Here is a 57,671-nt window from a genome sequence, read left to right as displayed (position 1 = left end):
GCGCTGCGCGACCTGACCGTCGGGGAGGAAACGGTAGCGGTATTCGTACAGGATGCGGGTCCGGCCGGCCGGGTTGGTGTTGGTGAACAGGCAGCGCACGGGCAGGTTCACGCTTTTGCGGCCCAGGTGGGGCGTCAGGTCCGGGAGGTTGGGTCGGCTCAGGTCGTATTCAAATTCGTTGAGGGCGGTATAGGGTCCCGTCTCCGGGTGAACGCCCTGCGACTCCACCCGGACGGCATTGCCGTTGGCGTAGGTGTATCTCAGCAGTGCCCCGGTTTCATTTTTTTCTTCCAGGATAAAGCCTTTCGCGTCGTATTTGCGCTCGGGGGCGGTCCAGAGACCCTGCGCATTGAGGGTGTAGGACTGCGCGGGCGTATCCGGGTTGGCGGCAGTGAATACCTGTAACTTCCCGTCGGCGTATTCATAGCGGGTTTCCTGGGGGGGCAGAGGACGGCCTTTGGGAAAACTGGCGAACCGGTGCCGGACGATCCGACCTTCCTCGTCGTATTCATACCGGTCGAAACCGGCCATTCCCGCGTCGGTCGTGTCCCCCTCCTGTTCGATCACCTGCCGGTCGAGGGTAATCTCGGCAATGCGGCAAGGCTGGTCGGGGGCTTCGAGGCCACGCTTATCGGGGGAACAGGAAACCGATAAAAGGAGAATGATTGCGTAGTTGAGAATACGGTGGGATGTGCCTTTCATTGGGAACTGCTACAGACTATACCAATAACGGTTTGCAGCAAATGCCATTCCACAACGCCCTCCGTCCGATAACTTTAATGTCCGATTATTGCCGGTTGGCCCGAACATGGCAAGCCAAAGCCCGGTCGTCGGACGCTGATTACGACTGCCGATCAGGACCGGCAACCCGGTCCTGATCGGCTTCGCTGTCTCCCGAACTCTTTAGCTCCCCAACTCTCAATATCCCGCGTTCTGCTTCAGGTAGCCGGGCAGGTTGGAGGCCCCGTCGATGGCCGTCTGCGGAATCGGGAAAAGGCGCTTCTGGCGGTCGGCGTTGGTTTTTTCGGTCCATTTGTCCTCGTACTTGCCGAAGCGGATCATGTCCGACCGGCGCAGCATTTCCCAGTAGAACTCGAAGCCCCGTTCGCGGAACAGGAGGTCGAGGTTCATGGTGGTCAGGGCCGGGGGGGCGAAGGAGGCCGTCCGTGACGCCCGCACCGTGTTGACGTCGGCCAGGGCGCCGGCCGCATCGTTGCTCTTGCGCAGTTTGGCTTCGGCCCGCATCAGATAGACGTCGGCCAGGCGGATGATGACGATGTCGGCTTCCCCGAAGTTTCGGCCGCTGACCGACTTCTTGCTGAACTCATACTTCTCGACCCGGTAACCGGTGTTGTAGTTGCTGCCGGCCACCGTGAAGTCGATCTGTTCGGTGAAGTCCACCGCCAGCGTCGGCTTGTTGCGGGTGTCGTGGTAGAGCTTGGCGACCTTGAACTTGCCGTCGGGGCATTTCAGGAACACGCCGTTCCGGCGGATGAGGCCGTATTGCTGACCACGCAGAATCCCCCGGTTGATGTTGAAATCAGCCTCGGCCACGCAGGAGTCGGCCGGGTTGGAGTAGACCGACAGGTTCTGTTTGTAGAAACGCGGGTCGGCCTGGGCCGGGTCTTTGGGCGCGTAGGCGTTTACCCAGGTCCGGTAGTAGTCGGGCGTGATGGCGGGGCCGTCGGTGCCGTTGGCGTTCGGGTAGGCCGGGATCGGGAACTGGTCACCCGAAAGCGAAAAGTAAGCCATCCGGTTATGCCCGTTCAGCTCGGCCCGCTGGTCGACCGCAAACACCAGTTCCTTGTTGTCGTGGTTGTTCGAGTTGAAGATCGAGAAATAATCCCGCGACAGCTGGTACTGGCCCGAGTTGATGATCTTGTCGGAATATTCGACGACCTTGTCCATGTCTTCCGGCTTGAAGGTGAACTGGGCCGCGTAGGGGTCGCGGTAGACGGCCGCGTTCAGGTGCAGCCGCGCCAGCAGCCCCCAGACCGCCCCTTTGGAAAGCCGCCCCGGGCCGACGTTTGCTTCCAGCACCGGCTCGACGGCCAGAAACTCGTTCTTGAGGTATTCGACGGCCTGCTCGCCCCGCAGGATGGTGGAAGTGGCCGTGGCGTCCTCCTTCACGAACACCAGCCCGAAGAGGTCGAGCGTCAGCAGGCCGTAGTAGGCCTTCATGCCCCGCGCTTCGGCCAGGTAGACGCGCGTCACCGGATCGTTGAGGTTCGGCAGCGTGTTGATGGCCGTGATGGCCCGCGATACGCCCTGAAGGATCAGGTTCCAGGTGTTGCGCAGGTTGGGGTCGGTGCTGGTGTAGGTGTGCTGGTGCATCGCCAGGTAGATCCCGTTGTCGCCCCAGTCCGTGCCGCCCCGGTAGGGCAGAATGGCCTCGTCGGTGGAGATTTCCTGAAGGGCGAAGTAGTTGGTATGCAGGAAGATGTCCGGCAGACGCGCGTAGACCGGGGCCAGAATGCCGTCGGCGGCTTCCTTATCCGACAGCCCCGACACCGAGGCTTCGTCGAGCACTTTTTCGTTCAGGTTCGTGCAACCGTTTATGAAGGTCATGCCGGCGAGAACCAGCAGGGAGAGAAATTTCTTGTTCATGAGTTCGGCGGTTAAAAAGTAAGGTTCAGGCCAAAGACGAAGGTGCGGGCTTTCGGATAGCTGAGGTAGTCGATGCCGTACGATGAAATGCCGTTGATCGTGCGGTCGGTGTTCACCTCCGGGTCATAGCCGTCGTATTTCGTGATGACGAACAGGTTCTGGCCCGTGGCCGAAATCCGGATGCCGCTGACCCAGCGGTTCAGGCCGATCAGTTTGGGGCTGAGGTTGTAGCCCAGCGAGAGGTTGTTCAGCCGGAAGAAGGCGCCGTTTTTCAGGTAGCGCGTCGAGACCGGCGCCGAGTTGTTGATCGACTCGTTGGCAAACTGCACGGCCTCCGGGGTGGTGTTCAGCCCTTTCGACAGCCGCAGCTTGTAGAAGTTGGCGTTGGCGGTATTGTCGTACAGCTTGTTGCCCGATACGCCGTTGAAGTTGACGGCCAGGTCGAAGCCCTTGTAGGCCAGGTTGCCGTTGATGTTGTACTGCTTCGTCGGCAGGGCGCTCCCGGCGGCCACGCGATCCTTGTCGGTGATGATGCCGTCGCCGTCGGCATCGCGGAAGGTGCTGATGCCCTTGTCGTCGAGGCCCGTAAACTCTTTCAGGAAGAATGTTCCGATGGGCTGGCCGTTGATGTAGCCGTTGATCGTGGCCGAGGTCAGGCCGGAGCCGGAGGCCGAACCGGACGGAATCACCGAATAGGGCGAGTTGGTGACCTCGTTGTCGATGAAGGTCACGTTTCCGCCGAGGTCGAAGCGCAGGCCGCTCAGGCCGGTGTAGCGGTAGTTCAGGTCGATTTCGACGCCCTGGTTGGTGATGGTCATGTCGGGCACGTTCGTCCAGGTGGTTCCGGCGGGCTGGACGGGATCGGCCGGGATCACCTCCAGCAGAATGTTGTTGGACACCTTCCGGAAGTAGTCGACGGAGCCGGAGAGGGCGCCCTTGAACAGCCCGAAATCCAGCCCGATGTCGGTCTGGGTCGATACTTCCCACTGGATATCCGGGTTCGCCAGCCGGGCGTAGGACGTGCCGGCCGGGAACGGCCCGGAAGCCGCCAGCGGGTAGCTCGTCGCGGCCGACACCTGCGAGGTGAACAGCGCCTGGGTGATCTTCGACGGGATTTCCTGGTTCCCGGTCTGACCCCAGCCCGCCCGCAGCTTCAGGTCGGAGAACGGCCCCGACTTCAGGAATTCCTCCTCCGAAAGCCGCCAGCCGACCGAAACCGACGGGAAGATCCCGTATTTGTTGTTGGCCCCGAACTTCGAGGAGCCGTCGGCCCGGACGGTGGCCGTCGCCAGATACCGGTCCTTATACTGGTAGTTCACCCGCGAAAAGAACGATTGCAGTTCATTTTCGACGGCGAAGCCCCCGGGTTTATTGTTTGCCAGCGTCAGGTCCTGACCCAGGCCGGGGTTATAAATCGGCTCGATGGGCGAGATCGGGAACTTGTTGATGCTGGAGTTGCGGCCCTGCACGAAAATTTTCTGGTAGGAGTGGCCCAGCAATGCGGTCAGGTTATGATCCTGACGGGCCAGCGTATAGGTGAAGTAGTTTTCGATCAGGGTATTCCGATTGAAGGTATAGATGGTTTCCAGCCGTCCGTCCTGCTGCGGCACCGCACTGGGCAGCGATTGCAGGTCGCGGACGGAGTTGGAATTATCGACTCCCAGGTTCAGCTTGTAGACGAGGGCTTCCGTGATTTTGAACGAGGGCGAGATGTTGCCCACCACCCGGTTGGTCGTGGTGACGTCCTTCTCCAGCGCCAGCGTGATGAGCGGGTTGGTGCCGCTCTGGTATTTGAACGGCTGGCCTTTGTCGTCGTAGGCCGGCATGGTCGGGTTGGCCGAGATGGCGCCCCCGATCATGGCCTGCATGGGCGGCCGGTTGTTCACCGTCGAGGAGGCCGTCAGGTTGACGTCGATATTGAGACGGTCTTCCAGAAACTTCTGGGAGAGGTTGATGCGGCCCGTATAGCGGTCGAGGCCGCTGCCTTTCAGGATGCCTTCCTGATTCTGCACACCGAAGGAGCCGTAGTAGGTGAGCTTGTCGGTGCCGCCCCCGAACGAGAGGTTGTGGTTCCAGGTCATGGCCGTGCGGGTGATCTCCTTTTGCCAGTCGGTATTGCCCTTGAAGTCTTCCAGCACACCCCCGACGGCCGGCACCTGACGCCGGTATTCGTCGGCCGAAAAGACCTCGAGCGGACGGGCCAGGTTCGAGATGCCGAGGCTCGACGAGACGTTGATGGTTCCGGCGCCGGACCGGCCTTTTTTGGTCGTGATCAGCACGACGCCGTTGGCCCCGCGCGAGCCGTAGATGGCGGTGGCCGAAGCATCTTTCAGGACGTCGATGCTTTCGATGTCCTGCGGGTTCAGGAAGTTGAGCGGGTTGGTGGCCCCGCCGGTGCTGGAGTTGTCGAGGGCGATGCCGTCGAGAACGAAGAGGGGGGTGCTGCCCGTCCGGACCCCACCGGGCCCGCGGATGGTAATGTTCTGCACACCGCCCGGCTCCCCGCTGGCGGAGGTCACGTTGACGCCGGCCACCTTGCCCTGGAGCAGCTGCTCGGGGGAGTTGATGATCCCGCGGTTGAATTCCGTGCTTTTGATGGACTTCACGGCCCCGGTCATGTCCTTTTTGGTGGCGCTGCCGTAGCCGATCACCACCACCTGCGACAGTTCGTTGGCCGTGGCCTTCAGAGAGATGTTAATGGTGCTGCGGTTGTTGACCGGAACTTCCTGGGAAACAAAGCCGATGAAGCCGAACACCAGTACCGCGTTGCCGTCCGGGACCACGATTTTGTAGTCGCCGTTGGCGTCGGTGGTGGTGCCGCGCTGGGTGCCTTTCAGCACGACGGTGCAGCCCGCGAGGGCCTCGTTGGTGCCGGCGTCGGTGACCCGCCCGCTGACGGTCATTTCAACCGCGGCTTTGGCGGAAGAAGGGGCCGTCCGGGCCGGACTCTCAGCGACGGAGAGGAAGGGAAGGGTCAACAGGAGGCAGAGAAAAACGCCCCAGAGCCTGCCGAATGGAGGTAGTGAGTAGAATAGGGTCATACGAATAGTTGGTTGGTAAGAGGTGGTAAAGGTCGGACAAACAGTAAAATCCTGAATTAGTCGGGGAATATTTTAAAAATAAATTAATATATGCAAACGAGGGGAAAACAAGCCTGGATGTTGCATCGGGTTCGGGGTAAAAAGGGGCGTCGAGCGTAGAGTATCACCCATCCGGCTATCTTTATGATTCTGGCCGGGGGTGGTCCGGGCCGGAAATAGGTGGTCGTTTTGTCGGGATGCTTCAGCGCCGGGTGGGATCATAGAGCCGCTCATCGATCATGAACCGCTCGATACTGACGACTTTGCAGTTTGAGAACTGGGGGTGGCGCGGGTTGATAAGGTAGTTTGCCATGAGCGGTAGAACCGCACTCGGTATTTTTACGGTCAGGCAATTGGGCGTTCTGAGCCAATCGAGCAGAAAAGTCTGGGAAGGGGTTGGCTGGACAGTTCCGGTATTTTGCCAGCCGGAAGGCAATTCATCAATGCCATAGGTGCGGACGGAATCCGGAATCTCGATCGTTGCCAGATCGTATTCCGGAATATGTTTGGGATTCAGGTGAACCAGGACCTCAAGCAGGCTCAATGCAGGTGATTCCGTCGTATAAAGCAGTGATATTCCTTTCGGATTCCAGCGACCGCCATAGAGGGCAGCTCCTTTTCCAGACAACGGCTCATGGCGATACGCAGCCTGAAGTAACCGGTAAACAAGCATGGGGTGTGGCAGGTAAGCGGTACTGATCAGAAGAAAATGCCGTGTTCAATTCGGCCTAAAATATCATCGACCTGCGTGAAACCGGCAATCGTTGCGAGGCAGTCAAGGGGCGTTCTCCCATCCAGTTCCCCCAGAGGGTACCTTAGCCAGTCCTGAAAGGCCTGTTCATTTCCTGAGTAAACCCGTAACCCATGATGAATGATTCCTTGTAATAATTCCACCCGTTCCAGAGTGGGGCCGCCGATGGTTGTCTGCCGTCGGAACCGATGCAGGGTACTTTCAGAAATTTGAAGCAAAGGAGCAAGCTCCTTCAGAGTAATGCCTAATTGCCGGGACAGTTGGTCCAGGGCGATGTTGCTCCCTTCCGGGTTTTGCTTCACCGGTCGTTTTGAGCCGGAGGCAGCGCTGGAGGCCGGTTGACGCATGGATTTAATCAATTTGCAGTTATCAGTTGACAATGATACAACTGTCAACTGATAACTGCAAATCTTTAAGGGTTGTTCCCTTGGTTAATCCTCCAGCCCCTTCAGCAGACACCAAAGCCGCCGGATGTCGCGGGCGAGCCGGTCGTGCAGGTGACGAAGCAGCACGGGGTCGTCGGTAAGAGCGCCGTTTGGCGGCTCGGGCGAAGTATGGCTGTAATTGATTTGTTGTAAAAGCAAGCGACGGGGTGCGCTGGAGGGCAAGTCATTCGCCAGGGGCCGGATTTTCCGGGATTTTGGAGCTTTTTTCGGGCTTCGCATGTCCGTAAAAAAGGGAATAAGTGAAAAAATAGGCCGGTCACTGCGAAGCCCGATCACTGTTACAAGACAATGAAGACGCTAAGGACTCTCACCCTTTGCCGGCCAGGCCTGGGTTTAAGCGCCTTCGATAAGAAGGATTACTCTTGTAACAGATCAATTTTGACTTCGCGGTTCAAAGGTAGGAGCAGACGGCCTTCCATGCAAGAAAGATTGCCAAAGGGCAACCTGGTGGCTATTTCAAACCGGTCGTGTTGCGGCCGGCCACCCCCGGCCGGAGCGCCGGTCCGACCCCTCCTAAAACAGGAGGGGGAGTGCGCTGCCATTTTTAATGCCCTGCGAAGCCACCCCCTCCTTGGTAAGGAGGGGGCTGGGGGGTGGTCGGCATGGTCAGTCTCAGCGATGCTTGCAGATTCGGATTTTTGAGGTTTTATTTAAGAACGGCAACCCTGCCGCCCACCTCATCCTTAATCGCTGCTTTTAGAATGGAGTCCAAACCGTGGGTCCGCTTCGAGTCGACCGTCGATCGTTTTCCGTACAAGGGCGGGGTCCATTTTCTGGATGTGCCCGACCCGGTCGCCCGGCGGTTTACCGGGAAAGGCCCGGCCCGCGTCGTCTGCCGGATCAACGGAACCGTCGAGTTTTCGTGCGCCCTGATGCCCAAAGGCGCGGGGCAGTACTTCATTCACCTCGGCAAAAAGCTCCGCGACAAAGCCGGGCTGACCTACGGCGGGTCGCTGACGGCGGAGATCCGGACCGACGACAGCCCCTACGGCATGCCCATGCCTGAAGAACTTCAGGAACTGCTGGCCATCGACGAGGAGGGAAACCGGCGCTTCCACGAGCTGACCCCGGGCCGCCGACGCAGCATCATGTACTGGATCGCTTCGGCCGGTAACGTCCAGACTCGCGTCGACCGGGCCATCGAGCAGATCGACAAGCTCAAGCGGGCAAAGTCTTCGTCGTAACCCGGCTGACTAACCCCTGCAGCGACCACCCGAACGTCAGTCGACGAAGCGGTTCGGGTGCAGGCAGTTGGACCAGTAGCTGACGATGGCCCGCAACTGGGCGCGGATTTCGTCGATGGTCTGTTTCTTTTCGAAAAAGCCCTGGATGGTCAGTTCATAGGCTTTTTCCACCAGGTCGCGGTGAACCGGGTGGGTGAAGAAGATAAACGGGATGGCCCGCATCCTCAGGCTCGGGTCCTCCTCGATCTGCCGACGCAGTTCCAGGCCGCTCATCGTATGCAGACTTATCTCCGAAAAGATGATGAACGGGCGTTGCTGACTCGTTCGAAGGTACTCGATGGCCTGCTGACCGTTGTCGAAAAACAAAACCGGTAGGTGCGGAGCAATTTCCTTCAGAATGGGCGTAAGCATAAGTTTATCGTCTTCATCGTCGTCGATGAAGATAATAGGCGTATTTTCTTCCATTTATTCAGTGATCCTATAGATGCCGAATGCGATGTATGAGGATAACTATAAAATGTTCATAAGGGTTAGCATTTGGTCTCGTGTCGCCCGGCGGTGGGTCTCCGGTCAGGGCCGTTGCATCGCTTTTCGGTTCCGGAATCATTCATTTCGGAACAGATGATTAATTTGGTTATTCTTTCGCAAACCGATGGAAATCTCCTACATCGACAAAAAAGCCTTGCGGCCGGCGCCATTTTACGTCCTGCTCCTTGTTCAGCTCACGCTGGCCGTAGGCGGGATTCAGGGGGGCTGGCGGCTAATCAGCGACCCGACCGGTCGTTCGCTGGGCATTCCGTCGGAGATTCTCACCAGCCTGCCGCTCACCAGCTTCGAGATGCCGGGCACGTTTATTCTGGTGATGTTCGGGTTGGTGCCGCTTTTTCTGGGCATCGCGTTGTGGGTCCGGCTGCCGTGGCCGCTCGCCGAACGTACCCTCGAAGGCTGCCCGTACCACTGGGCCTGGGCGGCTTCCGTCGGCCTCTGCACCCTGCTTCTGTTCTGGACCGGCATTCTGTTCTGTCTGCTGGGCTACCGCATCTACTACCAGTTGATCGACGGGCTGATGGCACTCGTCCTGCTGAACCTGCTGCTGCTCCCCTCCGTCCGCCAGGCCGTCCCGCATTCCTGAGGAATTCCGAGGCACCCCCCGGCCCCCTATAGGAGGTGAGGCTCCGCCGGATCAGCTCCCCCTTTAGGGGTTGTTTGGGGAAGCGTTTTTGCCTTTAGGTCAACTTATCATACCGAGTTACCAGGGGGCCGACCACCCCCCGGCCCCCTCCTTGGCAAGGAGGGGGAGAGTGCGCTGCCCTTTTTCAGTCCTGCAGAGCCACCCCCTCCTTAGCAAGGAGGGGGCCGGGGGGGGCCGGGAAATGAAAAAAGGTACCCGGAAACCAGGTACCTTTTTGTATGGCTATTAGGTGTTTTTCTGACGGTGAAACCACATTTGATCCGGACCGCCTGAAATCTTGACCGGAAGGTAAGTGTTCGCCAAATGCTTTAATTACTCTTTCTATCCAGTAGGATTGTAAACTTATTGGGCGGTTCGCTGAGGGTTACAAAGCCGCTCCCGGCCGGTCGGTTTTGTCCAGTAAAATTTCATATGTCTGTCGGGCAATGTCCAGTTCTTCATTGGTCGGAATCACCAGCACCCGGACCGGCGACTCCGCCCGGCCGATGTCCCGGACCTCGCCCGACGGCGTCTCGTTTCTTTCCGCATCGACCGACACACCGAGGAAGTCCAGTCCCCGGCAGATGCGCGCCCGCATGGCCGCGTCGTTTTCGCCGACCCCCGCCGTAAAGATCAGGGCGTCGACCCCGTTCAGCACGGCCGCATAGGCTCCGACGTATTTACGAACCCGGTAGGCGTAGATTTCACTGGCCAGCTCGGCCGCCCGGTCACCGGCTTCCCGGGCTTTCCCGACGTCGCGCATGTCGCTGAACCCCGACAGCCCCTTCATACCCGACTGCTTGTTGAGCAGATGGCCGACCTCCTCCGGGCTGTAGCCGTGGGCCATCAGGTGAAACAGCACCGAGGGGTCGATGTCGCCGGAGCGCGTGCCCATCACCAGCCCGCTCAGCGGCCCGAAGCCCATGCTCGTATCGACCGAGCGGCCGGCCCGCACCGCCGTGATGCTGCACCCGTTGCCGAGGTGAATGCTGATCAGCCGGGCGTCGGGGTTGCCGAGCCGTTCCATCGCCTTCCGGCTGACATACTGGTGGCTGGTGCCGTGAAACCCATAGGCCCGGATGCCCTCCTCGCGGTACAGAGCCTCGGGCAGCGCATACCGGAAGGCGTATTCAGGCATGGTCTGGTGAAACGCCGTATCGAAAACCGCAATCTGCCGGGCGTTCGGGAAGGTGGTTTCGGCCAGCTCCAGACATTCGTAGTTGATGGGGTTGTGCAGCGGGGCCAGTGCGAACAGCGAGCGGATGGTTTCCTTCACGGCCGGCGTCACTGGGGTGGCGCGGTTGAACTGCTCCCCGCCGTGGACGACGCGGTGGCCGATGGCCGCGATGTCGTCCGGGCTGCCGATGACGCCCGCTTCCGGGTCCGACAGCAGGGCCAGCATCCGTTCCATCGCGGCTGAATGGTTGGGGATGGCCTCCTGCCGCTCGATCACCCGGGCGGGGCCGGTCGTCGGAACCTTATGCCGGACGAAGGCGTCGGCCATGCCGATGCGCTCGATCAGGCCCGTGCAGAGCGGCTGGTCGGAGGGCATGTCGAACAGCTGGTATTTCAGCGAACTGCTGCCCGAATTGATGACGAGAATAAGCATGCGGGATGAAGTAAACGTTACGGTTGGGTAGGTTGAGTATCCTGACACTGAATGGCCGTAATGACGACCGTGTTGAACACGTCGTCGACCGTGCAGCCCCGGCTCAGGTCGTTGATCGGTTTGTTGAGGCCCTGCAGCATGGGGCCGATGGCCAGAGCCCCGGTTTCCCGCTGCACGGCCTTATAGGTGTTGTTACCGGTATTCAGGTCCGGGAAGATCAGCACGCTGGCCCGGCCGGCGACATCCGAGTCGGGGAGCTTCTGGCTGCCGACCAGCGGGTCCACGGCCGCGTCGTACTGAATTGGGCCTTCGATTTTCAGGTCGGGGCGCTTCTGCCGGACCAGGACCGTCGCCTGCCGGACCTTCTCCACGTCTTCGCCCTCACCCGAGGTGCCCGACGAGTAGGAGAGCATCGCGATGCGGGGTTCGATGCCGAAGCGGGCGCTGCTCTCGGCCGAGGAAATGGCGATCTCGGCCAGCTGTTCGGCGGTCGGGTTGGGGTTGACGGCGCAGTCGCCGAAGACCGACACCCGGTCGGGCAGGCACATGAAGAAGACCGACGACACCAGCGAGACGCCCGGCCGGGTCTTGATGAACTGGAGCGCCGGCCGGATGGTGTGCTGGGTCGTATGCACCGCCCCCGACACCATCCCGTCGGCATGGCCCTTGTAGACCATCATGGTGCCGAAATACGACACGTCGAGCATCAGGTCCCGCGCCGTTTCGGGCGTCACGTTCTTGTTCTTCCGCAGTTCGTACAGCGTTTCGGCGTAGGCGTCGTACTGCTCCGACCGGGCCGGGTCGATGATCCGGACGGCGCTGACGGCCGCGTCCAGCCCCAGACGCCGGAAGGAGGCCGTCACCTCCTGCGGATCGCCCAGGATGGTCAGGTCCACGACGTTCTGGCTGATGAGCCGGGCGGCCGCCTTCAGGATGCGGTCGTCGTTGCCCTCGGGCAGCACGATGTGTTTCTTATGGCTTTTGGCGGCTTTGACCAGCTGGTACTGGAACATATGCGGGGTAATGCTCTCCGACTGGAACGTAACGATCTTCTCGTCCAGTGCCTTCGTGTCGACGTGCTTCTCGAAGACGTTGAGGGCCAGCTCGATCTTCTGCCGGTTATCGGCCGTGATGCGGGAGTGGATGGCCCCGATGGCGGTGGTGGTGCGGAAGGTGCCGTGCGGCACCGACAGGATCGGGATCACCGTCTGCAAACCCGCGATCAGGCGCATGATGGGCTCGTCGGGTTCGGTGCCGGCCGTCAGCACGATGCCGGCCACCTTCGGGTAGTTGGCCGACAGGTTGGCCTGAATGGCCCCGATGATGATGTCGCCCCGGTCGCCGGGCGTCACGATCAGCACGTTGTCCTTGATGTAGTTCAGGAAGTTGGGCAGCATCATGGCCCCCGTCACGAAGTTGTCGACCTGGTTGCTCAGCAGCGGCTCGCCGATGAGCACTTTGGCGCTCAGCGCTTCGCAGATTTCCTTCATGGTCGGGCTTTGGAGGCCCTTTTCCCACGGGATGACCGTCAGCAGCAGATCGGCGGGCAGCTGCATCCGGAGCAGCTCGCGGACGTCGTCGACCTGTTCGGCCCTCACCCGGTTCACCACGATGCCCAGCACCTGCACCTCCCGGCTTTCGAAGCCCTGAAGAGCGTTCAGGGCCGCGCTGACGATCTGGGCCGTGGTTTTGCCCTCACCCGTTACGACCACCAGCACCGGCGCGCCCAGGTTCCGGGCAATCACGACGTTCGACTCGAACTCGAACGCGACGCCCTCGCCCAGAAAATCGCTGCCCTCGATGACCGTGAAGTCGCAGCTTTCCTCCAGCTTCTTGTATTTGCTGATGACCGTATTGAGCAGATCGCCCCGGCTTTCGATGGACTCCATGTGGTTGAGGGCCTCCTGGCGGCCGAACGCGAAGGTGTCCTCGTAGGGAATCGGCAGGGCGAAATAATCCAGAATGGCCTCGATATGAATCTCTTTGCGGCCGGGTACCTGCTCGGAAATGATGGGTTTGAAATACCCGACGTTTCTGGTTTTACCCAGGAGCCAGTTCACCAGGCCCAGCGCGACCAGCGACTTGCCGGTGTAGGGCTCCATCGAAGCAATAAATAAGGCTTTTGTCATGAATAGCGAATGCGTTTCTGCGCTACCGGGAGAGCGGTATACGGTCTGTAGGAAATCGAACCCGCTATTTTAACGCTTTTCTGCTTTCGGGGGTTTATAAAAAAGCCGTGAACCCGGGTTCACGGCTTTTTTACGGTAAACCATACCCGTTGTAATTAAAATTTCATCTCGGGATACGCGGCCGGTTCGAGTACTTCGGGCACGTCGGTCGGTTCACCCCGGGCGGTGATGCGCTTCGTGATCGTGTAGCTTTCCAGTTCGCGGTCGGGGTACGGGTCGGCGCAGATCGCCAGTGTCTCCTTCTCGCTGAGGTCGTTGCGCAGCCAGGCTTTTTCGGCTTCGGTCGTCAGCAGCACCGGCATACGCCGTTTGGTGTTGTGGATCTTTGCCAGCAGGGGGTTGGCTTCGGTCGTCAGCAGGGTGTAGGTCTGGAGCACCTCACCGGTGTCGCGGTCGGTCCACTCGTCCCATAGCCCGGCGATCGACACGATCTTCTGCGAGCGGGGATGGATATAAAACGGGTATTTCTTACTCTTCTGCGTAAACCACTCGAAAAAGCCGGTAACCGGAATCAGGCAGCGTTTGCCGCCCTGGGCCGCCCCGCGGAACGACGGTTTTTCGAAGATGGTCTCCGACTGGGCGTTCAGCGTGCGGGCTTTCAGTTCCTCGGCCTGGTCGCGGCCCCGGACCCAGTGCGGAATCAGGCCCCACTGGAGCATGCGGAACTGGCCCGGCTGCTGGTGGGTCAGAATGGGCCAGTGCGGGAAGGCGAAGGCGCTGGCGTGAAAGATCGGACCGAAGTCGGCGCCCGGGGGAAGGTCCGCGTCGTAGCGTTCCTGGAGTTCCTGCGGGCTTACGTTGAGATTTTTGTGGTAACACATGCTATTGAGCCTGTTGTAAGAGTTTTTCCTGACCGGCATTCAGCTTGCGTAATTCATCCAGAATGGTGCTCAGCGTCGGTTCCGAATCCGGAAAGTCCGCCGACATGTACAGGACATACCGCCAGAGTTCCTGCAACTGCTCGGCCGGCAGCGCGTAGGGCTGGTAGGCCGGGTTGAGGGAGTGCAGCATCAGCCGCCGGTGGGTCGCCAGTTCGTTGTAGACCTTCTTGACGACGATGCCCTCGTGGCTCACCACCACGCAGCCCGTACCGTCTTTGACGCCGTACCAGTCCTGCACGTATTCGCCCAGCACGTAGGCGTTGGCCGGGATGGGCAGCATCGACTCCCCGCCCGCCGGAAACAGCCGGTATTTGCGGTTTTGGGAGATAAACGGCAGCGGCAGCCGGAAGCTGGGCAGTTCGGCGATGAAACCGGCGTCTTCGAAACCGCCCTGGCAGTAGCCCATGGCGGCCTTCACCGGCACCAGTTCGATGTTCTCCTCATTGTCCGGCCCGACGCTGCTGACCAGCTCGCGTACCCGGAACGACTGCCCCCGGAACAGCGGGTCGGGCGAGGCCAGCATCTGCTGCAGCTGCTTGCGGCTCAGTTTGCCCAGGGGCTGGAAAAACAGGATGTCCAGCGAGATTTTGTAGAGCGTCACCAGTTTGGCCGCCACATCCATCGGCGGAACCGTTTCCCCCTTCTCGTATTTCGACAGCGTCGGGTGCGTCACCCCGATCACCCCGCCCACCTCGACGAGGGACAGACCGTAATACGAACGTAAAAGACTCAGATTCTCAGCTATATACATGGCAGTCGCTTCCTTGATCAAAGATACGGATTCCGGTTTACAAAAGGAAGTCTCTCTGTAAGAAAGTTTACAATTGTAAATCGGTTTTTACCTGTAAAAGCGGCTTTCCGGCTCCTGAAAAACTATCTATCGTAAAATCAGTTACATCATTATGTAATAATAATTACAATCTGTTTGTAACTATTATTACAAATTGGTTATTTAGCCCCCAGATCAACGCGGTAAGCCCATGACTGATGCCGACCGGCATATCCTTCATCTCGATCTCGACGCCTTCTTTCCGACGGTGGAGGTGCTGCGCAACCCCGAACTCCGGGGGCGGCCCCTGCTCATCGGCGGCACCGGCGATCGGGGCGTGGTGGCCGGATGCAGCTACGAAACCCGGCGGTATGGCGTCCGGTCGGCCATGCCCATGCGGCTGGCCCGCCGGCTCTGCCCGGAAGCCATGGTCATCAAGGGCGACTACCAGGCCTACACGCAGTACTCGAAGGCCGTGACCGAAATTATCACCGAAGCCGCCCCGGTGGCCGAAAAAGCCAGCATCGACGAGTTTTACGTCGACATGACGGGGATGGAGAAGTTCGTCGGCTGCGAAAAATGGTCGCGGGAGCTGAAGCAGAGGATCGTGCGCGAAACCGGCCTGTCGGTGTCGTGGGGGCTGTCGGTCAACAAAACCGTGTCGAAGGTGGCCGCCAACGAGCGCAAGCCCGACGGCGCCCTGCACGTGCTACCCGCCGAGGTGCAGCCGTTCCTCTGGAAGCTCGACGTGGGCAAGCTGCCCGGTATCGGCGAGAAGATGGCCCACACGCTGCGCTGCATGGGCGTCACGAAGCTCGGCACGCTGGCGCAGATTCCGCGCCGGCTCATGGAACGCACCTTCGGCAAAACCGGCCTCCTGCTCTGGGACCGCGCCAACGGCATCGACCCGACGCCCGTCGTGCCGCTGCACCGGCAGAAGTCGATGTCGAAGGAGATGACTTTCCAGACCGACACGACCGACGTGACCCTGCTCCGTCTGACGCTGGAGCGGATGGTGGAGGGGCTGGCCTACGACCTGCGGCAGGGCGGCTGGTGTGCCGGGAAGGTGACGGTCAAGATCCGGTATTCCGACTTTCAGACCTACACGCGCCAGATCACGCTGCCGGCCACGGCCTCCGATCACCTGCTGCTGGCGGCCACCCGGAAAGCCTTCGACCGGCTCTACGACCGCCGGCTGCTCATCCGGCTGGTGGGCGTCAGCTTCGGCCGGCTGGTGCGGGGGGCCGAGCAGCTGAGCCTGTTCGACGCGCTGGGGCAGCCGATGCAGAAACCGCTGCCGGAGCTGTACCGCCAGATGGACCAGGTCCGCAGCCGGTTCGGGGAAGATCGCCTGATCCGGGCCAGTCATCATCAACGAGGATTCTGATTTTCAAACATATGCACGACTTCTTACGACTCTGGGACGGTATTCAAATGCATTATCTGTCGCAGCCCTGGCATGGGCAGCAGCACGTCGGCGTCTGGATGGAAGACGCCCTGGTGCTGGTCAACCTGGCCAATCCCGCCGAACGGCGCGTCTACGAACCCACCTCGCCCTGGCACCTCATGCTGCCCGTCGGCACCCACGACCGGACCGGCACCATCCTCTACGAATGCGACTGGGTGGAGTGGACGGGCCGGATGTGGGAAATCAGCTACTCGCCCCAGCGCTGCGGCTTCGTGCTGGCGACGGTGGGCGCCCTGCGGCCGATGACCATCCCGCTCAACTTCTCGATCTCGCGGAAGCTGCTGCACCTCGGCAACCGCTTCGAACACCCGCACCTGCTGGGCAACACCGACTACCGACAGGCCGCCTGACACGCTTATGTATCTGAACGCCCACAGCTATTTCAGCCTCCGCTACGGCACGCTTCCGCCTGAGAAGCTGGTGGAAGCGGCTGCGGCTCTGGGCATCCGGACGCTGGCCCTGACCGACATCAACACGGTTTCGGGCGTTTTCGAGTTTGTGAAGGAGTGCGCGAAGGCCGGCATCCGGCCGGTGGTGGGGGTGGAGTTCCGCAACCACCAGGAGCCGGCCTACGTCTGCCTGGCCCGCAACCCGGAGGGCTTCGCCGAGATCAACCGGCACCTGTCGCAATACCTGCTGGCAGGAAAGGACTTTCCGCTCCGGGCACCCCGGTTTCAATATGCCTGGGTAATCTACCCGCTGGCCCGGCTGGATCAGTTCAGCGACCTGGCCGACCACGAACTGGCGGGGGTGCGGCCCTCCGAGATTACGCAGCTCTGGCGGTATCGCGCCCGGCTGAAACCGCATCAGGTGGTGATTCTGCAACCTGTCACCTACCTCGACCGCCGGGGCTTCAGCCTGCACCGGCTGCTGCGCTGCATCGCCCATAACTGCCTGCTTTCCAAGTTGGTTGAGCACGAAACCGTCCGCGAGGACGAGTTCCTGATCCCGCCCGACCAGCTGGCCCATGCCTTCCGCGACTGGCAGCCGGTGGTTCGGAACACGCAGCGGCTGCTGGAAAGCTGCTCCTTCGATTTCGACTTCGCTTCGTCCAAAAACCGGAAGCTCTACACGCCCAGCCGCGAGGACGACATGGCCCTGCTCCGCAAGCTGACGGCCGACGGCCTCCGCGACCGCTACGGTGAACACCACCGCGAAGCGCAGCAGCGGGTCGAGCGCGAACTGCGGGTCATCGAGGAACTGGATTTCACGGCCTACTTCCTGATTACCTGGAACATCATCACCTACGCCCACTCGCGCGGCTACCACCACGTGGGCCGGGGGTCGGGGGCCAACAGCATCGTGGCCTACTGCATGGGCATCACCGACGTCGATCCCATCGAACTGGACCTCTATTTCGAGCGCTTCATCAACCCGAACCGCACCTCCCCGCCCGATTTCGACATCGACTTCAGCTGGGACGAGCGCGATGAGATCACCGACTACATCTTCAAGACCTGGGGGCGGCACCACGTCTGCCTGATGGCGACCTACGTGACCTTCCGCGACCGGGCGGCCTACCGCGAGCTGGGCAAGGTGTTCGGGCTGCCCAAGTTCGAGATCGACGCCCTCGTGGCCGATCCGGCCGGCACGCACCGGGGGGAGTATACCCGCTATATTCTGAATTTTGCACCCAAACTTGAAGACTTTCCCAACTACCTTTCGATCCACGCGGGCGGGGTGCTGATCTCTGAAAAACCGCTCTATCACTACACGGGCCTGCAACCGATGCCCAAGGGATTCCCGATCTGCCAGTGGGACATGTACGCGGCCGAAGAGATCGGTTTCGCCAAGTGGGACATTCTCAGCCAGCGCGGGCTGGGGCACATTAAAGAGGCCGTGGACCGGGTGCGCGAAAACCGGCAGATCGACATCGACATCCACCGCATCCAGGATTTCAAGCGCGACGAGAACATCCGCCGGCAGTTGCAGGCCCACGAGACGATGGGCTGCTTCTACATCGAGTCGCCCGCCATGCGCCAGCTGATCTGGAAGCTCCAGTGCGCCGACTACCTGACGCTCGTGGCGGCCTCGTCGATCATCCGGCCGGGCGTCGCCAGCAGCGGCATGATGGCCGAATACATCCGGCGCCACCACAACCCGGCCGACTACACGCCGGTTCACCCGAAGATGCAGGAACTGATGGCCGACACCTACGGGGTGATGATCTACCAGGAGGACGTCATCAAGGTGGCACACCACTTCGCCGGCCTGACGCTGGCCGAAGCCGACATCCTGCGCCGGGCCATGTCGGGCAAATACCGGGGGCAGGAGGAGTTTGCCCGCATCGAGGCCAAATTCTTCGCCAACTGCCGGGAAAAGGGCTACCAGGACGAGGTGGCCGCCGAGGTCTGGCGCCAGATCCGGAGCTTTTCGGGTTACAGCTTCAGCAAGGCGCACTCGGCCTCCTTCGCCGTCGAAAGTTACCAGAGCCTGTTTCTGAAGACGTATTTTCCGCTGGAATTCATGACGGCCGTCATCAACAACTTCGGCGGTTTCTACAAAACCGAGTTTTACATCCACGAAGCCCGGCGCTGGGGGGCCGTCGTCGAGGCTCCCGACATCAACCGCAGCGAGATTCCGACCACCATCGAGGGTCATACGCTCTGGCTGGGGTGGTCGCTGGTGAAGAGCCTGGAGGACCGCACGGTGCAGGCGCTGCTGCAACAGCGGCAGGCCGGGCCGTTCACGAGCCTGGAGGACTTCACGCGCCGGGTGGGGGCGGGGCTGGAGCAGCTGATCGTGCTGATCCGGGTGGGGGCGTTCCGCTGTTTCGGGCAGACCAAGAAGGAACTGCTGTGGCTGGCCCACGCGCTGGCCAACAATACCGCCGGGCAGGTCGCCACGGGCGATCTGTTCGAGCTGGGCGAGATGGAATACCGCCTGCCGCCCCTCTGGCAGGACGAGTGGGAAGACGCCTACGACGAGATGGAACTGCTGGGCTTCATGCTGCGCTCGCCCTTCGACTGGCTGGCCGTCGAAACGGAAGGCATCGTCGCGCGCCAGATGCCGGGCTGTGAGGGGCGGGAGGTGGTCATCGACGGCTACCTGATCACCTATAAGAGCATCCGGACCAAAACCGGCAAGCCCATGCAGTTCGGGTATTTCGTGGACCGCGAGGGGCAGTATTTCGACACCACCCATTTCCCGCAGGTGATGGTGACGCACCCGCTCCGGGGCATGGGCCTCTACCGGCTGCACGGCAAAGTGGTGGTCGAGTTCGGCTTCCCGAGCGTCGAAATCCGCGAACTGCACAAACTGCCCGTCAAACCCGACCCCCGCGGCATCGGCACCCTGCTGCGCATCGGCAACTGAAAAGGACCACCCCCCGGCCCCCTCCTTAGCAAGGAGGGGAGGGCTCCGCCTGTTCCTAATTATTGCGAAGCTACCCTCTCCTTAGCAAGGAGGGGGTCGGACCGGCGCTCCGGCTGGGGGTGGTCACCCCGGTTTTCGGAGCAGGCGCTGTTCGAGGGCGTCGCGGTAGCTGCCGGCCAGCGGGATCGTGACGTTCCCAACCGTCAGCTGGTGGCGCTCGATCCGGCGGATGGCCTTCAGGGCGACGATGTACGACTTGTGGACCCGGATGAACTGGTCGGGCGGGAGCGTAGCCAGCATATCGGCGATGGTCATGCGGGTGCAGACCTGCCGGTTCGGTTCGTGAATGAACAGCAGGTTCGTGTCCGACTGAATGTAGAGCACGTCGTCCAGATTCACCCGAATCCAGTCGTAGCCGTCCTTGACGAAAATGCCGGCCGGGCCGTCGCGCTGCGGCATCAGTTGGGCATAGGCCCGGTTGCAGGCCTGCAGAAACCGCCCGAACTCGATGGGTTTCAGCAGGTAGTCGAGCGCCTGGAGCGTGAAGCCCTCCACGGCGTAGTCGGCCCAGGCGGTCGTGAAAATAACCGGTTTCTGCAGCGGGGCGATCAGCCGGGCGAAGTCCGTACCCAGGAGGTCGGGCATCTGAATATCCAGGAAAAGAAGATCGACGCGCCGGGCGTGCAGATGGGCCAGCGCGTCGGTGGTGCTGACGAACGTATGGGTCAGATTCAGAAAAGGCACCTTGTCCGCATAGCGCCGGAGCACCTCCAGGGCCGCGGGTTCGTCGTCGATGGCGATGGCGTCGAGCATGGTTCTTACAGGTCGAGAGTCAAATCAACGGTAAAGGTATCGGACGTCCGGTCGATGCGCAGCTCATGGCGTGCCGGATACATCAGGGCCAGCCGCTGCCGGGCATTGGTGATGCCGGTGCCGCTGCCGCTGCGCGACGCGGGCTGAGCCGGCAGGCTGTTGGTGAGCCGCATCCGCAGCCGGCGATCCGCAACGCTCAGGTCCAGATCGATGAAGGACGGCTGCGCCAGACTGATGCCGTACTGAAAGGCGTTTTCGACGAACGGAATCAGCAGCAGGGGAGCGATCCGGGCCGGCTGCCCGTCCCAGTCGAGCCGGGTCGAGAGCCGCAGCCGGTCGCTCTGCGGCAGCCGCGCCCGCTGGAGGGCCAGGTATTTCTCCAGAAACGCCAGCTCCCGGTCGATGGGCGTCAGCGGCTGTTTCGACTCCTGCAGCGTGAACCGCATGATGCCCGAAAGCTGCTGGATCAGGTCCGCGACGGTTTCGTTGTCGGCCCGCTGGGCCTCGTTGTAGATCGTGTTCAGGGCGTTGAACAGAAAGTGCGGGTTGATCTGGGCCTTCAGCGCCGTCAGTTCGGCTTCCGTTTTCTGCTGAACCAGGTGCAGCTGCTCCCGGCGGGCCCGGAACGAGTCGGCCACGTAGCCGTAGGCGATGATAAAACCGATCAGCACGCCCGTCACCAGCATATTCTCGTCGGCAAAGGCGGGTTCGCGGCCGGTGCGGAGTTGCAGCAGTTCGAAGAGCAGCAAGGCCAGCCCGCAGAGCCAGGTCCAGTAGTAGGGCCGGGTTTCCCGCCGGAGGTGCCACCGCAGGAACGTCAGCCGGTAACTGGCGAAGGCCAGCGCCCAGAGGGCCGTCAGCAGGACGATGATGCCCAGCAGGTAGCGGGCCAGCCCCCCGATGTCGGGCAGGGCCTCGTCGACCTGTTGCCAGACGCCCTCGTACAGCAGCCGGCCCCAGTAGATCAGCAGACCCGCCAGCGCCGTGATCAGAACGGCGACGGCGTAGAGTTTCGGAGGAGGGGTCACGGTCGGTGCGGTATCGGTTCAGAGACGGTTAGTGGGACGACGGCCGGGCCGGTTTGAGCCGGTTCAGTTCGCGCTGGGCCTGCTCTTCCGCGATGGGGGCCATCAGCAGCGAGCGGCTCAGGAAATCGACTTCCTCGACGGCCTTGACGTAATAGGTGTGGCCGGCCTGGACGGAAAGCCACAGCGTCCGGTTTTCCGAGAAATAATCCTTCACCGATTCCAGCTTGACCCGCCCGGGCGGCACTTCGATCTCAAGATAACGATTGGTCGGCAGGCTGCCCAGTTTTTTGTCGTTGATCTTCAGGTCGTAGCTGTTTCCGCCGAATTCCCGCTGCCGGTAGATGACGACCCGGCCCTGCCCGTTGCGGGGTTGCTCGTCCCCGGTGACCGCTCCCAGCCACCAGAGACCCATGAACAGCAGCAGTTTCATCGGTTCGCCCCCTTGATGTAATTGCTGGAAAAGTAATAGGTCCCCTGGATATAAAACTGGCTGATGCGGTCGGTCGGTGCTCCGGTCAGGCGGAAGGCGTCGGACTTCCAGGTGCCGGGCTGCAGGCCGCGCCGGTAGCCGATCCGCAGCACGCTCTCCACGCTCCGCTTGCGTTTTTCCCGCTGGGAATACTCGATATTGACGTCCCAGAAATGATTGTAGAGAATCAGCGAAGGAATGTGGCCGCCCGGGCGGTATTGTGGCAGGTCGGAGAAAGCGACGGCTTCGTCGCTCTGGCGGTAGACGCTGTATTCATAGCCGATGGTGCCGAGGCCGGCATTGAGATAGACCCGCCGGTTTCGGGTGTTGGCCAGATCGAAACCAATCTGGCCCCCGCCGTAGTTGGCCCGCACCTGCCGGGCGACGGGGCGGCTTCCGGCATCGTCGTCGCGGAGCGGAGGCAGGTCGATGAAACTGAAGGAGCGGCCGGCCAGCAGCATCACCTTGAAGCGTCCGTAACGCCCGCCGAAACCGAAATGCAGAAACGGGTCGATGTGGGAGTCGGGCCGGATGCCGTTGCTGCGGAAGTACGACCGAATGGCCGGGATGCGGGTCGAAGCGACGGAGACGCCGATCTCGGCCATCATCCCGGATTTGAAATCGCTTTTCGGAGGAATGGATACCTGCGCCGTCGAGTCGGCGGTCTGGGCCGGGGCAGTGTGTGAGCCGATAAGCAAGAGCAACAGAAATCGTTTCATAAAAGAGTCGGTTAGGTTGGATGACACCGTAAAACAAACCTCGCCCCGCCGATCCGCCAAAGACGTGTGACCAACGAAGCGAGGTTTGTGGGGAAACCCCCGGATTTTGTGATGTCCGCCGACCGGCCCTTACTGCCAGCCGCCCCCGAGCGCCCGGTACAGCTCGACCGACGCAGCCAGCCGCTGCTGCCGGATCTGGGCCAGGGCCAGTTCGGCCTGCAGGACGTTGCTCTGGGCGGTAATGACTTCCAGATAGTTCGCCAGCCCGCTGGTGAACAGCAGCCGGGCGTCGGCGATGGCCCGCTTCAGCGTGACGACGCGCACGGCCGCCACCTGCTCCTGCTCCTTCAGCTTTTCGGCCTGCGCCAGCGCGTCGGAAACCTCCCGCACGCCGTTGGTCAGCACCTGCCGGAACCGGATCAGGGCCTCCTCGCGCTGAATCCGGGCCACTTCGAGCTGGGTTTTGAGCTGACCCCGCTGGAAGATCGGCTGCGACAGGCCGCCGGCCACGCTGTAGAACAGCGAAGCGGGCAGCATGAACCAGTTGGCGGCCTGAAAGGCATTGATTCCGCCCCCCACCGTGATCAGCAGCGAGGGATACAGACTGGCCTGCGCCACCCCGACCCGGGCGTTGGCCGCCACCAGCGCCAGCTCACCGGCCCGCACGTCCGGGCGGTTGGCGAGTAGCTGCACCGGTACGCCCGCCGGCAGCGAATCGGAAACCGGCACGGCATCCAGCCGCACCGTCCGGGCGACGCTGCCCGGCATTTCGCCCATCAGCTGACGCAGACCGTTTTCGCCGATCAGGATGGCCTGTTCCAGCTGCGAGCGGAGCAGGGCGGCCGTCTGCCGCTGGGCCTGCGCCTGTTCGACGGCCAGTTCCGTTACCTCACCGCCGTCTTTCTGCAGACGGATCACCTGCACGATGGAGTCGCTCAGGGCCAGATTGCGCCGGGCGATGTCGAGCTGGGCATCGAGCAGCAGCAGGTTGAAATAGCCGTGGGCGACGTGGGCGACCAGATTCGTGCGCACCGCCCGGGCGCCTTCTTCGGTCTGGAGGTAGTTGGCCCGCGTCACTTCGTTCTGCCGCCGGATTTTTCCCCAGATGTCGAGTTCCCAGGAGACGCCGGCACTGACCGAGAAGTCTTCGAGGTGCCGCTGGCCGATGAAGTTTTCCAGGCTCACTCCGTTGAGGCTGTTGCGCGAGGGCGTGATGGTCGAGGCCGCCACCTGACCGCTGACCGACGGCAGCAGCGCATACCGGGTCTGGCGAAGGTAGGCCTGGCTTTCCTCGATGCGTTTGATGGCCGCCTGGAGGTCGAAGTTGCCCGTCAGGGCCGTGCCGATGAGCTGTTGAAGCTCGGGATTCGGGAAGACCTCCCGCCAGGGCAGCCGTGCCGCCGTGCCTGTGCCGGGGGTGGGAGCGGACCGGAACTGTTCGGGAACCGGCAGTTCGGGACGCTGGTAATTCTGCCCGACCTTGCAGGCGGAAACCAGGAACAGAAGAAGGGCGGGGACCACCAGGCGGCCCCCGGTAAAGAGTGATCGTACCATTAGGGATGATTCAGTGAGTCGGTGGCAAGTAATTCTTCTTCAGCGGTTTCGGTCCGGTGGAAGGCCAAACGGCCGCTGATCTTCTCCTGAAGCCGCTGAAAGACGACATACAGGACCGGGACGATGAGAATGCCGAGTACCACGCCCGTGAGCATGCCCCCGGCCGTGCCGATGCTGATGGAGTGGTTGCCCTTCGCCGACGATCCCGTCGCGAACATCAGCGGGATCAGCCCCACGATGAAGGCGAAGGACGTCATCAGGATCGGGCGGAGCCGCAGCTGGGCGGCTTCCAGCGCCGAGGCCATCAGGGGCATCCCGCCCCGCCGTCGCTGCACGGCGTATTCGACGATCAGGATGGCGTTCTTGGCGAGCAGCCCGATGAGCATGATCAGACCGACCTGTACGTAGATGTTGTTGTCGATGTCGGCCAGGTCGATGGCCCAGAATACGCCCAGCACCCCGGTCGGCACCGACAGGATGACGGCCAGCGGCAGCAGGTAGCTTTCATACTGGGCCGCCAGCAGGAAGTAGATGAACACCAGGCTGAGCAGGAAGATCAGACCCGACTGGTTGCCGGCCGAAATTTCCTCCCGCGTCATGCCGGTCCATTCGTACGAAAAGCCGTTGGGCAGGTGCTTCTTCGCCACTTCCTCCACCGCCCGGATGGCGTCGCCGGTGCTGTAGCCCGGTTTCGGTATCCCGTTGATGACCACCGCATTAAACAGGTTGTTGCGCGTCACGACCTCCGGTCCGAACACCCGCTTCAGCGAGGCCACCGTCGTGACCGGCACCATCTCGCCGGCCGTATTCTTCACGTAGATGCCGTTCAGCGACGACGGATCGGCGCGGTAGGGCTGGTCGGCCTGGGCGATGACCCGGTAGAACTTCCCGAACCGGTTGAAGTCGGAAGCAAAAGTGCTGCCGTAATACATCTGCATGGTTTGCAGGATGTTGCCGGTCGAGATGCCGAGCTGGCTGGCTTTTTTGGCGTCGATATCGAGCAGGAACTGGGGCGTGCCGGTATCGAAGGTGGTGAAGGCGGCCGCAATCTCCGGCCGTTTGCTCAGTTCGCCGATGAACCGGGTGGAGGTGGTGCCGAGCTTGTCGAGCGGGCCGCCCGTCCGGTCCTGAAGTACCAGCTCGAAGCCGTCGACGCTCCCGAAACCGGGCACTGTCGGGAAGGTGAACACGTCGACGTGTCCCTCGCTGACCTTGCCCAGTTCGGTATTGATCTGGCCCATGATCGCGTCCAGCGACTGCACCGACCCCCGCTCGGCATACGGTTTCAGGTTGATGAACCCGACGGCATACGAGGGGCTGATCGAGTTGGAAAGGATGTTGAAGCCGCTGATGCCGTAGTGGCTGTGGACGGCCGGCATCCGTTTGACGATCTGTTCCATCTGCTGCGACACTTTCTGCGTCCGCTGCAGCGAGGCCCCGGCGGGCAGTTTCAGCGAATAGACGACGAAGCCCTGGTCTTCGGACGGGATGAAGCCGGTCGGCGTCGTGCGCACCATCCAGACCGTCAGCCCGGCCACGAGGGCCAGCGCACTCAGGCTCACGCCCTTATGCCGGATCAGCAGCCGGGTGAAGCCCACGTAGCGCCGGGTGGTGGCCGTAAAGCCCGCATTGAACGCATGGAAGAAGCGGCCCGCGAACCCCCTGCGGCCCGAACCGGCGTGATCCGTGTGCCGGTTGGTCAGCAGCAGGGCACAGAGTGCCGGGCTGAGCGTCAGGGCGTTGACGGCCGAAATAGCGATGGCGATGGCGAGCGTAAACGCAAACTGCTGGTAGAACACCCCGGCCGGCCCCTGCATGAAGCCCACCGGCACGAACACGGCCGCCATGACCAGCGTGACCGACACGATGGCGCCCGAAATCTCCTGCATCGAGCGCAGCGTGGCCGCCCGCGCCGACTGTCTGCCCTGCTCCATCCGCGTATGGACGGCCTCCACCACCAGGATGGCGTCGTCCACGACGATCCCGATCGCCAGCACCAGCGCGAACAGCGTCAGCAGGTTGATCGTGAAGCCGAACAGCTGCATGAAGAAGAACGTCCCGACGATGGCGACCGGCACGGCAATGGCCGGAATCAGCGTCGAACGGAAGTCCTGAAGGAAGAGGAACACCACCAGGAAGACCAGCAGAAACGCTTCGATCAGCGTGTGCGACACCTGCTCGATGGACTCGTCGAGGAATTTCTTGGTGCTGTATTCGATGGCGTAATGGATACCGTCCGGAAACTCCCGGGTGGCCTTGTTCAGGATGTCGAGGATCTCCACCTGGATGTCGTTGGCGTTGGAGCCGGCCGTCTGGAAAATGGCGATGCCCGTCGCCGACTTGCCGTCGACGCGCGTATTGCCGCTGTAGGTGAACGAGCCGAACTCCAGCCGGGCCACGTCCCTGAGCAGGATGGTCGAGCCGTCGGGGTTGGCTTTCAGCACGATCTGATCGAACTCTTCGGGCCGGTTGAACTTCCCTTTGTGCTTGATGACGTACTCGAACGCTTCGGCGCTGTTTTCGCCGATCCGGCCGGGGGCGGCTTCGAGGTTCTGGTCGCGGATGGCGGCCAGCACCTCCTGGGGCGACAGCCCGTAGGCCGTCAGCCGGTCCGGCTTCAGCCAGACCCGCATGGCGTAGTCCTTCACGCCGAATACCAGCGCCTGCCCGACGCCGTTGACCCGCTGCAGTTCGGGGATAATGTTAATCTTGGCGTAGTTCTGCAGAAACGTTTCATCGTAGACGTCCTTCGTGCTGATCAGGTCCAGGAACATGATCATGCTGTTCTGCTGCTTCTGGGTCGCGATACCGGCCTGCACCACCTCGGTGGGCAGCAGGCTGGTGGCCTTGGCGACGCGGTTCTGCACGTTCACGGCCGCCAGGTCGGGGTTGGTGCCCAGCTTGAAGTAGACGTTGATCGCCACGGCCCCGTCGTTGCTCGACGAGGACGTCATGTAGGTCATGTTCTCGACCCCGTTGATGGCTTCTTCGAGCGGGGTGGCGACGGAGCGGGCCACCACCTCGGCGTTGGCGCCGGGATACAGGGCGGTGACCTGCACGCTCGGCGGGGCAATGTCCGGGAACTGGGTAACCGGCATGGTAAGCAGGGAGATCACTCCCAGGATCACCAGAAGAATGGAGATGACCGTTGCCAGAACCGGTCGTTCGATAAATACCTTGAGCATGGCTATAAGAGAGCCTGTACGGGCCGCGAAAGCAACCCGCCAGGCGGTTGGTTGGGAGGATGGTTTACAGGGAAGTGGTCAGCGAACCGGCGTTTCCGCCGGCCGGCACCGGTTTCGGAGCGATGACGTCGCCATCGTGGAGCCGGTCCAGTCCGTCGCGCACGATCCGCTCGCCGGCCCGCAGCCCGTCGGCGACGAGGTAGTAGTTACCGCTCTTGCCCAGGATGCGCAGCGGGCGGCTTTCCACCTTGTTGCTGTCGGCCAGCGCGAAGACGAAGATGCGGTCCTGCCGCTCGAAGGTCGCTTCCTGCGGGACGACCACCATCGCGTCGTGGTGGGTCGGAATCCGGATGCGGCCGGTGATGCCCGAGCGCAGGAGCCGCTGTCCGTTCGGGAAGACCGCCCGGAAGCTGATGGCCCCCATCGTTTTGTCGAACTGACCCGAAACGATCTCGATGCGGCCTTTCTGTGCGTACGGCTGGTTGTCGGCCAGCAGCAGCTCGACCGGCGGGGCCTTCCGGATCTTGTCGGCCAGGTCGCGGCCCGGCGACTGACGGGTGAACGCCAGGAAGTCGACCTCACTCATCGAAAAGTAGGCGTAGAGTTCGCCCACGTCCGAGAGGGTGGTCAGCGGCTGGGGCTCGGCGCGGCCCACGAGGCTGCCGGGTTTGTAGGGCAGCCGGCCGATATAGCCGCTCACGGGTGCCGTGATCAGCGTCCGGCTCAGGTTGGTCTGCGCCGTTTCCACGCCGGCCTCCGCCTGCCCGACGCCCGCCCGGGCGGCTTCCCAGGCCGAGCGGGCCGCCTTCAGCTGGACCTCCGACACCACCCGGTTCTGCACCAGGGGCGTCAGGCGATCCACTTCCAGGGCGGCTTTGTCCAGATTGGCCCGGGCCATCATCAGGTTGGCTTTCGCATTGCTGAGCTGCTCCTGATAGCTGCGGGGATCGATCCGGAACAGGGGCTGGCCCTTGCGGACGGCGGCTCCTTCGTCGACGAAGATTCTTTCCAGATACCCTTCCACCTGGGGCCGGATGTCGATGTTGACTTTGCCTTCCAGCGTGGCCGGAAACTCCTGCCAGGTGGTCATGCCGGAAGTGCCGACCTGAACGACGGGCAGCGCCGGAACTTCAGCGGTCGTGGCGGTCTGTTCGGCGGCCGTGCCGCAGCCGTAGAGGCCGAGAAGGACGAGCGCGAACAGGACCTGTTGAAAAAAGAAGGAATGGTGCGGATGGTAGCCGGACGGTTTCATGTTACGTTGTTTACCTGTGCAAAAATAGGTTAAATACCCGATGAACAAGCTGATTCTGACCAAATCGGCGGCTTTGACGCTCAACTCGGCGGTTTTAACGTTCAACGGCTCTGCAAAGGAGACAGGATCGGGCGCGGAGAACAAGTATAGATGACGTATGCCGGGAAATTCGGGACGAATGCAATTGGTCATTTTAATTTGTCCGTCCCGATTCGCCCTTGTTACTTTGTTTCGTCTTCGGTGCCAAATCAGTCTGCGTATGCTCCAGAAAATCCAGAATTGTCCCCGCCAGCGCTGGCTGCAGGAAGGCCTGCTGTTTCTGGGCTTCTTTACGCTTAACTCGCTGACTTCCTGGGATCTGATCAACTCCAAGTCGCTGCTGAGCCAGGAACTGATCTATTTCTGCATGCTCTATGGCCATGCGCAGATACAGCGGTTTTTCGTGCTGCCGGGGCTGCTCGACGGCCATCAGAGCCGCCGGTATGCCATCCGGGCGGTCGCGATTCTGCTGCTGTTTACGGTCATCCTGATGCAGGTGAACGATTATCTCTGCACCGAAGAGGTAAAAACGGCCTTCGCGCCGGGACTGATTTTTCTCTATACGCTCGCTACGGCCACCGTCAGCCTGCTTTTGTTCAACGTGCCGCTGCTGATCAACCGCTTCTACCAGCAGCGCCGGCAGCAGCACCAGTTCAAGATGTGCATGAAGGAGATGGAACTGAGCGTGCTGCGCTCCCAGCTCAACCCGCACTTCCTCTTCAATACCCTCAACAACCTCTACGGCGTCAGCCTCCACCAGCCCGAACGCACGCCCGACCTGATCATGCAGCTTTCGCAACTGCTTCGGTATCAGCTCGACAGTACGCGCCGGATGTGGGTGCCGCTGACCGATGAGCTGGAATTTCTCGAAAGTTACATCGCCCTCGAATCCGAACGGGTCGGCAGCCGCTGCCAGGTGCATTTCACCGGCCTGGCCGCCGACCGGCAGCCGGACGGCTACGTGGTGGCGCCGATGCTGCTGATGCCTTTCGTCGAAAATGCCTTCAAGCACGGCGCGGCCGGTATCAGCTCCTGCGAGGTCGAAATCGACATCCGGCTGGAGAACGGCCGGCTGCACCTCCACGTGGTCAATACGGTGCCCTGCCGGGCGCGGGCGCCGGTCTCCACGGGCGTCGGGCTGGACAACACGCGCCAGCGGCTGCACATGCTCTATCCCGGAACGCACCAGCTCGAAATCCGGTCTGCCCCCGACCGGTACGTGGTCGACCTGTTCCTGCCGCTGGAGCATTACTCGGCCCGGAAGGCGATGAACGTGGCGATGGAGGAAGCCTGAGAACGACGCAATCCGGCCCCTGCCGAACCGTAAACACAACCGATGATGAACAACGAACCCCTTCGCTGCCTGATCGTGGACGATGAAACGGCCGCTCACTACGTCCTGGAGAATTACATCGGACGGATGGACCGGCTGGTGCTGGCGGGGCAATGTTACAACGCCCTGGATGCGCTCAACTTCCTGCACCGGGAACCGATCGACCTGCTCTTTCTGGACATCAATATGCCCGAGCTGAGCGGCCTCGAACTGCTGGGTTCGCTTAAACACATTCCACGTACCATCCTCACGACGGCCTATACCGAATTTGCCCTGGAAAGCTATGACTACGGGGTGACGGACTACCTCGTCAAGCCGATTCCGTTTCCCCGGTTTCTGAAGGCCGTCGACAAGGTGCTTTCGCTCTCGACGCCCCCGGTCGGCAGCCTGCCGGTTCCGGCGGCTAAACCGGCGGCCCCGGCGGACTCCATGGTCGTCAAGGTCGATGCCGACTGGGTCCGGGTCCGGTTCGACGAGCTGCTGTATGCCCAGAGCTGGGGCAACTACGTCAAACTGTTCCTTCCCAACCGGATGCTGCTGACCCCGCTGACCACCGCCGAGCTGGAAGGCCGGCTTCCGACCGATCAGTTCATCCGCATCCATAAGTCGTACATCGTGGCCCTGAACCAGATCGAACGGCTGAGCGGCAACACGCTCCTGATCGGCGACACCGAACTGCCCGTCGGCATCACGTTCCGGCGCGAACTGGCCGAGCGGCTGCACGCCTGAGAGCTGGTTTGGGAAAGGGGAAGTGCCTGAAGGCACTGCTTCGCGGGTTGCGGCCGGTCGGTTGCTACAAACATTGGGTCGCTCTGCGACCTTTATGAGGACAAGAGGTTCTCGTAAGGGATTTGTTATCCCGGGGCATCGGGTGGCCAGGCGCTCCTGGTGACCGGTCATTGGGATACTATGAAGACAACCCCCGGCGCGATAACAAAGGTCCCTGGGATGCCCCAACGGTTATGGACACGATGCCCTGCTATGGGTCGCATAGCGACCGGATCGTTGTAGCCGTCGGCAGGCTGCCATTCGCGGAGCAGTGCCTTCAGGCACTTTCCCTTCCCCGGCAAGGTAAGAAAATAAGTCAGCGGTAGCCGGTGGGATCGGCGGGATGGCCGGGGTCCTGCACTTCGACGAGATAGCGCCAGGCGTCGGGCCGCGAGCCGTCCAGATCCGTAAAGCCGTATACCTGAGCCAGTTCACCGCTGGAGGTGGATGTTCCGTTCCAGCGGTGAACGTCCGGGTCACCGGCCAGCGCCACGACGGCCCGCCCCACGTAGCGCGGGGACTCCGAGATGACGAAATGCGGCTCTTTTTCCAGAGCATCCCGCCAGTTGGTCTCCTCCACGCCGAACGTATCGAGCATGATCTCCGACCGCATCCAGCCGGGCGTCAGCGCCAGGGCCGTGCCGCCGAACGGGGCCAGTTCCTGCGCCTGCCCCCACGCCAGCCGGATGACCGACGTCTTCGCCAGATCGTAGAAGGCCGAAAGCCGGTAATGCTCCCGGTTGTAGTCGGCGGTGCCGTCGGTGATCTCCAGCACCAGGCCGCCCGGTTTGCGGATCAGCAGCGGCAGGGCGAAGTGGCTGGTGATCAGATGCGTATTGACCGCCAGTTGCAGCATCCGCAGCCCGCCGTCGAGCGAATGTTCCCAGAGGGGTTTGTTCCACTCGATCATCCGCTCGCCACCCCAGATGTCGTTGACCAGCACATCGAGCCGGCCCTGCTCCCGGTCGATGCGCCCGACCAGCTGTTCGACCTCGGCCGGCACCAGGTGATCGACGGGAACGGCGATGCCCCGACCCCCGGCCTGGGTCACAAGTTCGGCCGTTTCCTCGATGGTTTCGGGCCGGTCGTATTCCGACCGCCGGGCGCGGGTGGTCCGGCCGGTGACATAGACGGTGGCTCCGGCAGCGCCCAGTTCGGTGGCGATACCCCGGCCCGCGCCCCGGGTCGCCCCGGCGACCAAAGCCACTTTTCCTTTCAACGGTCGATCTATTTCGGGTGTGGGCGACATCGGAAGCGGTTTTATTGAAAATCAGGTGGTTATTTTCTTCAGATTGGCGTTCTGGAGGTAAGCCATCAGCGCTACCCAGGCGGCCACGGCTACCACGGCCACCCGGCCGATCACCGAGAGATCGACCATCGGCAGAACCACCAGCACCAGGCTGACCGCCACCCAGAGCCGATCCAGCAGAATAATGAACCGGACGCGTTCGGGCTGCATGGGATTCCGGCGGCTTTCGACAAAAACCAGCGCGGCAAAAGCCACCAGAAAAATCCCGACGCCAATAATAATACCGGAAGCCGGGATGCCAAACAGCTGCGCGATGAAATCGGAGAACCCAACGAGAAGCAGGCCCGTGGCACCGGAAGACAGGGCGTTGATCGTCAGAACGTTTTGTAAGGTTTTCATGGTCGTGTTGTTTAAAAGTGAATACGAAAGAATCATTGAACACGACAAAATTAGAGGGCACATCGGCGGAAAGATTGATAGTTTACGCCAACTTCTGGTTATTTTGCGCCATCTTTTCTCCTTCCGTTATGAGCACGACCCTGTCTTCCGTCCACCTGATGAATCTGCTGGAATACGCGGCCTGCAAGGGCCTGGACCCTGCCCCGCTGCGACGGCTGCTCTACACCCCCGAATCCGAACTGACCGGCGAACAGGGGCGGGTGACACTCGATGAATACCGGCAGGTCTGGGAGCAGCTGCTCCGGCTGAGCGGTGACCCGCACCTGGGCCTGCATTTCGGCTGCTTCCTGAACCTGAAGGGGCTGGGGCTCATTTACCGCATTTCGCTGGAGACGTCGAGCATCGGGCAGGCCATGAGTCTGCTGGAAACTTACCTGAACCGGACCTTCCCGGTGGTGCGGCTGGTGACGGGCGTCAGCCGGGATCATTTTCTGATCGAGCTGCACAGCGACCTGCCCAACGATACTATCCGTCGGCAGGTGCTCGATTCGGTGCTGTTCCTGATGGTTCGCGAACTGGGGGTGATGATCGAGGGGGAGATCGATGAAGTGCAGCTGCCGGGCGAGGACCTGACGGAATACCGGCGGCTGTGTCCGGCTCCCGTAGCCCGGGCGGAGGTACACCGGCTTCGGCTCGACGCCCGGCAGGTGGCCGGCGAAATCAACCGCCGGCGGCTGAAAAACATCGAAATGCTGCTGCCCGCTTTCCTCCGGCTGGTCGACCGGTCGGCGGGCGGGCCGGTGTGCTTTGCGGAGCAGGTCCGGCTGATGACGCTCAGCCTCTGTTCGCCCGAACTGCCCGGGCTGGACGAGGTGGTGGCGCAGTTTGCCATGAGCCACCGCACCTTTCAGCGACGACTTACGGACGAGAGAACCTCCTTCCGGGCCATCGCCGACGACCTCAAACGGCAGCTTTCGGAATTTCTGGAGCAGGGCCATTCGCTCGGAACGCAGGACATCGCCTACATCCTCGGGTACTCCGGTCCGAGTGCTTACCTGCATGCCGTGAAGAAATGGAGAACCCGCCGACCGGCCGATCGGGCGGCCGCCTGATGCGCATACCGCGTTTTCCTCAGGCGGATAAACCGGGAAAATGGGCCACCGAACGCATTCCCGGCGTATGAAACTGCTCAGGTAGCATACCGGCAAACTCCCTGAACGTCCGGGTAAAATGCGACTGGTCGGCATAACCGCTGTCGAAGGCCACGTCGGAGAGTTTATCGAATGCCTTGTGTTTCAACTGATTCAGGGAAGACTGGAACCGGCAGATGCGGGCGAACAGCCGGGGCGGGATGCCGACGCTCTGCCGGAACCGCCGTTCGAGACTCCGTTCCGACAGCCCGAGCCGACGCTGCAACTGTGGGAGGGAAACGTCACCCCGGTTCCGGATGAGGAGGGCGACGGCCTGCTGAACGGCCGGGTCGGGGGCGGAACGCGGGCTTCCGGCCCGGGCCGTCAGGTAGCCGAACAGGGCCGCGCCGGCGTCGCCTTCGGCCGTCTCGGTCAGGTGTTCCACGAGCCGGGTTCCGTGGGTTCCGGGCAGGTCGCGCAGGTCGATGCAGGTATCGGTCAGTTCGTGGGCGTTCAGCCCGAACAGCGGTCTAAGCGCATCCGGGGAAAGGCACAGGCCGGTCATCCGCACGCCCTCGGGGAGCCGTAGCCGGGAAGACTGCGTCGATTGTCCGTAAAGAAAAACCGGCGGCAGGGACTTGTCACCCTGGTGGACCGAGCCGTTCGGAGCCTGGTAAACGATCAGGCCCGGGCAGCCGTCGGCCGTCACGTGCAGAGTGTCGGACCGGCCGGTGCCGGCTTCCAGATGCCAGCCGTACCGGACAAAACCGGCCAGCGGGCGGGGCGGCTGAATGAGTTCGGGCTTCATATCAGCTGATGTCTTCGATGGAAACGATGCGGTGGTCCTGAAACCGGAAAACGGTTTTTCCCTGTACCTCCAGGGTATCGCCGGCTTTCAGGCCGTTGGGCAGATCGACCGCCAGCACCGCCCGGTAGTCGATTAAGGCTTCCGCCTGCCGGCCGTCGATCCGAAGGTCGGTGACGGTCTGCCGGCGCTGCCGGAAATAGCGGACGGCTTCTTCGGCCTGCGCCCGGAACGCATCCAGCCCCTGCAGCGACAGGGTGACCACACCCCCGGAGCTGTTTTTGAACTCGATCCGGGGGTGGAGGGTAGAGACCATCCGGTCCACGTCACGGTCGTTATAGGCCTGGATATAGGTTTCGATCAGGGACGTTACCGCTTGGTCTTCCATAAAGGGTTACTCTTCGTTACCGACAGGCTGATAATGGTGAACCACGATCCCGCAGGAAAAGGCTTTCGCTTCGGCCAGCCGCAGTGGGGTTCGGCCGATAAAGATAGGCATTCCCTGTCCCAAAGCCGTCGGGTTCACGAAAAGATGCAGATCGTCGATCAGCCCGGCGGCAATCAGGGAGGAGACGAAGCGGGCCCCACCGTAGGCGATCAGGTCGCCCCCTTCCTGCTGCTTCAGCCGCCGGACGGCTTCGGTTACGTCGCCCCGCTCGATGACGGCGTTTTTCCAGTCGCCCGGTTCGAGGGTCCGGGAGAAGATGATTTTGGGTGTGTCGTTGAATTTGTGGGCGCTCGGGTCGGCCGCTTCCGGGTCGGAGGCTCTCTCGGACCAGGCCTGAATAAAACCCGGCCCCAGGTTTTGCCCCAGCAGGATGCAGTCGACCGGTTCGGTCAGATCCCCGACGTATTGTTTCAGTTCCTCGTCCCAGTCCCAGGTCAGCCAGTCCATCTCGCCGTTCGGTCCGGCAATGAATCCGTCGATCGACAGCTGCACCTGCAGTTTCAGCTTTCTCATGTGGTGTTCGTGTGATTTGTTGAAAGTAATATTAATCCGAAACCGGATCGTCCGCAAAGGTAGGGCAGGCATCCGAAAGGCAGGGGCTGTCAATCCGGCAAAGTAAGGGGGCGATTTCGCCAACCCGGCCGAAGCCCGGGCGGTGCAAAACCACCTCCGTCCGGAGCGTCGCGGGAAGGAAACCGACAGGCGGCCTCAGACCGCCTTCGGCGTTTGCCGTACGACCACCAGGGATAGAACGCTCAGCAGCAGGGTCAGCGGAGTGGCGATATACCGTTCCAGCGGCTGAACCGCGAAGAGGTTGCCGACCGTGTTGAGGGCGAACAGAACCACCATCGCCCATAAAACGAAGTTGGGAACCCGGTCGGAGAGGGCGTTGCGGAGGTAGCCGGTTTTGACCAGAACCGCCCAGAGAAACAGGCTGTTGAGCAGGATCGACGCGGTTTCGAACACCACCATTTCCTCCCGCGATTGAAGCCGCCCGCCCCAGACATTTCTGTAGGGAATGAATCCGGCCAGAACCACGAAGTGGAACAGCAGGGCAAGAGAAAGGATACTGATCAGGCCGAGGGCAGCGGCTTTGTATTTGGTCATGCTACAGGCAATTTTCGGAAAAGCCGCAAGTTACGGATTCGGCGGTTTGTACGGCATTTCGGGTACGGATTCGGTGGTGTTCAGCCGGGGGTGTTGTTTCTGTTCGTACAATCGGACGGGTTCGGCCGGTGGTTCGGCAAAGCCCGGTTCCGGGGGGTAAGGCCTCAGACTTCCCTGTTCAGAAAAGCCTGCATATTGCTGCGGTAATTCCGGGTCCATTTCAGCACCTGACCGGATTTTAGCCGGACGATGTAGTCGCCGTTGAAGTGGGTTTCCACCTCTTTGATGCAGGCGACGTTGACGATGTAGGAGCGGTGGATGCGTACGAATTTGTCCGGATCGAGCCGGGTTTCCAGCTTCGTCAGGCTGTCGTAGATCACGTGCCGGGACGAGGGCGTGTGCAGGGTGACGTAGTTGCCGTCGGCATCCAGATACTGGACCTCGTCGAGTTCGACGAAATACATGCGGCTCTGGTCCTTCACCAGCATACGGCTCAGGTACTCGCGGGGCGGAGCCGGAGCCTGCTGCACCAGAAGCTGGGCCAGGAGGGCTTCCACGTTGGGCTGCCGGCGGCTGTTGAGCCGGTCGAGCGCCCGGCCGAGCGCCTGGTTGAAGCGGGTTTCGTCGAAGGGCTTCAGCAGGTAGTCGATGGCGTTCACCTCGAAGGCCCGGATGGCGTACTGGTCGTAGGCGGTGGTGAAGATGATGGCCGGCTGGTGGTCGGGCCAGACCTGCCGCAGCACCCCGAACCCGTCGAGCCGCGGCATCTGGATGTCCAGAAAGATCAGGTCCGGGCGGTGCAGGAGGATTTTCTGGACGGCTTCGGTGCCGTTGGCGGCTTCGTCGACCACCTCTACGGCGGCCGTATCGGCGAGCAGGGCCCGGATCACTTCCCGGGCGGCCGGCTCGTCATCAATAATGAGCGTGCGAAACGGAGTCATGGCGGTTGGGTGCGGTCGGGGAATCGGCTAAACTGGTACTACAGGGAATCAGCAGCGTCACGGTGGTGGTGCCTTCGGGCGGCTGCTCGAACCGGAGCTGGGCCTTGTCGCCGTAGGCCTGCTGAAGCCGCAGAAGGGTATTGCTGAGGCCGAGGCCGGTGCCGGAGGTGTCCTGAATCTGGTGCTGTCCGACGCCGTTGTCGAACACCTCGATCAGCACGCTGTCGGCCCAGCGCCGGACCGTCACCCGGATCAGCGCGCCCTCGGTCATGTCGGCGATGCCGTGGGTAATGGCGTTCTCGACCAGCGGCTGGAGGATCAGCTGCGGCACGAGGCAGTCTTCCGCTTCGGGCGCGACGGCATACTCGACCGTCAGCCGGTCTTCGAACCGGATCTGCTGGATGGACAGGTATTGTCGGGTCAGCGTCATTTCGTCGTGCAGCGAGAGAAAGTTCGCCTGCTGGCGGGCCAGCACCCGGCGGAGCAGGTCGCTCAGGGTCGTCACCATCAGGGCGGCCCGGCGGGTCTGCCCGCGCAGCATCAGACTCACGACGGTATGAAGCGTATTGAACAGAAAGTGCGGGTTGAGCTGCATCTTCAGCGACTGAAGCTGGGCGTTGGCAAGCTGGGCCTGCAACTGCTCGTTGGTCAGTTCGGACTGGAGGTGCTGTTCCTTCAGTGACCGGAACCGGTAGGCAAACGTCAGCACGTTGTAACCGACCACCAGCAGCATATACTGACCGAAGGCCGTTCCGAGGCTGAGGGAGAAAACCGTCATCATCCGGTGCAGCGTCACCGCTTCCCCGCGTTCGCGGGTCATCAGCGGGCCGAGCAGGACGTATTCCAGCCCCAGTTCAAAGGCGTACAGGGCCGAGACGATCAGCAGGTGGATCATCACCTGCCGCAGCACCTTTCCGATGCGCTGGTTGCCGAGCAGGGAAAACCGTTCGGCGCAGTAGATGATCAGCGGGGTGGCCGCCCACCAGTACAGCAGTTCGATCAGCCAGTAGATCGCTTCGGAAAAATACACCGGGCTGGCCGGCGTCAGCATCCAGAACAACATCGACTGGCAGCACCAGATGAGCGCAAAGAAGGTCCAGAAGATCAGACTGTACCACCAGAATTGCCCGACCGTGATGGGCAGGCCCGACGATTGCAGCAGGCGGTTGATGAATAGTGAAACCATAGGAAAAGTCGGCGCGGTTGGGCGAATGTACAAAGGGCCTCCCACAGAGTCCGTGCCAATGTTGTAAACGACCCTTTTTTCGGGATGAACTGCATCTGCGGGCTTTTGACGCCCGGCCGGGAGCGCCGGCCATGAAAAAACCGGGTTTCGGAACGGTCGTCCCGAAACCCGGTTTTATGTTCGCAGGCTTACTGAATGATCAGGTGCTTCGAGATGACCTTTTTCCCTTCCATCGCCACCTGGTATTTGCCGGATTTCCAGCCCCGCACCGGCAGGGTCAGTTCCGTGGCGCCTTCCGGTACGGCCGTCGAATACACCACCTGGCCCAGATGGTCGGTGACGGTCATCCGCTGGATGGCGTAGCCGGCGAAGTTGAACTTGATCCAGACGCTTTCCTGCCCGACGGCCGGGTTCGGATACATCATGATGCTCTCGTCGTCGGCGTCGACGGTGGCCGTAAAGGTGGTTTTGCACTGGCTGACCAGGTCCGTCACCACGACCGAGTAGGTGCCCGGCGGTACCTCCCAGATATTCAGCGTCGTCGCCCCCGTCGACCATTCGTAGGTGTAGATGCCGCTGCCGCCGGTCACGTTCAGGTTGACGTAGCCCTTGCCGCTGTTGTAGCTGATGTCGGCCGCTACGACCGGCGCGGAGCCGGAGCCTTCCAGTTCCACTTCCCGTTCGATGGCCGCTCCGCCGTCGCCTTCGACCCGGACCACGTAGCGGCCCGGCACCAGATTCCGGAATTCGGGCGACTGTGCCCCGGCCGGGTTCGGTTTGCCGTCGAGCAGGAACCGGGGATTGGTCAGTCCCGACACCTTCGTAACGATGATCTTTCCGTTGGGCGCGCAGCTGGGCGTTTCGGTCCGAAGCTCTATTTCGGGAATGACGACGGTGAACGTCGCCGTGCTGCTGCATCCCGAGACGCCGTCGGTCACGGTCAGGCTGTAGGTGCCGGCCGAAACACCCCACAGGTGCTGCGTCTCCGATCCTTCCGACCACTTGAACTGGTAGAAGCCGCTGCCGCCGGTTACTTCCGTATTGATAAAGCCTTTACCGTTCTCGACCGTCACGGCGGCTTTGATCTGCGGTTTATCGCCGGTATTGAGTTCGGTCAGGGTGATTGTTTCGAGATACCGGAAGTCGCCCGGTCCTTCGATGCGCAGTTCGTAGGTGCCGGCTTTCAGTTCGCTGAAGACCGGGTTGTGCTCGCCCGCCGGGTTGACGGCGTTGTTGAGCAGGAAGCGGTATTCCCCGAGGTGCTCCGAACCGCCGATGGAGCGCACCTCGATGACCCCGCTCCGGCCGCACTGGGCATTCTGAAGCCGCAGGTTCACGTTGGCGACGTTGCTGCCGCCGGCCGTGATGTCGTCGACCTGAAAATCATAGGGGCGGTCGAGGCCCGTCGACAGGAAGCCGATGCGGGTGACCTGTTTGCGGTCGATGGGATCACCGCCGTACAGCACGCTCATCGGGATGCGAACCTGCTGATACTCGGCCGAGAAGGTGCTCAGATAGCCGCCGGCGCGGACCGATACCGGCGAGGTGCTGGCGGAAAACCGGTCTTTCAGGAACACCTGCACGTCGAAGGCCGCGCCCGGATTGTTCACTTTGATAAAGAACGACAGGTAGCCTTTGGTGCTCAGGTCGAGAATCCGCTCGTCGCCGGTATTTTCGTTCCAGTCCCAGACGGCGGCCGCAAAGCCGTTGTCGGCCATGTCGAAGTGCATCTTCATGCTTTTGGGCGCGTTGTGGCCCCCGTCCTCGCTGACCACGCAGGTGGTGACCTGGTTGAGCGTTTCGGCTTTCCCGGTATTGACCACGTCACCGTCCCACAGCACCGTCGTGCTGGCCTGGGCGTTGACCGTAAACCGGACCTTGCCGTCGCCCTGGTTGCCGTCGGCGTCGGTGGCCGAGAGGTTGATCTGCTTTTCGCCGGGGAAGAGGCCGTTGGGCAGGGTCAGGGTGGCCACATACAGGCCGTTTTCCTTCGTCATCGGGAACCGGTTCGATCCGCCCAGCGGGGACAGGTCGGCCACGACATTGCTCAGATTGTTGTCCGGGTCGGTCACCTCGGCCGTAATCCGGACCGTCGTCGAGCCGTTGGCGTAGCCTGAAGCGGGGGTGGCGGTGGTCTGTCTGAACACCGGCTGCACCACCGGGTTCGAGTAGGGCAGCACCCGGATGTCGTCCACCCAGGCGTCGAAGCCTTTCGGGGCGGTATTGCAGGTAAAGTTGATCTGCCAGATCTGGCTCAGGTTGATCTCGGAGCCGGATTTGAACGCCGAGAGCGGTATTTTGACCCGGGTATAGCCGTTGGTCCGGATGGAACCGAGGTAGCCTCCCTGTTTCAGAAAGACGCTCGTCGAAACCGTCAGGGCAGCCGTGGCGTCGCGCAGGCTGACCTCGATGTCGCTGTTGTCGGGAGCGTTGGTTTTGAGGAAAAATTCGAGAGCACCGTAGTCGCTCAGGTCGCGGGCGTCGGCCGGGTTGTTGTTGTCGGCCCACCGCCAGGTCATGGTGTTGTAGTGGTTCAGGTCGTGTTCAAAGTGCATGAACATACTGCCCGGCTTTTCGTGGCCCCCCGTCTCCGACCGCTGGATTTTAATCAGGGCCGCTTTGGTGTCGCCCGGGTCGTAGAACGGTTCCCCGACCCCCTTGCGGAGGTCGTCGCCGTCCCAGATCAGGGCCGTGGCGGTTCGGGTGATGATGCGGTAGGTTACGCTGGATTCGGCCTGATCGCCGGCGGCATCGCGGGCCGTGACCCGGATCGATTTCAGGCCCGAGGAAGCGCCGGCCGGTACTTTGTATTCCACCTGGTACAGATTGGGGTCGGCTGCACTTTTCTGAAGGGCCACGGCGTTGCCGCCCCCGAGGGCGCTGAAGTCGGCCGTGACGGTCTGGAGGTCGTTGTTGCTGTCTTCAACCCGGGCCGTAACCGTGAACGTGGCCGTACCGTCCGAGTAGCCCACGTCGGAGCTGATCTTCAGGTCGGCGATGTACGGCTGCACGGCGAGGTCTTCCTGGGAAAGCACGAAGTGACAGGCCGTCAGCGTCGGGATCGTATACTCGAAGGTGTTGTTGTCGATTTTCCGGACATTGGGCAGCGGTTTCAGCGCGGTTCCGCTGTTGTCGAAGCCCCAGACCCGGGCGCTTTTATACGACCGGTTTCCGCTGACGGTGAAGGTGGCCGTAACGGGGCCGTCCTGGCTTTTGTTGAGGGCGATCAGGTGCAGTTTCGAGTCGTCGGAGCCGTGGATGGCCGAGTAGACCGAGGTGGTGCCGGTGTTGTCGGTCGTCGCTTCGACGGCCGTGTCACCGAAGCGGCCGCCCTGTCCGTCGTAGTTGCGGTAGAGATCGAAACCCGCCTTGATGTAGTCGGTGACCCCGCCCCAGTAGGTGGCCAGATAGACCCCATACCGGCCGAAGATGCCGAGCGCATCGGCCTGCGCGATCCCGCCGGCCGCGTGTCCGCCCCCCATGTAGCTGTATTCCGTGATGGCCAGTTTGGTGCCGGGGTAGTACTGGTCGATGTGCTGCTTCATTTTCGGAAGGAAGGGCAGAAACTGCTGCACCTTGAAGGGGTCGTTGCCGATCCAGGTGTTTTCGATGTAGGACGGGTCCCAGAGCGAGCGGGTCATCGCCAGCCGGGCCGCGTTGGTGGCGCGGTCGAGGGAGGTGCTCATCGGAGATACGCCGTCGTTGTTGTTCTGCGGATACCAGTGGACGTCCAGCACGTCGAGCAGGCGGGTGCCGGTCTGCTGTTCGTACTCGCGCATGCGGCCCAGATACAGGTCGAGAAAGGTCGGGTAGCTGCCTTTCTGCTGGTCCCAGTCGGGCGCGAACTGAAGGTTCTCAAATTCGGTGACGCCCCAGGCGGCCGGTCCGAACACCTCGGCGGTGGGGTCCATTTCCTTGATCCGTCTGGCGAGGGCGATGGAGTGGTCCATCAGGTACTTGACGCTGACGTGACCGGGTCCCCACAGGCGGCTGTGGGTGTGAAACCAGAGGCCGGGTTCGTTGTCGAGCGCATAGCCTTTCACGCCCCGGGCGGTATTGCTCCGCCCGAACTGATTGAGCAGAAAATGGATCTGCTCGTCGACGTAGACGGCCGTATCGGCCGGGTCGGGCTGGAGGGTGAAGGGCGAGGGTTTGCGGTAGTGGATGGAGGCCCAGCGGCTGGAGGGGGCGGCCTGTTCGGGGGTTACCGCCCCGTTTTTATCCTTCGTCACGTATTTGGCCATCGGCAGGGTGACGAGCGAGTAGGCCTGCTGGTCGAGGGACCGCTGCTGAAAGTATTTCAGGGCCGCACCGGGGGTGTCGTATTCGGCATCGGGCACGCCCTGCTGCCAGGGCACGTAGTTGTCGCTGTTGTGGTACCAGTCGAAGCCGGCGTTCGATGCGTTGTTCTCCCAGTTGTAGTTGGTGATCCGGTTGCCGCCGAGCCGTTTGGCGGCTGCGTGCGGGTAGTGGTCGTTGGTGCCGTAGACGAGCGGGCTGATGGGCTTGCGGCCGTTTCCGGTGTTGACGTTAAAGCGGACCCGCGTCTGGGCGAGCGTAAAGCCGGAAGCGGCCACGAGCCACAACAGCAGCAGAAGGCCGAGCCTTCGGGTCGTTTCATGCGTCCGGGAAATGCCGGTGAGGGTGGGTACTGTTCTTCTCATTTAGGTAGCAATTAGATTTGGAGCTTCAAAGTAATGCTACCCTATGTGTCTGGTAAAAGGGATTTATCCGAACCGGATTTTTTCTGATGTAAACCGGTTGCCGGTTCTTTGTCTGGAGGTATACCCGATAGGAGAGGGGAGGTAAGGACAGGCCGGCTGTCCGGTAAAGTGAATGGCTGCTGCGTTGGGGCCTTTCGGGTTGCGGTGCTCCGACCGGCCGGCTTTCCGGATGGCGGTGCGGCCGGTTCATGGCGGACGAGCAGGCAGATAAGCAGAAGGAACAGGGAGCGAAGCAGGGCGGGAATCAGGTCATCTTTCATTCCGGTAAAGGGGCAGAAGCATCGCCGGTTACGGCACGCTGCAAAATGCTCTGGTCCGGCCGGAAACGGAACGGCGGTTATCTGAAAGGGAGGATTTCTTATTTGAAAAGCCTGGCAAGGGAAGAACTTCCGGGGCCGAAGCCTGAAGATTCACGACTTGGAGATGGAGGCCACCTTTTGCCGGGAGGCAGTCGGGTCAGTAAGTTTGAAGACTTTGCGGCTTTCTTTCATGAATCGGCTCAATGGGGTTTTTCCAGTATACCCTCTGCATAAAACTTATCCTGATCAACTACTTTAACCATGCCCGTTCCTGACCTCAACCGCCGACTTGCCGAAGCCTGCCGGATCGATCTGAACACGATCAGGAGAATATTAAGTTTGTGATGAATCAAACGTCCACACTATGAACCGGCTGCTCCGTATAATCACTTCCAAACGACCACTCATAGGGAAAAGCCTGCTTCTGGGGTTCTGCTTCTGGGCCGGCGTTCTCCTGGCCCAGGGGCCGTCCCAGAACCCGACCGATCCGGTCGTCATCACCTCCCTGAACGGGAAAACCCGGGTACGTACCGGGGAGAACGGGCAGCTACAAATAAATGTCTCCCCCAAAGAGGCTCAGACCTTCAGGAAGCGGGGGTGGGTCCGGTATAGTGACTTCGGGGCTAAGGGCGACGGCAAAACCGATGATCTGGACCCGATTGCCGGCACCCATGCCTTCGCCAATCAGCAGGGCCTGACGGTCAAGGCCGACCCGGGAGCGACCTACTATCTCGGCGGCAGGGAACGCACCGCCGAGATCCGGACGGATACGGATTTCGGTACGGCGGCTTTCCTCATCGACGATACCAACGTGCAAAACCGCACGGCCGCCGTTTTCCTGGTCAGTTCCAGCCTGCAGCCGTTCCCCCTGAAAGGAGTCACCTCCCTGAAACGCAGTCAGGATCAGATCGACGCATCCCTCCCCGGTCCCTGTCTGGTTACGGTCACCAATGCCCACGTCCGGCGATACATCCGGTTCGGACTGAACCAGAACAACGGAGCGGCCCAGACGGATATCTTTCTGGTGGATCGACAGGGAAAGGTTGACCGAAACGCTCCGATCATCTGGGACTTCGACCAGGTCACCGAGATCAGTGCGCTGCCCATCGACGAAAAGCCGCTGACCCTCACCGGGGGGCGTTTTACCACCCTGGCCAACCGGGCGGAATCGAAGTATACCTATTTCAGCCGGAACATCGCCGTCAGACGCTCCCATGTGCTGATCGACGGGCTGGAACACCGCATCACGGGCGAAGGGGAGCAGGGCGCTCCCTACGACGGCTTCCTGTCGATCCGGGACTGCGCCAACGTGACCGTCAGGAACGCTATCCTGACCGGCCACAAAACCTACACGACCATCGGGGCCGCCGGAAAACCCGTCTCGATGGGTTCTTACGATCTGACTGCCAACCGCGCCCTGAACATTTCCTTCATCAACTGCCGCCAGACCAATGACATCGACGACCGCACGTATTGGGGTATTCTGGGGTCTAACTACTGTAAGAATATGCTGTACGACCGGTGCGTCTTTTCGCGGTTCGATGCCCACATGGGGGTGGCCAACGCCACCATCCGGAACTCGACGCTGGGACACATGGGCATCAACGCCATCGGCAGCGGGACCCTGACGGTGGAGAACAGCACGATCCGGGGCAACAATCTGGTCAACCTGCGCTCGGACTACGGCAGCACCTGGCAGGGTCAGTTCGTGATCCGCAACTGCGTGTTCGTACCGGCCGGCGGCCGCCCCGTCAGCGCATCGCTGATCGGCGGCTCGAATTCGGGTCAGCATGATTTCGGGTATACCTGCTACATGCCGGAGCGGATCCTCATCGAGAATCTGCGCATCGAGGATGCCGGGCATCCGGAGAACTACCCGGGACCGGCCATTTTCGCCAATATGAATCCCCAGCTGACGGACGACTCCTATCAGGAGAAGTTCCCTTATATCGTCACCAGAGAAGTGATCCTCCGGAAGGTGACCACCGCCAGCGGTAAGCCCCTGCGCATCAGCGACAATCCGTTCATGTTCAGGAAGGTAAAGGTGGACGTGCAGTGAGGGGGTGGAGGAAGAGTCTTTAAGACCCGTATTCCATCGTCCTGAGAGCCATTCGTGACGGCCCATCAGGGACTTGCCGCTTCGGCACTCCGATCACAGATACAGTACCATAAAAAAGCCCGTTTTGGCGGGCTTTATTCTTGGTTAGTTATATTCGTTACCTAATTCAAGGGGGTCTTACTTCCCAATACAGAACTTACTAAAAATCGTCGCCAGCAGATCGTCGGTTGTGATTTCTCCCGTCAGTTCGCCCAAGTGGCGGAGGGCGTCGCGGAGGTCGATGGCGAGCCAGTCGGGGGTGAGGCCGGCCTCCAGGGCGTCCAGGACACGGGTCAGGGCGGCTTCGGTCTGGGTCAGGTGATCGAAATGGCGCAGGTTGGTCACTACCGCGCTGCCGGTCGTCACCTGGCGGTCCGTACGCACCCGGCGGGTCAGATGCTGACGCAGAACATCCAGATGTTCCTCCCGCGCGGCCGAAATCCAGAGGATGGGTTCGGGGGCCACTTCCGCCAGAAAGCTTTGTTTGGCCTCGCTGACCAGGTCTACCTTGTTGCCGACCAGCACATACGGTCTTTCGTACCCTTCCAGCTCACTTATGATGGTTTTCAGTTCTTCAGGGGTGGTCTGGGCGGCATCGAACAGATAAAGGATCAGGGCGGCATCGCGCATCTTCTGCCGGGTCCGCTCCACCCCGATGGCCTCGATCGTATCCGTCGTATGACGCAGGCCGGCCGTGTCGATCAGCCGGAAGCGAATCCCGTCGATGAACAATTCGTCTTCGATCACATCCCGCGTCGTTCCCGGAATGTCCGATACGATGGCTTTTTCCTCATTCAGCAGGACGTTCAGGAGGGTGGATTTGCCGGCGTTGGGCTTCCCGGCGATGACCGTCGGCACCCCGTTCTTGATGGCGTTGCCCACCTCGAACGAATCAATCAGCGGCCGCAGGACGCGCCGGATCTCCAGAACCAGCCGTTTCAGTTCCTCCCGTTTGGCAAACTCCACATCTTCTTCCCCGAAATCCAGTTCCAGCTCTACCAGGGAGGCAAACTCGATGAGTTGCTGCCGGAGGGCCTTCAACTGGCGGGAAAAGCCGCCCCGCAGCTGCGTCAGGGCGGCCCGGTGGGTGGCCTCCGAATCGGCCGAAATCAGGTCGGCCACGGCTTCGGCCTGCACCAGATCGAACTGCCCGTTCAGGAAGGCCCGCTGCGTGAACTCGCCCGGCCGCGCCATCCGCACGCCTTCCTTCAGCAGGAGCCGCAGGATCTGCCGGATGATGTAGTCGGAGCCGTGGCAGGAGATTTCCACCACGTCCTCCTTCGTAAACGAAGCCGGGCTGCGGAAGATCGATACCAGCACCTCGTCAATCAAGGTGTTTTCCTGATCCCGGATGGTGCCGAAGTGAATGGTATGGGAGGGCTGCTCCCGCAGGTCCTTGCCCCGAAAAAGGCGGCCGGTCAGCTCAATTGCGTTCTCCCCGGAAACCCGGATCACGGCAATGGCGCCGATGCCCGGGGCCGTGGCCAGGGCGGCAATCGGTTCTTGTTGTAAAATCATCTTCAGAGCCTCCGCCCGGCTTTCCGAATCCGGCCAGTTGTCGGACCGGATGCCGTCAGTAGGGGAGAGAATTTAATAATTTCGGAAAAATGGGGAGCGAACGGGTCATCCCGACCAGGCGGGTTTCCAGCGGCACTTTCGGTACGCTCAGCAGGTCGGCCATTTCATCGCCGAGGAAGAAACGCATCTGGGCGGCAGGGAGGTTCCGCAGAGCCGGTGGAGACAGCGATTCGATGGCGGCCAGCAGGGAGCGGGTCAGCACTTTACCCTGCTCCGAAGCCCGGAACTGCCGCCGGGCGATGGCCCGGTCCAGTTGATAGGCCTCCCGCAGGTTCCCGGGAAGCAGTTCTTCCCGTACGCCTAGAAGATATGCGGTTACGTTGATATGGTGCAGAAACGCTTCCTCGTCTTCCTCGCTCGCCGTGATTCCGGCCTTGCGCAGACCCCGGATAACGATATACGAAAAGGCCAGATTGGTGCCGGCCATGTCCTCCTGATTCACCGGATGGCCCCAGGCGGTATTCCAGCGGGCGTCGTTCAGGGTAAACCACCGGATGGCCGCGTGCATCAGGCGGACTTTCAGCGTCCGGTGGACGGCCCTGCCGTTTTCCCAGTCACTTTTTTTCATGACCCCGAAGATCCATTCCCCGGTTTCCTCCAGCCGTTTCCGGGTGTCGTTATGAATGCGCTGCGACAGCCACAGCACCTGCGCGCCGTCCGCCCCGGCATAGCAGTAGGGGAGGGCATAGCATCCGAGCGCCAGGGCGACGGCGCCCGCGTGTTCCCGAAAAAACCGCATGGCCCGCTCCATCCGGCGCCGGTCGGCCCAGTCGGGAAGGTGCTTGTGAGTAGCGATGAATTGCTGAACCGCCGGCGGCTGGTCGGACGGGTCGAGGTTGCGGGTATCGACCAGCCAGCGCATCAGGGTCCCGACCGAACTCCGCCCGCCCCGGCCGGCCACGGCTTCGATGACGGCGTCGGCGGCCGGGTCGCCCTGCCCGCGGTATTGCTGCAGAAGGTGGTCCGGAAAGGTACGGCTGGGTTTGACGGTTTTCAGCATGGCGTAAGCAAGGTTTCGGCTCCCGGAGAACGATCTGATGATCGCTCCCGGTTCCTTAACGTCCTGTTCGGCCGGGAGGTTTTCTACAGGGTGTCGAGGGTGGCGGAATCCACCGGCGCCGGAACGGGCTGCACGGGGGCCGGTTGGGCCGGAAGGGGGGCCTGACCGGGGAAGCCGTATCGGTTGGGCGTTTCGACGAACTCTATGCCGGTTACGAAGTACTTGGTTTCTCCGTTCCAGGGAAGTTTGGCCAGTTTTTCCTCGTAGTGCAGCGTCACGCGCTGCCCCGACCGGACGGCCTCATTGATCCGCTGGGCCACGGAGTCATTCTTAACGGAGAAATCGAAGTATTGGGGCGTCAGCGAACCGGTTTCACCTGAAAAGCCGCCCACGTTCAGGACGCCTTCCCAGGTTTTGAAAACATACCCCCGGCGGCTGAATTTGGAGATGGTTCCGGCCCGCTCCCCGTCGCTGTAACTCCAGGATGTGAGGTAGAATAAAATTCCGGCAACAATCAGAATCAGGATGAACAGAATCGTTAAACCTCTCATGCGTTTGATCGTCAGTTTATTTTATTGACGTACAAATGAACGAAAATGTTTTGGCTTCCCGACCAACCGGCTATTTCGAACGGATGGCGATGACGGGGTCCAGACGGGCCGCCAGCAGGGCAGGCAGGATGCCGGAAACCATACCGATGATGCTCGAAACGCCCAGACCCAGGATGATGTTGCCCGGGGAAAGGATGATTTCCAGGCTGCCGAGCTTCATGAACGACACCAGGTAAACCAGCAGAATACCCACCAGCCCCCCGATCAGGCTCAGAAACACGGCCTCGAACAGAAACTGGAACAGGATGAAATAATTCTTGGCGCCGAGGGATTTCTGAATGCCGATCAAATTTGTACGTTCTTTTACCGACACGAACATAATGTTGGCGATCCCGAAACCGCCCACCAGAATCGAGAAGCTGCCGATCACCCACCCGGCCAGCGTCAGCACGCCGAAAACGCCAGAAATGGCCTTGGCCGCGGCTTCGGGCCGGTTGATGGCGAAGTTGTCGTCCTGCATGGGTTTCAACCCCCGCCGGGCCCGAAGCAGCCCCCGGATTTCGCTCTCCACCTCCAGCAGGCCCTCGTCCTGCTCGAAGCCCTTGACGGCGATGTCGATGCTGGGGTAAACGGAATGATACATCTTGGCGAACGCACCGATCGGGATCAGGCATTTCGTGTCCGGATTGCCGCCGAAATCGAGCAGGCTGGCACCCTTCCGCTGCTGTACGCCGATCACCACATACTTGAGACCGTTCAGCTTGAATTCTTTCCCGACCGGGTTCTGTCCCGGAAACAGCGTCTCGGCGATGTCGGCCCCGATGATGGAAACGTTCCGGGAAGCCTCGATCTCCTGCGGAGAGAAATACCGCCCCTGTTCGACCGGCACCTCGGAAATCTTGTTGTATTCGTGGGTGGTGCCCTGAATGAGCGACTGAATGCTGTTGTTGCCGTTCCGGACCGTGACGCCCCCCCGAAAATCCATTGCCACCACGGCCTCCGCGTTTTCCAGCTTTTCGGCAAGAAACTTGAATTCTGTCAGCGAGGGTTCAGGCCGCTGGAAGTACTTCCACCACTGGTATTCCCCCCCGAAGCCCCAGGGCCATTTCTGAACATAAACCACCTTGTCGCCGATGCCGGCCAGGCTGTCCTTGATGTTCCGCTCCAGCGAGTCGACGATGGTGAAAACGGCGATAATGGCAAAAATGCCGATGGTCACGCCGAGCAGCGAGAGCGTCGTCCGGAGCAGGTTCGAGCGCAGCGCCTGCCACGCGAACCGGAAGCTTTCAAAAGTTTGACGAAGAAATTTCAAGGGCCGGCGGTTTTGGATAAGTTAAACGGAATAAATATACCGATCGGGGGGCATACCGCCAAACGATTTGAAAGGGAAGGGAGTTACACCGGATGTTTGGTTTGTTTTTGTAGCTTAGCGGTTCTTTGCATACGACCCTGAAATGAAACGCGTTCACTTCATCACCTTTACCCTCCTCCCTTTTTTTCTGATCGGATCCTGCCGTCCGGGAAAAAAATCTCCCGACCTGCGCAGGAGTTCCGGACAGTATGAGTACGAAAATGAAACCGGCCGGGAAAACCGCGCCCGCCAGGGACCCTATTACGCCGATAAACCCGGTGTGACCGGAAGCAGCGGCATGGTAGCCTCGGCCCATCCGGAAGCCTCGCGGGTTGGGGTCGAGATTCTGAAAGCCGGCGGGAATGCCGTCGATGCCGCCGTGGCGGTACAGTTCGCCCTGGCGGTGGTGTATCCTTCGGCGGGCAATATCGCCGGGGGGGGCTTTTTGGTCTACCGGGATAAAACCGGGCTGGCTTATTCGCTTGATTTTCGGGAAAAAGCGCCGGAGAAAGCCCATCGGGACATGTACCTGGATTCGACCGGGCAGGTCGTGGCGCGGCTGAGCGTGCTGGGTCAGCTGGCTTCGGGCGTTCCGGGGTCGGTCGACGGGATGGTGACGGCCCACCGGCGTTTCGGGCGGCTGCCCTGGAAACAGGTGCTGCAGCCGGCCGTCGACCTGGCGGAAAAGGGCGTGGTCCTGACCGAGCGGGAAGCCCTGGGCCTAAACCGGGTCAGGCAGTCCATCCGGCTGCTCAATCCGGGCAAAACCTACTTCATGAAAGCAGACACCAGCCAGCCATGGCAGGCCGGGGAGCGGCTGATCCAGCCGGACCTGGGCCGCACGCTGCGCCGGATACAGGAGCAGGGGCGGGCCGGCTTTTACGAAGGGGAAACCGCCCGGCTTCTGCTGGAGGAAATGCAGCGAGGAAAAGGCATCATCACGGCCTCGGACCTGCGCAATTACCGGTCGCTCTGGCGCGACCCGCTGATCGAATCGTATAAGCAATACCGCATCATCACCATGCCCCCGCCGTCGAGCGGAGGGGTGGCCCTGCTTCAGCTGCTGCGGTATACGGAGCCGTATCCGCTGAGCCGCTGGGGCTGGAACAGCGATTCGGCCGCCCAGGTCATGATCGAGGCCGAACGGCGCGTCTATGCCGACCGGGCCAAATTCATGGGCGACCCGGACTTCGTCAGAATACCGGTCCGGGAACTGCTGGACCGCCCCTATCTGCAAAGCCGCTGGACCGATTTTACCTTCACCCGGGCCACCGACAGCAAGGCCGTCGGGGCCGGGTCGATTCCGGGGTATGAAAGTTCGGAAACGACGCACTTCTCGGTGGTGGATAAGAACGGCAACGCCGTAGCCGTCACCACCACCCTGAACGGCAGTTACGGAAACCATGTGGTCGTGGACGGGGCCGGGTTCCTGATGAATAACGAAATGGACGATTTCAGCGCCAAACCGGGGGTGCCGAATATGTACGGTCTCGTCGGCAGTAAGGCCAATGCCATCGCCCCCAATAAACGGATGCTGTCGTCGATGGCGCCCACGGTGATCGAAAAGGACGGAAAGCTGTTGCTGGTGGTCGGAACGCCGGGCGGCTCGACCATCATCACCTCGGTATATCAGACCATCCTGAACGTGCTGGAGTTCGGTATGTCCATTTCGCAGGCGGTCAATGCGCTGAAATTCCACCACCAGTGGCTGCCCGATAAAACCACCTTTGAAAGCGGAGCGTTCCGGCCTGAAACCGTGCGGAACCTCCGGAAGCGGGGCTACGTGCTGGAACAGCTGACCAATTCGCTCGGCCGGATGGACTGCATCGGCGTTCGGCCGGACGGAACGCTCGAAGGGGCCTCGGACCCCCGATCGGACAATACCTCCGTAGGATACTGACCGCCGTTCGGTGGGCTTTTAAACCTTGCGGGCCGCAAACCCGTTTTTATCAATAATTTAATTCGCCATCCTGTTCAGAAATTATGAAAACGAAACTCGTTTCCACACTCCTCTTCTGCCTGATCAACACCGCTTTATGGGCGCAGGCAACCAAAAGCAGCGTTCCGTCCGCCGACGTCCGCAAGCGGCTGACCCAGATCTACGACAAGGACCAGAAGGAACGCGCGGCCTACGACGCCATCGAGCGCCAGTACGGCTGGGGCGCCAAAGAAGCGCAGGACGCCCGCCAGAAACTCAAGGACATGGACAAACAGCACCTGACCGAAGTCGAGCAGATCATCAGCCAGGTGGGCGGGTATCCGGGCAAGAGCCTCGTCGGGCAGCCGCTGGATCAGATCGCCTTCCTGATCATTCAGCACAGTACCGACCGCGCCGTGCATGAAAAATACCTGCCCATGATCATGGAAGCCTCCCGGAAAGGTGACCTCGACAAAGCCAGTGCGGCCTTTCTCACCGATCAGGTGAAAGTCCAGAAAGGGGAAAAGCAGGTCTACGGAACCCAGATCCGGATCAACAACGCCGGTAAAAAAGAACTGTATCCGGTGGAGGATGAGGGCACCCTCGACCAGCGCCGGAAAGACATGGACCTCGAACCGCTCGGTGCCTACCTGAAGCGGATGGGCGTCCCGCAGTAAATAGCCTTCAGAAATGGCCGTGGGTTTTGGCGGCTTCCAGTAAGCCGAGAACCGCCGTTTTGTCGATGTCCTCCGGCGAATGAAACTTGATGTGACGCAGCAGTTTGCCCGTCCCTTTCAGCACGCCCTGGGGGTCGGGCAGCTGGGTGCCGTATAAGAAGCCGAGGTTCACGCTCGACAGCAGGGGGGCGATGTAACAGATTTCCTCCGACATCCGCGGGCCGGTTCCGTACGTGATGGTTTTATAACCGGGGCGGACCTGTTCGTGGGCGTCGGGCAGAACACTTTTTACTAATTCCCGGACGTGAATCGCCAGATTCCGGACCTCGGGTTTGAAGTCGGCCAGGAAGGTTTCTACGGTGAGACTCATAAGGTGGATAATTTGGCAAAAGGTAACAGTTGTCCTGAAAAAGTTCAACTGCAAGCCGTTAAAAGATTATTGTTGCCGGTAAATTATCGTTTTCCCGCCTGATTATTCCTGTTGGAGCAGCACCAGCCAGGCTTCCTGCACTTTGTTCTGAGAAAGCAGTCGTTTGGATTCCAGCTGAAGCAGGTCGGGGAGGTACCGACAGCCGTACCGGGCTTCCTGAAAGAGAGGGTCCAGAATACCCGACTGCCGGTAGGCGGCCACTTCCTCGGGCGTGGGAAGCATTTCCTGACTGGCCAGCCGACCGAGATCGTTGCCGGTCAGGATGGCGCTGTTCTTTACGTATTCAGGTAGATTGTCAAAGCCGATGCCCCGTTTCGGCCGGCTCACCTCGAACAGTGCGTCGCCGTGCGCCCGGCAATACCAGTCGCCCCCCATCCGTCCGACAAGGTCGATGCGGGATGGGTCGATGGTGCCCCGCTCGTCGAAAATCTCCTCCTGAAAATGGGCCAGCACCACCTCGCAGATGATGAGGGTCCCTCCGCCCGGCCCGTCGCCCAGACTCAGAATTTGTCGGACAGTACATTCGTACGAAACCGGCGACTCGCCCACGCGCGGGGGCCGCACCCGCTCCGAAGGCACCTGCGTAAATCCCGCCTTGACGAATTCGTTGACGCCCCGTTCATACTCGGCGCTCGCCAGTGACATCTGCTCCACCATGCGGTAATTGACCATGTTGATCACTACCTCAGGCACCTCTTCCAGGTTCAGCAGGGTGTGTTTTTTCTGGGAATGCCGGTTGCGGTTGGGGCCGAAGACCAGGGTCGGCGGGTTGGAAGTGAAGACGTTGAAAAAGCTGAACGGACTCAGGTTGACGTTTCCCAGACGATCCACCGTGCTGGCGAACGCCACCGGTCGTGGGCCGACCGAGCCGATCATCAGGCGGTGAAAGTCGGGCTGGGCCAGGTCTTTGGGGTCGATCGTTCTCATTGGGATTTACCGGTTGATGCGACCGCTGACTTCTCCGAAATCCACCGTTCCGTTTCCGGCCCGGCCGCGCAGGATGAGCGTGTCGCCGTCCTGCAGAAAAGTCCGCGCGGAGCCGTCCGGCAGGGACAGCGGCCGGGCGCCGTTCCAGCTCAGTTCCAGCAGGGAGCCGTAGCTGCCCGGTTCGGGACCGGAGATGGTTCCCGTCGCCAGAATGTCGCCGACGTTCAGGTTGCAGCCGTTCACGGTATGATGGGCGATCATCTGGGCCGCGCTCCAGTACAGATGCCGGGCGTTGGTGCGGCTGATGACGGTTTCCGGCCGGCCGTCGCCGGTTTGCAGGGCGACTTCCAGTTCGATATCGAAGTGGGTTCTGCCGCTCGTCCGGAGGTAGGGCAGGGGCGTCGGCTCCTGCTTCGGGCTTTCGATGCGGCAGCCGTCCAGCGCTTCCAGCGGGACGACCCAGGGCGAAATCGAGGAGGCAAAGTTTTTTCCGAGAAACGGCCCGAGCGGCTGGTATTCCCAGCGCTGGATGTCGCGCGCCGACCAGTCGTTGAATAGTACGAGCCCGAAAATAAAGTCTTCGGCTTCTCCGACCGGTACGGGCTCGCCGAGTTCGGAAGTGCGGCCGATCACGATGCCGAGTTCCAGTTCGAAATCCAGCGCCTGCGACGGCCCGAAAACCGGCTGGTTGTCCGGACCCGGATACTGCCCCTGCGGACGGCGGATGGGGGTGCCCGAAACGACGATGGACGACGCCCGGCCGTGATACGCCACCGGCAGGTGTTTCCAGTTGGGGAGCAGCGGGTTGCCGTCGGGTCGGAACATCCGGCCCACGTTGGACGCATGCTCCTCACTGGCGTAAAAATCGGTATAGTCGCCGACCCGCACCGGCAGGTGCATCGTGACCCGCGCCGGGTCGATCAGTACCTGTTCCGCGATTTCGATGAAGGGTTTGTCGGGATGTTCGAGCAGGTCGATCAGCCGACGGCGGACGGCCTGCCAGACCGGCTTGCCGAGGGCCATGAAGTCGTTCAGGACGGGCTTGGCGAACACCGCCGGATCAAGGGGCAGATCCTTAAAAAAACCGAGCAGACTGACGATTTCCAGGTCGAGAATATGATCACCTGCGACCGGGCTGCCGGGAACCGGCTCTTTCACCAGTACCCCGACGCGCGGGCTGGCAATTCCGTAGCTGAAGATGCCGTAGGGAAGTGTCATAGGCTCTGTCCCCTTCAATCGCTGAAATTTTTATAGATGGAATCCATGATCCGGACAAAGTGCTGATAGTCCTCCTCGTTGAGGTCGCCCCAGCCTTTCCGGCGGATCTCCACGACGGTGGGCAGCACTTCGTGGTACTTCATTTTTCCTTCGGGCGTGAGTGAAACCAGAAATTTCCGCCGGTCGTTTTCGGTCATTCGGCGTTCGGTCAGCCCTTTCTTGCAGAGCAGGTCGATCATGCGCGTCACCGTGGGCGCATCCTTGGTGGTGAGGTCGGCCAGCACGTTCTGACTGATGCCGGGGTTACGATACAGATGGTCGATCAGCACCCACTGGTCTACCGTCAGGTCGAAGCCGGCTTCGTTGAACTGCTTCTGCAGTACGTTCCGGATTTTTTTAATGGTCGTATCGATCTTGAAAAAATAGGCCCGGTAGTCCGAAGGATGCGTCATAGCTGTGAAACGGATGCGTGCGACCGTCTCCGTCCTACAAAACTAACAACTCTTCGATTTTCTCCTCGATTTCCGAAACAGAATGATACAATTGCTCATACGACCGGATCACAAAGTACTGATCCTGATACCGGTCGATGATGTAGGGTGTTTTCAGCAGCGTGCCGACCTCATAGGGAATCCGCAGCGGTTTTTCGCTCGTGAGGCTGTAAGTGGTTTCGCCCACCGACGACAGAATGCCCCCGCCGTAGATCCGCAGGCCGTCGGCCTCCTGAATCAGTCCGAACTCTACCGTGTACCAGTACAGCCGGGAGATCATTTCGATGGCTTCCGGGTGGTCGACGTGCGCCAGGGCGATCCGGCTCAGAGCCGCCAGAAAGTCGCAGAACGACTGGTTCGACAGCATCGGCACATGACCGAAAGTATCGTGAAACATATCCGGCTCCTGAAGATAGTCGAGCTGGTCGCGACGGCGGAGCCAGGTCGTGGCCGGGAAGTTATGGTCCGCCATCAGCTCGAAAAATTCCCGGTTGGGAATCAGGCCGGGCACGGCCTTCACCCGCCATCCGGTCAGCTGCATCAGCCGTGGGTTCAGTTCCTGTTCGAAATCCGGGATGTGGTCGGCCGTGAAACCGGTCTGGCCGATGCCGTCCAGATAATCCTGGCTGGCTTTCCCCGGCAACTGCTTCATCTGCCGTTTGAACAGAATCCGCCAGACGGCCTGGTCGTCGGCGGTGTATTTTTCATAGGCCTGGTTCATGTCGTGAAGTGTTTGGCCCCGGACCTTTCGGGCGTCCGGGGCGGTTTCAGAGCGTTCCGCGCAGTTCCTGCTCGCGTTCGATGGCTTCAAAAAGCGCCTTGAAGTTGCCTTTTCCGAACGAGCGCGCGCCCTTCCGCTGGATGATCTCGAAAAACAGCGTGGGTCGCGGGCAAACCGGTTTCGTGAAGATCTGGAGCAGGTAGCCCTCGTCGTCACGGTCGGCCAGGATGCCCAGCTGCCGCAGCGACTGCATTTCCTCGTCGATATGCCCGATGCGGTCGAGCAGGTCGGAATAATACGCATCCGGCACTTTCAGGAATTCGACGCCCCGGTCGCGGAGGGCCGCCACGGTCGCCACGATGTCGTCGGTCGCCACGGCGATGTGCTGTACGCCCGGGCCGCCGTAGAAGTCGAGGTATTCTTCCACCTGGGACTTCTTTTTGCCTTCGGCCGGCTCGTTGATCGGAAACTTGATCCGGCCGTTGCCGTTGCTCATCACCTTGCTCATCAGGGCCGTATAGTCGGTGGAAATGTCCTTGTCGTCGAACGACACCAGCTGACTGAATCCCATCACCCCGGCGTAAAAGCTCACCCAGCGGTTCATCTCGTTCCAGCCGACGTTGCCCACCATGTGGTCGACGTACTTCAGACCGACCGGTTCGGGTCGGTACACCGGCTCCCACGCCTTGAAGCCGGGCAGAAAGACGCCCTGATAGGCGCTGCGTTCTACAAAAATATGGACGGTATCGCCGTAGGTATGAATGCCCGACCGCATCACGTAGCCGTGTTCGTCCTCCTCGCGGGTGGGGGCCAGAAACGGCACCGCCCCCCGCCGGGTGGTTTCCTCGTAAGCCCGCGTCGCATCGTCGACCCAGAGCGCGATGACCCGGATGCCGTCGCCGTGTTTGTCGATATGTCGGCCGATGTCGGTGTCGCCGTGGAGGGGCGAGGTCAGCACCAGCCGGATTTTGTCCTGCACCAGCACGAACGATTCGCGGTCGCGGAGACCGGTTTCCAGACCGGCGTGGGCCAGCGGCTGAAAGCCGAAAGCCGTCTGAAAATAATGGGCCGACTGCCGGGCGTTCGAAACATATAGTTCGAGGTAGTCGGTGCCGTTCAGCGGCAGAAAGTCGGCGACCTCAGGTTGGGCGATTTCCAGTGCTTCCATGGTTTGTTTATTGCTTCTGAAGGTGGTTTTATTCAAGCCAGGACTGATAGTATTTGCCGTCGTCGATCCGCAAGGCGGCTTCGGTCAGCATGAGCGGCCGGAACGTATCGACCATCACGGCGTATTCCTCCGTGCTTTTCTTACCGATGCTCCGTTCCATCGCGCCGGGATGCGGCCCGTGCGGAATACCGCCGGGGTGCAGGGTGATGTGTCCGCGGGCGATGTCATTGCGGCTCATGAAGTCGCCGTCGACGTAATAGATCACCTCGTCGGAGTCGATGTTCGAGTGATTGTAGGGGGCCGGGATGGCTTTCGGGTGGTAATCGTACAGCCGGGGGCAGAACGAGCAGACCACGAAGGCATCCGTCTGGAACGTCTGATGCACCGGGGGCGGCTGGTGGACCCGCCCGGTGATCGGCTCGAAATTGAAGATCGAAAAGCCGTAGGGGTAGTTGTACCCGTCCCAGCCGGCCACGTCGAAGGGATGCGTAGCGTAAACCAGGGTGTGCAGCACGCCCTGCTTTTTGATCTTCATTACAAAATCGCCGGTTTCATCGTGCGTTTCCAGGTCCTGCGGGCGTTTGATGTCGCGTTCGCAGAACGGCGCGTGTTCCAGCATCTGGCC

Annotated in this window: 50 protein-coding genes (2 of these 50 only partly in view); 12 read left to right on the top strand and 38 right to left on the bottom strand. The window is 61.2% G+C overall.

Annotated features, from left to right (window positions below):
- From DX909_RS15855 to DX909_RS29565, 6 genes are all read right to left on the bottom strand, one after another.
- On the bottom strand, positions 1-702 hold the 5' portion of the coding sequence (locus DX909_RS15855; RefSeq protein WP_128546171.1) for a hypothetical protein. Its footprint begins 90 nt before the window's first position; 702 of the gene's 792 nt are visible here — the first part of the coding sequence; the start codon lies at positions 700-702; its stop codon lies off the left edge, out of view.
- Positions 703-918: 216 nt separating this feature from the next.
- Positions 919-2,607: a RagB/SusD family nutrient uptake outer membrane protein gene (locus tag DX909_RS15850; RefSeq protein WP_128546170.1), complete on the bottom strand. Its 1,689-nt coding sequence runs from the start codon at positions 2,605-2,607 to the stop codon at positions 919-921.
- A gap of 11 nt (positions 2,608-2,618) precedes the next feature.
- Entirely contained in the window at positions 2,619-5,510 is a 2,892-nt protein-coding gene (locus DX909_RS15845) for a SusC/RagA family TonB-linked outer membrane protein (RefSeq protein WP_229311066.1), read from the bottom strand.
- A gap of 379 nt (positions 5,511-5,889) precedes the next feature.
- Positions 5,890-6,360: an RES family NAD+ phosphorylase gene (locus DX909_RS15840; protein ID WP_128546168.1), complete on the bottom strand. Its 471-nt coding sequence runs from the start codon at positions 6,358-6,360 to the stop codon at positions 5,890-5,892.
- 26 nt (positions 6,361-6,386) lie between these two features.
- Positions 6,387-6,785 (bottom strand): Xre family toxin-antitoxin system antitoxin, encoded by a 399-nt coding sequence (locus DX909_RS15835; protein WP_128546167.1) that lies wholly within the window; start codon positions 6,783-6,785, stop codon positions 6,387-6,389.
- An 84-nt stretch (positions 6,786-6,869) separates the two neighbouring features.
- Complete coding sequence (locus DX909_RS29565; protein ID WP_164851300.1) at positions 6,870-7,022, bottom strand: hypothetical protein; 153 nt, start codon at positions 7,020-7,022, stop codon at positions 6,870-6,872.
- Positions 7,023-7,585: 563 nt separating this feature from the next.
- On the opposite strand from DX909_RS29565, the gene DX909_RS15830 reads away from it, so the two are divergent.
- Positions 7,586-8,068: a YdeI/OmpD-associated family protein gene (locus DX909_RS15830; protein WP_164851299.1), complete on the top strand. Its 483-nt coding sequence runs from the start codon at positions 7,586-7,588 to the stop codon at positions 8,066-8,068.
- A 36-nt stretch (positions 8,069-8,104) separates the two neighbouring features.
- Here the strand turns inward: DX909_RS15830 and DX909_RS15825 are convergent, their stop codons facing one another.
- A complete protein-coding gene (locus DX909_RS15825) occupies positions 8,105-8,533 on the bottom strand; it encodes a response regulator (protein WP_128546165.1) in 429 nt (142 codons plus the stop codon).
- 187 nt (positions 8,534-8,720) lie between these two features.
- On the opposite strand from DX909_RS15825, the gene DX909_RS15820 reads away from it, so the two are divergent.
- The gene (locus tag DX909_RS15820; protein ID WP_128546164.1) at positions 8,721-9,200 is read left to right on the top strand and encodes a hypothetical protein; all 480 of its coding nucleotides are present in this window, start codon (positions 8,721-8,723) and stop codon (positions 9,198-9,200) included.
- Between the two features lie 424 nt (positions 9,201-9,624).
- Here the strand turns inward: DX909_RS15820 and DX909_RS15815 are convergent, their stop codons facing one another.
- The 4 genes from DX909_RS15815 to DX909_RS15800 form a co-directional block, all read right to left on the bottom strand.
- Entirely contained in the window at positions 9,625-10,848 is a 1,224-nt protein-coding gene (locus DX909_RS15815) for an acetate/propionate family kinase (protein ID WP_128546163.1), read from the bottom strand.
- A 17-nt stretch (positions 10,849-10,865) separates the two neighbouring features.
- Positions 10,866-12,977 carry a phosphate acetyltransferase gene (gene pta, locus DX909_RS15810; protein ID WP_128546162.1) on the bottom strand — a complete coding sequence of 704 codons (2,112 nt, stop codon included), beginning with the start codon at positions 12,975-12,977 and terminating at the stop codon, positions 10,866-10,868.
- A 155-nt stretch (positions 12,978-13,132) separates the two neighbouring features.
- Entirely contained in the window at positions 13,133-13,858 is a 726-nt protein-coding gene (locus DX909_RS15805; RefSeq protein WP_128546161.1) for an SOS response-associated peptidase, read from the bottom strand.
- A gap of 1 nt (position 13,859) precedes the next feature.
- Complete coding sequence (locus tag DX909_RS15800) at positions 13,860-14,669, bottom strand: XRE family transcriptional regulator (protein ID WP_128546160.1); 810 nt, start codon at positions 14,667-14,669, stop codon at positions 13,860-13,862.
- Positions 14,670-14,898: 229 nt separating this feature from the next.
- Between DX909_RS15800 and dinB the strand changes: the two genes are divergently transcribed.
- From dinB to DX909_RS15785, 3 genes are read left to right on the top strand one after another with little or no spacing between them, the layout of a single operon-like run.
- Positions 14,899-16,074: a DNA polymerase IV gene (gene dinB / locus DX909_RS15795; RefSeq protein WP_128546159.1), complete on the top strand. Its 1,176-nt coding sequence runs from the start codon at positions 14,899-14,901 to the stop codon at positions 16,072-16,074.
- An 11-nt stretch (positions 16,075-16,085) separates the two neighbouring features.
- Positions 16,086-16,505: a hypothetical protein gene (locus DX909_RS15790; protein WP_128546158.1), complete on the top strand. Its 420-nt coding sequence runs from the start codon at positions 16,086-16,088 to the stop codon at positions 16,503-16,505.
- 7 nt (positions 16,506-16,512) lie between these two features.
- Positions 16,513-19,470 carry a DNA polymerase III subunit alpha gene (locus tag DX909_RS15785; RefSeq protein WP_128546157.1) on the top strand — a complete coding sequence of 986 codons (2,958 nt, stop codon included), beginning with the start codon at positions 16,513-16,515 and terminating at the stop codon, positions 19,468-19,470.
- 123 nt (positions 19,471-19,593) lie between these two features.
- Here DX909_RS15785 and DX909_RS15780 read toward each other — a convergent pair whose 3' ends face one another.
- The 7 genes from DX909_RS15780 to DX909_RS15750 form a co-directional block, all read right to left on the bottom strand.
- On the bottom strand, positions 19,594-20,283 hold the full coding sequence (locus tag DX909_RS15780; RefSeq protein ID WP_128546156.1) for a LytR/AlgR family response regulator transcription factor: 690 nt from the start codon (positions 20,281-20,283) through the stop codon (positions 19,594-19,596).
- Between the two features lie 5 nt (positions 20,284-20,288).
- Positions 20,289-21,311 carry a sensor histidine kinase gene (locus tag DX909_RS15775; RefSeq protein WP_128546155.1) on the bottom strand — a complete coding sequence of 341 codons (1,023 nt, stop codon included), beginning with the start codon at positions 21,309-21,311 and terminating at the stop codon, positions 20,289-20,291.
- 28 nt (positions 21,312-21,339) lie between these two features.
- Positions 21,340-21,741, bottom strand: coding sequence for a DUF2846 domain-containing protein (locus DX909_RS15770; protein ID WP_128546154.1), 402 nt, complete (start codon positions 21,739-21,741; stop codon positions 21,340-21,342).
- Positions 21,738-22,499, bottom strand: a complete 762-nt coding sequence (locus tag DX909_RS15765) for a hypothetical protein (protein ID WP_128546153.1) — start codon at positions 22,497-22,499, stop codon at positions 21,738-21,740. Before DX909_RS15765 ends, DX909_RS15770 begins: the two co-directional genes overlap by 4 nt.
- Before the next feature lie 129 nt (positions 22,500-22,628).
- Positions 22,629-24,053, bottom strand: a complete 1,425-nt coding sequence (locus DX909_RS15760) for an efflux transporter outer membrane subunit (protein ID WP_128546152.1) — start codon at positions 24,051-24,053, stop codon at positions 22,629-22,631.
- The gene (locus tag DX909_RS15755; protein ID WP_128546151.1) at positions 24,053-27,238 is read right to left on the bottom strand and encodes an efflux RND transporter permease subunit; all 3,186 of its coding nucleotides are present in this window, start codon (positions 27,236-27,238) and stop codon (positions 24,053-24,055) included. Before DX909_RS15755 ends, DX909_RS15760 begins: the two co-directional genes overlap by 1 nt.
- A gap of 64 nt (positions 27,239-27,302) precedes the next feature.
- Positions 27,303-28,490 (bottom strand): efflux RND transporter periplasmic adaptor subunit, encoded by a 1,188-nt coding sequence (locus DX909_RS15750; protein ID WP_128546150.1) that lies wholly within the window; start codon positions 28,488-28,490, stop codon positions 27,303-27,305.
- Between the two features lie 259 nt (positions 28,491-28,749).
- Here DX909_RS15750 and DX909_RS15745 point away from each other — a divergent pair, with 259 nt between their 5' ends.
- On the top strand, positions 28,750-29,823 hold the full coding sequence (locus DX909_RS15745) for a sensor histidine kinase (protein ID WP_164851298.1): 1,074 nt from the start codon (positions 28,750-28,752) through the stop codon (positions 29,821-29,823).
- 45 nt (positions 29,824-29,868) lie between these two features.
- The gene (locus DX909_RS15740) at positions 29,869-30,591 is read left to right on the top strand and encodes a LytR/AlgR family response regulator transcription factor (protein WP_128546148.1); all 723 of its coding nucleotides are present in this window, start codon (positions 29,869-29,871) and stop codon (positions 30,589-30,591) included.
- A 355-nt stretch (positions 30,592-30,946) separates the two neighbouring features.
- On the opposite strand, the gene DX909_RS15735 is transcribed toward DX909_RS15740, so the two are convergent.
- Both DX909_RS15735 and DX909_RS15730 read right to left on the bottom strand, forming a co-directional pair.
- Positions 30,947-31,879 carry an SDR family oxidoreductase gene (locus DX909_RS15735; RefSeq protein WP_128546147.1) on the bottom strand — a complete coding sequence of 311 codons (933 nt, stop codon included), beginning with the start codon at positions 31,877-31,879 and terminating at the stop codon, positions 30,947-30,949.
- Positions 31,880-31,900: 21 nt separating this feature from the next.
- Positions 31,901-32,278, bottom strand: coding sequence for a hypothetical protein (locus DX909_RS15730; protein WP_128546146.1), 378 nt, complete (start codon positions 32,276-32,278; stop codon positions 31,901-31,903).
- Positions 32,279-32,406: 128 nt separating this feature from the next.
- On the opposite strand from DX909_RS15730, the gene DX909_RS15725 reads away from it, so the two are divergent.
- Positions 32,407-33,390 carry an AraC family transcriptional regulator ligand-binding domain-containing protein gene (locus tag DX909_RS15725; RefSeq protein ID WP_128546145.1) on the top strand — a complete coding sequence of 328 codons (984 nt, stop codon included), beginning with the start codon at positions 32,407-32,409 and terminating at the stop codon, positions 33,388-33,390.
- 19 nt (positions 33,391-33,409) lie between these two features.
- Here the strand turns inward: DX909_RS15725 and DX909_RS15720 are convergent, their stop codons facing one another.
- The 7 genes from DX909_RS15720 to DX909_RS15690 form a co-directional block, all read right to left on the bottom strand.
- Positions 33,410-34,216, bottom strand: a complete 807-nt coding sequence (locus DX909_RS15720) for an AraC family transcriptional regulator (protein ID WP_128546144.1) — start codon at positions 34,214-34,216, stop codon at positions 33,410-33,412.
- Between the two features lies 1 nt (position 34,217).
- Positions 34,218-34,601: a nuclear transport factor 2 family protein gene (locus DX909_RS15715; protein WP_128546143.1), complete on the bottom strand. Its 384-nt coding sequence runs from the start codon at positions 34,599-34,601 to the stop codon at positions 34,218-34,220.
- A gap of 6 nt (positions 34,602-34,607) precedes the next feature.
- On the bottom strand, positions 34,608-35,174 hold the full coding sequence (locus tag DX909_RS15710) for a dihydrofolate reductase family protein (RefSeq protein WP_128546142.1): 567 nt from the start codon (positions 35,172-35,174) through the stop codon (positions 34,608-34,610).
- Between the two features lie 195 nt (positions 35,175-35,369).
- Positions 35,370-35,768 carry a hypothetical protein gene (locus DX909_RS15705; protein WP_128546141.1) on the bottom strand — a complete coding sequence of 133 codons (399 nt, stop codon included), beginning with the start codon at positions 35,766-35,768 and terminating at the stop codon, positions 35,370-35,372.
- Positions 35,769-35,932: 164 nt separating this feature from the next.
- On the bottom strand, positions 35,933-36,709 hold the full coding sequence (locus tag DX909_RS15700; protein WP_128546140.1) for a LytR/AlgR family response regulator transcription factor: 777 nt from the start codon (positions 36,707-36,709) through the stop codon (positions 35,933-35,935).
- Positions 36,681-37,895, bottom strand: coding sequence for a sensor histidine kinase (locus tag DX909_RS15695; protein ID WP_229311061.1), 1,215 nt, complete (start codon positions 37,893-37,895; stop codon positions 36,681-36,683). Before DX909_RS15695 ends, DX909_RS15700 begins: the two co-directional genes overlap by 29 nt.
- A gap of 188 nt (positions 37,896-38,083) precedes the next feature.
- The gene (locus DX909_RS15690; RefSeq protein WP_128546139.1) at positions 38,084-42,559 is read right to left on the bottom strand and encodes a glycoside hydrolase family 44 protein; all 4,476 of its coding nucleotides are present in this window, start codon (positions 42,557-42,559) and stop codon (positions 38,084-38,086) included.
- Between the two features lie 248 nt (positions 42,560-42,807).
- Here DX909_RS15690 and DX909_RS15685 point away from each other — a divergent pair, with 248 nt between their 5' ends.
- Together DX909_RS15685 and DX909_RS15680 are read left to right on the top strand one after the other, a co-directional pair.
- On the top strand, positions 42,808-43,152 hold the full coding sequence (locus DX909_RS15685; protein WP_128546138.1) for a hypothetical protein: 345 nt from the start codon (positions 42,808-42,810) through the stop codon (positions 43,150-43,152).
- Positions 43,153-43,282: 130 nt separating this feature from the next.
- Complete coding sequence (locus tag DX909_RS15680; RefSeq protein ID WP_229311060.1) at positions 43,283-44,977, top strand: right-handed parallel beta-helix repeat-containing protein; 1,695 nt, start codon at positions 43,283-43,285, stop codon at positions 44,975-44,977.
- Between the two features lie 177 nt (positions 44,978-45,154).
- On the opposite strand, the gene mnmE is transcribed toward DX909_RS15680, so the two are convergent.
- The 4 genes from mnmE to DX909_RS15660 all read right to left on the bottom strand — a co-directional run bounded on the left by mnmE (position 45,155) and on the right by DX909_RS15660 (position 49,457).
- Positions 45,155-46,534, bottom strand: a complete 1,380-nt coding sequence (gene mnmE / locus DX909_RS15675; protein ID WP_128546137.1) for a tRNA uridine-5-carboxymethylaminomethyl(34) synthesis GTPase MnmE — start codon at positions 46,532-46,534, stop codon at positions 45,155-45,157.
- Between the two features lie 55 nt (positions 46,535-46,589).
- Positions 46,590-47,594: an oxygenase MpaB family protein gene (locus DX909_RS15670; protein ID WP_128546136.1), complete on the bottom strand. Its 1,005-nt coding sequence runs from the start codon at positions 47,592-47,594 to the stop codon at positions 46,590-46,592.
- An 83-nt stretch (positions 47,595-47,677) separates the two neighbouring features.
- Complete coding sequence (locus tag DX909_RS15665; protein ID WP_128546135.1) at positions 47,678-48,145, bottom strand: DUF8785 domain-containing protein; 468 nt, start codon at positions 48,143-48,145, stop codon at positions 47,678-47,680.
- A 70-nt stretch (positions 48,146-48,215) separates the two neighbouring features.
- Positions 48,216-49,457, bottom strand: a complete 1,242-nt coding sequence (locus DX909_RS15660) for an ABC transporter permease (protein ID WP_128546134.1) — start codon at positions 49,455-49,457, stop codon at positions 48,216-48,218.
- A gap of 142 nt (positions 49,458-49,599) precedes the next feature.
- Between DX909_RS15660 and ggt the strand changes: the two genes are divergently transcribed.
- Together ggt and DX909_RS15650 are read left to right on the top strand one after the other, a co-directional pair.
- Positions 49,600-51,396 (top strand): gamma-glutamyltransferase, encoded by a 1,797-nt coding sequence (gene ggt / locus DX909_RS15655; RefSeq protein WP_128546133.1) that lies wholly within the window; start codon positions 49,600-49,602, stop codon positions 51,394-51,396.
- Positions 51,397-51,479: 83 nt separating this feature from the next.
- Entirely contained in the window at positions 51,480-52,091 is a 612-nt protein-coding gene (locus DX909_RS15650; protein WP_128546132.1) for a DUF6624 domain-containing protein, read from the top strand.
- 7 nt (positions 52,092-52,098) lie between these two features.
- Here DX909_RS15650 and DX909_RS15645 read toward each other — a convergent pair whose 3' ends face one another.
- The 7 genes from DX909_RS15645 to DX909_RS15615 all read right to left on the bottom strand — a co-directional run.
- Positions 52,099-52,461 (bottom strand): DUF1801 domain-containing protein, encoded by a 363-nt coding sequence (locus DX909_RS15645; protein WP_128546131.1) that lies wholly within the window; start codon positions 52,459-52,461, stop codon positions 52,099-52,101.
- Positions 52,462-52,563: 102 nt separating this feature from the next.
- Positions 52,564-53,448, bottom strand: a complete 885-nt coding sequence (locus DX909_RS15640; RefSeq protein ID WP_128546130.1) for a flavin reductase family protein — start codon at positions 53,446-53,448, stop codon at positions 52,564-52,566.
- A gap of 6 nt (positions 53,449-53,454) precedes the next feature.
- The gene (gene fahA, locus DX909_RS15635) at positions 53,455-54,666 is read right to left on the bottom strand and encodes a fumarylacetoacetase (protein WP_128546129.1); all 1,212 of its coding nucleotides are present in this window, start codon (positions 54,664-54,666) and stop codon (positions 53,455-53,457) included.
- Positions 54,667-54,680: 14 nt separating this feature from the next.
- Positions 54,681-55,118: a MarR family winged helix-turn-helix transcriptional regulator gene (locus DX909_RS15630; protein ID WP_128546128.1), complete on the bottom strand. Its 438-nt coding sequence runs from the start codon at positions 55,116-55,118 to the stop codon at positions 54,681-54,683.
- Positions 55,119-55,152: 34 nt separating this feature from the next.
- Positions 55,153-55,968, bottom strand: a complete 816-nt coding sequence (gene phhA, locus DX909_RS15625; protein WP_374755864.1) for a phenylalanine 4-monooxygenase — start codon at positions 55,966-55,968, stop codon at positions 55,153-55,155.
- On the bottom strand, positions 55,925-57,046 hold the full coding sequence (gene hppD, locus DX909_RS15620; RefSeq protein ID WP_128546126.1) for a 4-hydroxyphenylpyruvate dioxygenase: 1,122 nt from the start codon (positions 57,044-57,046) through the stop codon (positions 55,925-55,927). Before hppD ends, phhA begins: the two co-directional genes overlap by 44 nt.
- Positions 57,047-57,074: 28 nt before the next feature.
- Positions 57,075-57,671: the 3' portion of a homogentisate 1,2-dioxygenase gene (locus DX909_RS15615; RefSeq protein WP_128546125.1), read on the bottom strand. Its footprint extends 582 nt past the window's final position; only the last 597 of its 1,179 coding nucleotides appear in the window; the start codon falls outside the window, past its right edge; it ends in the stop codon at positions 57,075-57,077.

This window comes from Larkinella soli, from assembly GCF_003703975.1.
Classification (GTDB): domain Bacteria; phylum Bacteroidota; class Bacteroidia; order Cytophagales; family Spirosomataceae; genus Larkinella; species Larkinella soli.
The sequence above is the reverse complement of the archived record's forward strand: the minus strand, read 5'-3'. Positions and strand labels throughout refer to the sequence as shown.

Bases quoted from the DNA above. Each gene is read 5' to 3' on its own strand.
- DX909_RS15850 (WP_128546170.1), bottom strand. From the start codon at position 2,607: ATGAACAAGAAATTTCTCTCCCTGCTGGTTCTCGCCGGCATGACCTTC.
- DX909_RS15845 (WP_229311066.1), bottom strand. From the start codon at position 5,510: ATGACCGTCAGCGGGCGGGTCACCGACGCCGGCACCAACGAGGCCCTC.
- DX909_RS15840 (WP_128546168.1), bottom strand. From the start codon at position 6,360: ATGCTTGTTTACCGGTTACTTCAGGCTGCGTATCGCCATGAGCCGTTG.
- DX909_RS15835 (WP_128546167.1), bottom strand. From the start codon at position 6,785: ATGCGTCAACCGGCCTCCAGCGCTGCCTCCGGCTCAAAACGACCGGTG.
- DX909_RS15830 (WP_164851299.1), top strand. From the start codon at position 7,586: ATGGAGTCCAAACCGTGGGTCCGCTTCGAGTCGACCGTCGATCGTTTT.
- DX909_RS15825 (WP_128546165.1), bottom strand. From the start codon at position 8,533: ATGGAAGAAAATACGCCTATTATCTTCATCGACGACGATGAAGACGAT.
- DX909_RS15820 (WP_128546164.1), top strand. From the start codon at position 8,721: ATGGAAATCTCCTACATCGACAAAAAAGCCTTGCGGCCGGCGCCATTT.
- DX909_RS15815 (WP_128546163.1), bottom strand. From the start codon at position 10,848: ATGCTTATTCTCGTCATCAATTCGGGCAGCAGTTCGCTGAAATACCAG.
- pta (WP_128546162.1), bottom strand. From the start codon at position 12,977: ATGACAAAAGCCTTATTTATTGCTTCGATGGAGCCCTACACCGGCAAG.
- DX909_RS15805 (WP_128546161.1), bottom strand. From the start codon at position 13,858: ATGTGTTACCACAAAAATCTCAACGTAAGCCCGCAGGAACTCCAGGAA.
- DX909_RS15800 (WP_128546160.1), bottom strand. From the start codon at position 14,669: ATGTATATAGCTGAGAATCTGAGTCTTTTACGTTCGTATTACGGTCTG.
- dinB (WP_128546159.1), top strand. From the start codon at position 14,899: ATGACTGATGCCGACCGGCATATCCTTCATCTCGATCTCGACGCCTTC.
- DX909_RS15790 (WP_128546158.1), top strand. From the start codon at position 16,086: ATGCACGACTTCTTACGACTCTGGGACGGTATTCAAATGCATTATCTG.
- DX909_RS15785 (WP_128546157.1), top strand. From the start codon at position 16,513: ATGTATCTGAACGCCCACAGCTATTTCAGCCTCCGCTACGGCACGCTT.
- DX909_RS15780 (WP_128546156.1), bottom strand. From the start codon at position 20,283: ATGCTCGACGCCATCGCCATCGACGACGAACCCGCGGCCCTGGAGGTG.
- DX909_RS15770 (WP_128546154.1), bottom strand. From the start codon at position 21,741: ATGAAACTGCTGCTGTTCATGGGTCTCTGGTGGCTGGGAGCGGTCACC.
- DX909_RS15765 (WP_128546153.1), bottom strand. From the start codon at position 22,499: ATGAAACGATTTCTGTTGCTCTTGCTTATCGGCTCACACACTGCCCCG.
- DX909_RS15760 (WP_128546152.1), bottom strand. From the start codon at position 24,053: ATGGTACGATCACTCTTTACCGGGGGCCGCCTGGTGGTCCCCGCCCTT.
- DX909_RS15755 (WP_128546151.1), bottom strand. From the start codon at position 27,238: ATGCTCAAGGTATTTATCGAACGACCGGTTCTGGCAACGGTCATCTCC.
- DX909_RS15750 (WP_128546150.1), bottom strand. From the start codon at position 28,490: ATGAAACCGTCCGGCTACCATCCGCACCATTCCTTCTTTTTTCAACAG.
- DX909_RS15745 (WP_164851298.1), top strand. From the start codon at position 28,750: ATGCTCCAGAAAATCCAGAATTGTCCCCGCCAGCGCTGGCTGCAGGAA.
- DX909_RS15740 (WP_128546148.1), top strand. From the start codon at position 29,869: ATGAACAACGAACCCCTTCGCTGCCTGATCGTGGACGATGAAACGGCC.
- DX909_RS15735 (WP_128546147.1), bottom strand. From the start codon at position 31,879: ATGTCGCCCACACCCGAAATAGATCGACCGTTGAAAGGAAAAGTGGCT.
- DX909_RS15730 (WP_128546146.1), bottom strand. From the start codon at position 32,278: ATGAAAACCTTACAAAACGTTCTGACGATCAACGCCCTGTCTTCCGGT.
- DX909_RS15725 (WP_128546145.1), top strand. From the start codon at position 32,407: ATGAGCACGACCCTGTCTTCCGTCCACCTGATGAATCTGCTGGAATAC.
- DX909_RS15720 (WP_128546144.1), bottom strand. From the start codon at position 34,216: ATGAAGCCCGAACTCATTCAGCCGCCCCGCCCGCTGGCCGGTTTTGTC.
- DX909_RS15715 (WP_128546143.1), bottom strand. From the start codon at position 34,601: ATGGAAGACCAAGCGGTAACGTCCCTGATCGAAACCTATATCCAGGCC.
- DX909_RS15710 (WP_128546142.1), bottom strand. From the start codon at position 35,174: ATGAGAAAGCTGAAACTGCAGGTGCAGCTGTCGATCGACGGATTCATT.
- DX909_RS15705 (WP_128546141.1), bottom strand. From the start codon at position 35,768: ATGACCAAATACAAAGCCGCTGCCCTCGGCCTGATCAGTATCCTTTCT.
- DX909_RS15700 (WP_128546140.1), bottom strand. From the start codon at position 36,709: ATGACTCCGTTTCGCACGCTCATTATTGATGACGAGCCGGCCGCCCGG.
- DX909_RS15695 (WP_229311061.1), bottom strand. From the start codon at position 37,895: ATGGTTTCACTATTCATCAACCGCCTGCTGCAATCGTCGGGCCTGCCC.
- DX909_RS15690 (WP_128546139.1), bottom strand. From the start codon at position 42,559: ATGAGAAGAACAGTACCCACCCTCACCGGCATTTCCCGGACGCATGAA.
- DX909_RS15685 (WP_128546138.1), top strand. From the start codon at position 42,808: ATGGCGGACGAGCAGGCAGATAAGCAGAAGGAACAGGGAGCGAAGCAG.
- DX909_RS15680 (WP_229311060.1), top strand. From the start codon at position 43,283: ATGAACCGGCTGCTCCGTATAATCACTTCCAAACGACCACTCATAGGG.
- mnmE (WP_128546137.1), bottom strand. From the start codon at position 46,534: ATGATTTTACAACAAGAACCGATTGCCGCCCTGGCCACGGCCCCGGGC.
- DX909_RS15670 (WP_128546136.1), bottom strand. From the start codon at position 47,594: ATGCTGAAAACCGTCAAACCCAGCCGTACCTTTCCGGACCACCTTCTG.
- DX909_RS15665 (WP_128546135.1), bottom strand. From the start codon at position 48,145: ATGAGAGGTTTAACGATTCTGTTCATCCTGATTCTGATTGTTGCCGGA.
- ggt (WP_128546133.1), top strand. From the start codon at position 49,600: ATGAAACGCGTTCACTTCATCACCTTTACCCTCCTCCCTTTTTTTCTG.
- DX909_RS15650 (WP_128546132.1), top strand. From the start codon at position 51,480: ATGAAAACGAAACTCGTTTCCACACTCCTCTTCTGCCTGATCAACACC.
- DX909_RS15645 (WP_128546131.1), bottom strand. From the start codon at position 52,461: ATGAGTCTCACCGTAGAAACCTTCCTGGCCGACTTCAAACCCGAGGTC.
- DX909_RS15640 (WP_128546130.1), bottom strand. From the start codon at position 53,448: ATGAGAACGATCGACCCCAAAGACCTGGCCCAGCCCGACTTTCACCGC.
- fahA (WP_128546129.1), bottom strand. From the start codon at position 54,666: ATGACACTTCCCTACGGCATCTTCAGCTACGGAATTGCCAGCCCGCGC.
- DX909_RS15630 (WP_128546128.1), bottom strand. From the start codon at position 55,118: ATGACGCATCCTTCGGACTACCGGGCCTATTTTTTCAAGATCGATACG.
- hppD (WP_128546126.1), bottom strand. From the start codon at position 57,046: ATGGAAGCACTGGAAATCGCCCAACCTGAGGTCGCCGACTTTCTGCCG.